Raw genomic sequence first — 56495 nt, 5'->3', positions numbered from 1 at the left:
TCGGCCTGCGGGCTCCACAGCACGATCCGCCCCTCGGCATCCAGCAGCACCGCCGCGACACTGAGCAGATCCAGCAGCCCACTGCGCTGCGGCGGCCCAGGGCCCGGCTGGTCGCCTTCGGCACCGAAGAGGTCGGCTGTCCTCATCCCAGGCACTCCCTCCGCCGGCCAGCGCGACATGCGGCCCCGACGCCCGGTTCACGCTGGCTTCAGGCTGCAGCCTGTGTCCGATTCCATGGTCCCCCCTATCCGGGTAGCCGCCAGGTCGCGGGAGACAGCTCGACACGTTCGGAAGGGCCACGGCAAGCCCGGCAACATCGGAGCCAGCCGGTAGCTGGGGCCGTTGATGCTGATGACACCGCAGTGGTGCAGGAGGCGGTCGAGGATGGCCGTGGCAGGGACCTCGTCGCTGAAGATCTGACCCATTCATCTGGGGCAGCTTCGTTTTCATCTGGGGCAGCTTCGTTCCGGGTGACGAAACGGCCGGGCTGTCCGCGTAGCTCCTTGAAGTTGTCTCATCCGAGTGATAGCTCGGCGTCTCTCAGCACGCCTCCGATCGGCACCGGAAGGCTGCACAGCCCTGCAACCTCGCGCCACAGGCGTGGACGCGAACCGTGACGTCCACATAACATGTCACCGTTAACTTAACGGCGACAACCTGAGGGGCCGCGATGACCATCACCGCGCAAGACGTCTACACCTTGGCGCCGTTCGCCAGGACGCTCGGGATACGCTTCGCATCCCTCAAGGCCGACGCTGTCACCGCGCAACTCGCCTACACGCCCGAGCAGTCCACCGTCGGCGCCGCGATGCACGGCGGGGCACTGATGGGGCTGGCCGATGTAGCCGGCGCCGTGTGCGCCACGCTGAACGGGACCGCCGACACCGTCCCCGCGACCATGGAATCCACCACCCACTTCCTGCGGCCCGTACACGGCACCGGCGCCTTCGCGACCTCCCGCCCGCTGCACGTCGGCAAGTCAACGGTCGCCGTGGAAATCGACATCAGGGATGACAAAGACCGGCTCTGCGTCCGCGTCACTCAACTCGTCGCCCTCCGGAGGCGCCATGACTAAGGGACCCGGCCAGACCACGGCCGACGGCCGCGCCAGCACAACCGAAGGCCGTCGGCGCAGTCGCGCCAAGCGAGGCCACGGCGGCCGACTGAGGGACGAGCTCATCGAAGCAGCCGGCACGCTGCTCGACGACGCCGGCGAGGACGGCGTGACCATCCGTGCGGTGGCACAGGCTGTCGGGGTCAGCACCCCCTCGGTATATCTGCACTTCGACAACCGACTGGAACTGCTGCACACCGTGTGCCTCGGGGTCTGGGACGAGCTCGGCCGACGGATGCTGAGCATCAGCGCCCAGACCACCGACCCGTTCGCCGAACTCCACCAGCGCAGTGTCGCCTACATCAGGTTCGGGCTCGACCATCCCCTGCGCTACCGCCTGGTCGCGACCGGACCCGCGACAGCCGCCACTGAGCAGGTCGCCGACGCCTGCTTCCGATTCCTGCGGGAAACGGTGCAGCGATGCGCCGACGCCGGCGTGCTCCACGGCGATGCGACGGCGCTGACCCGAGCCATCTGCGCGTGCCTGCACGGTGCCGTCTCGCTGCTGATCCTCCAGCCGACCTCGAAATGGCCCGACGACATCCCCCAGTACGCCGACGATGCCGCCACCATCGCCTGCCAGGGCGCCGCCGCCCTCTCACGCGCGCACCATGGCCGCTACGAAACGTGAACTGTCTGCCCTGGGCAACGCTCCGCTTCGCCTCGCTGGCGTTTTCATCGGCCGACGGTTGGCGCAGCGGTCGGCGGCCGGCCTGCGCGGGGCGGAAAAAGGGCTGGTCCACCATGCCCTTGCGGTAGTGCTGGCGCAGTTCGCCGCGCTGGCCGAAGAAGATCCGCCGGGCCAGGCGGTGGCGGGCCTCGGCGATATTGAGCTGCTTGCCGATCATGCGCCAGTTTTGAAGTGGCCCAGACAGCGAGCTGATGTCTCATGAGACATATCAAAGTCTGGAGAAGGACGGCTACCGGGCACAGCTCCCCGGTATGCGAGTGGGCGGGTACTCCTGCGCTCACGGCGCGGCTCCGACATGACCGCCACGTTCCCAGAGATCGCGTCGGCTGCCGTACAGCTGCCGTCGGACACGGGGCTCGACGGCGAGCTGGTCGTGTGGCAAGAGGGCCCGTCTGGCCTTCGAGCGGCTGCAACAGCGCCTCGGGCGGCGCGGGGCAGCCGCCACTCAGCTGGCCGGCCAGTGGCCGGCACACTTCGTCGCCTTCGACCTGCTGCACCACGGCAGCACCGACCTGACGAGAACAGAGCCGACATGCCGTGATCCCGACACCCGACCCGCACCCACTGACCCGGCCACGCCCGGCCACGCACCCGTTACGGATCCCGCCTGTCACACCCCGGCTCGCTGTGCGTTACTGGGACTCGCCCGTGCCTTCGGGACCGCAGTCAGTCCCGGGCACCGCCCGACATCGCCGGGCGGTCACGTCCCGGCGCGCAGCACAGTGGCTTGGGCTGCGGCAAGCTCGTCGTCGACGTCATGGCAGGAGCAGTGGGCCCGCAGCACGGGCAAGCGCAGGCAGCGCCCTTGTCAGACGGTGCTTCGCCCGCTGCCCGGCCAGTTGCGGTGCTGCAGCGAGCGCGCAGCGACGCATCCGAACGGCCCCGTCACCCGCCGCGCAGCAGGCCGGCCGCAGACCTGGGGTACGTCCGAGCGCGCCCATGCTGCTCCGTTCGTGCGCACCTGTCATCCGGTTGGCCCTGCGTCGACCGCTGCGGGCTTCGGCCCTGAACCCCGGCACGGCGAGGATGCCGGTAACCGGCGTCAGGCATGAGCGGACCGCGAGCATCGGGAGACACACGGCTTGTGAGCATTCTCAACGAACCCCACGGCGGCGCGGTAGCTGAAGGCTCGTACGCGAACGAGATCCCGCTGCGGCCCCGGCAGCCCGGCAATGTCGTGGTGAAGTGGCTGACGACCACCGACCACAAGACGATCGGCACGCTGTATCTGACAACGTCGTTCGCATTCTTCCTCATCGGCGGCGTGATGGCGCTGCTCATGCGTGCCGAGCTGGCCCGCCCGGGCATCCAGTTCCTCTCCAGTGAGCAGTACAACCAGGCGTTCACGATGCACGGCACCGTGATGCTGCTGATGTTCGCGACCCCCCTGTTCGCCGGCTTCACGAACTGGATCATGCCGCTGCAGATCGGCGCGCCCGACGTCGCGTTCCCGCGGCTGAACATGTTCGCCTACTGGCTCTACCTGTTCGGCTCCTCCATCGCCGTCGGTGGTTTCCTCACCCCGGACGGCGCGGCCGACTTCGGCTGGTTCGCGTACACGCCGCTGTCCGACGCGGTCCGCTCACCCGGCATCGGCTCCGACATGTGGATCATGGGTCTGGCCTTCTCCGGCTTCGGCACCATCCTCGGCGCGGTCAACTTCATCACCACGATCATCTGCATGCGCGCGCCGGGCATGACCATGTTCCGCATGCCGATCTTCACCTGGAACGTGCTGCTCACCGCTGTCCTGGTGCTGCTCGCCTTCCCGGTCCTCGCGGCCGCACTGTTCGCCCTGGAGGCGGATCGCAAGTTCGGTGCCCACGTCTACGATGCGGCCAACGGCGGCCCGATCCTGTGGCAGCACCTTTTCTGGTTTTTCGGCCACCCCGAGGTGTACATCATCGCCCTGCCGTTCTTCGGCATCGTCACCGAGGTCATCCCGGTCTTCTCCCGCAAGCCGATCTTCGGCTACTTGGGTCTGGTGGCTGCGACCATCGCGATCGCCGGGCTGTCCGTGACGGTGTGGGCCCACCACATGTTCGTCACCGGTGCCGTGCTGTTGCCGTTCTTCTCCTTCATGACCTTCCTGATCGCGGTGCCGACCGGTGTGAAGTTCTTCAACTGGATCGGCACCATGTGGAAGGGCTCGGTGTCCTTCGAGACCCCGATGCTGTGGGCCACCGGCTTCCTCGTCACATTCCTGTTCGGTGGCCTGACCGGTGTCATCCTGGCGTCGCCGCCGATGGACTTCCACGTCTCCGACTCGTACTTCGTGGTGGCCCACTTCCACTACGTGGTCTTCGGGACGGTCGTGTTCGCGATGTTCTCCGGCTTCCACTTCTGGTGGCCCAAGTTCACCGGCAAGATGCTGGACGAGCGTCTGGGCAAGATGTGTTTCTGGACCCTGTTCACCGGCTTCCACGGAACCTTCCTGGTGCAGCACTGGCTGGGCGCCGAAGGCATGCCGCGTCGCTATGCGGACTACCTCGCGCCCGACGGCTTCACCACGCTGAACACGATCTCGACGATCAGTTCGTTCCTGCTCGGCCTGTCGGTCCTGCCGTTCCTCTACAACGTGTGGAAGACGGCCAAGTACGGCAAGCCGGTCGGCGTCGACGACCCGTGGGGCTACGGCCGTTCCCTGGAGTGGGCCACCTCCTGCCCGCCGCCGCGCCACAACTTCCTCACCCTGCCGCGGATCCGCAGCGAATCGCCGGCGTTCGACCTGCATCACCCCGAGGTAGCTGAGCTCGAATACGCGGCGAACATCGGCAAGCGTGACGCGATCGAGCCGGAAGGCGGCCACCGGTGACGTCGACGAGCCGCCCTGGCGGCCCACGGGGCGGTCGGACCCGCTCGATCGCCAACGACGTCGAGGGCTACCTCCTCGTGCACGCCGAACGAGAGCAAGCCCGGCGTGAGGCCGAAGCCCTGTGCGCCCGCCTGCCCTGGCTCACCACCGGACAGGCCGAAGACCTCACCCTCCACTACATCGAGCAACGCCTTGGCCTGACCCGCCAGGCCCTCCAGGCGACTGCCGACCGGGCCGGGCGTCTGCGCGGCGAATACGAGACCCGCTACCGCTCCCTGCGCCGGACTCTGCTGCAGCGGCACGCCGCAACCGCGTGCGTCCTGCTCGCCTGTACCGCTGCGCTGAACGCACTGGTATGGCTGCTGGCCCGCTGACGAGCCCTGCCCCGATGCGCGCCTGCAGCACCCCGGCTGGACCTCCCACCAGGTGACGAAACGCTTTCTGCCTGTGCGGCCGGGCTCCGGACACCGGCGCGCTCAGGCGTCGGCCTCGCTCGGCTGGTCGAGGAGGGCCAGCTCCTCCTCGGTCAGGCGAAGGGCGCCGGCGGCGATGTTTTCGGCGAGGTGGGCCGGGTTGGTGGTGCCGGGTATGGCCAGGACGTGGGGTCCCCGGTGGAGGGTCCAGGCGAGCCGTATCTGGGCGAGCGTCGCATCGTGGGCGCGGGCGACCGTGCGGACTCGAGCGTCCTGCTCCTGGGCAGGGGCCGCCTCGCGCCGCAGACCGGAGATGGCGAAGAACGGGACGAAGCCGATGCTCTGCTCCCGGCACAGGTCCACCAGCCCGCTCTCGTCGGCGCGGCGCCAGTCCAGGCCGTAGGAGTTCTGCACGCAGACCACGGGCGCGATCGCCCGGGCCTCGGCGACGTGCTGCGGCCGGACGTTGGAGAGCCCGAGGTGCCGGACCAGTCCCGCCGCGCGCAGCTCGGCGAGGGCGCCGAAGTGCTCGGCGATCGAATCCATGCCGTCGCTGCGCAGGTTCACCACGTCCAGGTGATCCCGGCCGAGCTGGCGCAGATTCTCCTCGACCTGGCCGCGCAGCTGGTCGGGGCGGGCCATGGAGAGCCACTCGCCGGAAGGATCGCGCCCCGGGCCGACCTTGGTCGCCACGACCACGTCGTCGCGCCAGGACGCGAGGGCCCGGTTGATGAGCTCGTTCGCGGAGCGCGTCGGCGAGAAGTAGAAGGCCGCCGTGTCGATGTGGTTGACACCCTGCTCGAACGCCCTGTGCAGCAGCCGGACGGCGCCATCGCGGTCGATCGGAGTGCCGTCGGAGTTCCCCATCATGCCGTTGCCGGTCAGCCGCATCGCGCCGTAGCCGACGCGGTTCACCTCCAGGTCCCCGAGCTTCCAGGTCCCTGCCGCCGCCGCTGCGTTCACCGTGCTCCTTCACCTGTTGGTTCGTCAGGTTCTGGAGTATGGGGCGGCTGCGGGGTACTGCGACAGGCCAACAGGCCGGGTGAAACGCCACATCCGTTTCGGGAACGAACCGGCACCGCACCGCCGTTGAACCTGTCGAGAGCGTTCGATCAGGACGTCGTAGACACGCGAACAGCAGCAAAGCGATCAGGCTGCCTGTTCAAGGGAGTTCACGGGGCGGAAGAGGGGGGCGGAGGGTGGCCGCGGTGCTGACGGGGGTGATTCAGCGGCGGGTCGTGCTGGCGGACCGGGTCGAGCAGCTGCGCAAGGAACTCGCGGAGGCGGAAGCCGAGGTGGCCCGCCTGGCGGCGGCCGCAGCAGCGGGCCGTTGCCCGGCGCGAGGCACACCAGCGCCACCGTCGGCGGCCGAGCACGTCGGAGAAGCGCTGGAGCGGATCGCAGCCGAGGTGGCGCCGCAGCTCACGTGAAACGCGCTGCACACACGTGTCCTGCGTCACTATCGGGGCCGCTGGGCAACCCTTCCGGCGCTGAAATCTTCTCCTTGGGATGAAGATCCTGAAGAGGCGGCCTCGCCTACTCATACTCCTGACCCTGGCCGTGGTGGCGGTCGTGACGGTGACCGTCGTCATGGTCATCCAGGCGAACAAGATGGAAACGCTCTCCCCAGGCGAGGAACGTGACCGGGCCGCGTCTGGAGCAGTCGTACCGTCGGGACAGGTGGACTGCCGGAAGGTCAAGTGCATCGCTCTCACCTTCGACGGCAACCCGGGCGAACCCACCGACCGACTGATGGACCTCCTGAAGGAGTACAAGGCACCGTCGACGTTCTTCCTTGAGGGCCGGCGCATCCACAAGTTCCCGGATGTGGTGCGGCGGATCGCCAAAGAGGGCCACGAGATTGGGGACCACACCTGGACGCACGCGGTGCTGACCGATGTCTCTGATGCGCAGATCCGCGACGAGCTGCGCCGCACGGCACGGGCCATCTCCAGCATCACCGGCAGCGAGCCGACGCTGATGCGCCCGCCCCAGGGCCGCACCGACGACCGCGTCTCCAAGGTCTCGAAAGAAATGGGGATGGCGCAGGTGCTGTGGACGGTGACCGCGAAGGACTACGAGACCAACGACACCGCGCTGATCACCAAGCGCGTGCTCGCGGGCGCCGGCCGCGACGGGATCATCCTTCTCCACCCGCTGCACAAGGGCACCGTGCCGGCCATGCCTTCCATCCTGAAGGCGCTCAGCAAGCAGGGCTACACCTTCGTGACCGTCTCCCAGCTGCTCGCTCCGGCCAAGGCCGAGCCCGGCAAGATCTACAAGTGACTGACTGACGCGCGAAGCGTCCGCCTCCTTGGGTCCCTCGCCACCACGGGAGCGCCGGCCACTTCAGGATGAAACGATCACTGGCTTCCAAGTCGATGTCCCTGCACACTGCTAGGCGGCCACGTCCACGCTCCCTCTTCGGATGCGCGGCCGGCAGACATGGACACCAGGTCCAACGCTGCCTCCTCCCATCCCGTCCTCATTGCGTCGTACGCGCGGTACGGGGCAGGACTTCTTGTTGGTCCTGGGTTCAGCCGTGCAGGGTGCCTCCGGCCCGGTGAACACTCTTGGGGTGCTTCAAGCCGCGCCTGGCGTCGGTGAGTGCGGCCAGCAGCTGGGCGGGTTCGGGCTGCTGGTGCTCGCTGAGGTAGCGAATGCCTTCGCCCTGCGGCGGGGTACCGGACTCCTTGCCGATCGGGTGGCGCCGGCTGACGGCGGTGCGCCAGCCGTAGCGTTCGTCCCACACGAGGGCAGGCGTGCCGGATCCGCTCAGCGCCACGGCCGCAGCGAGGACGTCGCCGTCGGCTTCCTCGGGGGTCAGGTCCGGTTCGGTCTCCAGCAGGTCGGCGATCCGCTCCCCGCGCAGCCGGGGAAGGGCACGCGCGGCCGCGGCGTAGGACATGGCCGAGGTGCTCCTGGACCCTTGCGAGGGTCACCGCCGGGTCCTCGTCGAGCAGGTCGCCCACCCGGGCGGAGATCTCGTCGCGCGGCACCATGTCCCCGCTGCCCTGGGGCGGCCCTTGGGTCCGGCGTCGGCGCCAGCTTTCTTGCCGGTACGGAAGGCCTGCACGATGCCGCGCGGGCAGTGCTCCACGCCCTTGACCTTGGTCAGGTGAGGGGCGATCTGGGGGTGTGTCTTGTAGACGTCCCAGGTCTTGGGGCTGACGCCCAGCCTGGCAGGGGGTGCCCCATCCCCGGAGTTTCGCCACCGGGGTGGCGCTGTCTGCGCTGATCGGTTCCGCGAGCGTGACCTATTCGGCGATGTACGTCCCGTACGTGGCGCCGCCCAAGGTGCCGTTCATGGTGTCCTTCGGGAAACCGGTGCTGAATCCGGACAGGAAGCGGTTGTATGTGCCAACCCACTTCACGTTCCGCAATGAGGGGTCGGTGAGCGTCTTCGTGATGGGGACGCTGTGGTCGGCGCAACTGTGGCCGTCCGTGTTCCGTGCGCAGGGGACGGAACGCAAGGAGTGGCGGCAGGCGCTGGGCAACGGCCAGGACACCTACCGGCAGGAGGAGTTCAACGCCGATCCCCGCCTGCTGGCGGCGGGGCAGATCTCCAACGCGGGCGCCCTGCTCGTCCCGGGTGACGACTTCTCCAAGGATGCCGTCGTCGAGGTGCCGCTGGAAGCCGGGCAGGGGCGAGTGGAGCTGTCCGCGTGGCTTTCGTTCATCCGAGCCGACCGCTGCAAGCTCGCCAACAGCGACGAGGGATCGATCGAGCGTTCGTGGAATGCAGATTCGCCGAGGCAGGAGCACGTGCGCGATGCTCCTGCGTGGCTGACCGAGAAAGGCAACGACTACGTCCGTTACCAGTCGAGGATCTATCGGAGCAGTGAGGTGATGCGGATGACGCAGGCGCCGGACTGGGCCTCGATGTGGTGGGTAATCCCAAAGGGGAATGACGAAATCCCGTTCATGCAGGTTCACATTTCCCGCATCCCAACGGGCGGGAACAGCTCAGTGACGACGAGCAGGAACCGTACGGGATGAAGACCTTGTATCACTTCGTCGAGCAGCCGGTGTCCGTGCTGCGGCGGGCCGCCGGGGCTTGACCGCCCCCGTCCGCCGAGGCTCCGGGGCAGCACTGCCAGAAGAGGGCCGCCCGCCGCGGCGGCGCGCTTGGCTGGTGTCTTCGGCCTGGGCCCCGCAGCCTGGGCCCGGCCAGCCGCTTCATCGTCGACCACGCCCCCGCCGTCCTGCTGGTCTGGCCGGAGGCCGCACCCGGCAGGGAGGCCATCCCGGCACTGCCACGGCACCCGCCCCATCAGCGGTAGCACTCCACCGCGCGCAACCGTCACCGGCTCGGGCCCACGCACGGCGCAGGGCGCCGCTCTCACCACGCGACCGTCGCCAGATGTGGGCGTAGTGTCCGTGTATGGGCGACGATCTGTGCGGCTGGGGTGGGGCTGCGCCGCAGGAGCCGATGGGGCATGACCGCCGGTACAGCGGGTCGGCGCATCGGCAGGCGGCCTGGCGTGCACGTCGCAGGCGGCAGCAGGCGGCGCGAGGGGCGCTGGTGACGGCCGGTGCGGAGCTCCGTCTCCAGGGGCAAGCCGTCACTGTGCGGGCAGTCCGGCAGCTGCCCCCGACCGGAGGTGTGGCGGGCCGGCACGGTGCCGTGGTGACGCGGGGGCCGGACCTGGCCTGGCAGCTGGTGCGAGCGGCGGTGCTGGCCGACCGGGAGGCTGCGGCCGGCTGGGCGCAGATCGGTGCCGGACTTGGGATCAGTACCGAGGCCGGTTGCACCCGCTGCGGACACATGCGTGCTTCTTCTGGCGTCTGCAGGAGGTGAGGGACGTGCAGCAGCTTGCCGACTTCGCCCCCGGCTCCGGCCTGGAGCAGCTCGATGCTCCCCTGGCCGACGTCATGCGGGACACCGGCGCCTCTGTGGGCCTGCTGTATCTGCTGCCGCCCGGTGAGCGGGTGCTGCAGCTGACGGTGATATCCGGGGTATCCCAGCAGATCGCAGCTCCGTGGGCGCGGATCACGGTAGGCGCCCCCCTCCCGGTAGCGGACGCCGTACGACAACAGCGCCTGGTGTGGCTGAGCAGCCAGGAGGAAGTGGCACGCCGCTACCCCCAGCTCGCGCTCGTACTGCCGTACGAATTCATGCTGGCTGCCGCCCCGGTCACCTGGGGCACCAGCGTGTGGGGTGGCCTGGTACTGCTGTGGCCCATCTGGCACCCGCCACAGCTGAGCTCACGTGAACGGGATGCGATATCCACGTGCTGTGAAAGCGAGGGTGGGCTCCTGCAACAGGCTGCCGACCAAGGGCAGCCGCTGCTGCCCACCACCCAGCCGCGGGTGCTGGCCCCCTTGCGCTCCGGCCGCATGGTGTCGGGCGAGGCACCAGCCGCCTTCGACTTCGCTGAACGGCTGCCGCAGGGCTGCTGCGCACTCGACCTGGACGGGCGGGTCACCTTCATCAACACCGCAGCCAGCGACCTGCTCGGCACAGGTGTCGGCGCCCTCCTGGGCAGCCGTCCCTGGGAGAGCCTGCCGTGGCTGCGCAACCCCCTCTTCGAAGACCGGTACCGGGCAGCAGTAGTCAGCCGCTGGCCCGCCTCCTTCACCATCCTGCGGCCGCCGGACCAGTGGCTGTTCTTCCAGCTCCACCCCGACGACAGCGGCATCAGCATCCAGATCACCCAGGTCCCAGCCGAGCACGCCAAGCCCACCATGCCATGGCAGCACACCCCACCGGCGCCAGAGGTCGGAGCGACAGCCCTGTACCACCTCACCCACCTGGCGGCCAGCCTCACGCAGGCTGTCGGGGCGGACGACGTAGTCCAGCTGGCCTGCGACCAGATCGTCCCCGCCTTCGGCCCCCAAGCCCTCGCCCTGATGACCGCGGAGGAAGGCCGGCTGCGCGTCACCGGCACCTGCGGCTTCAGCGCCGAACTCACCGAAATCTTCGACTCCCAGCGCCTGGCCTCCGACACCCCCGCCGTCCGGGCCCTGCTCACGGGCGACCCAGGCTTCTACGCCACCTTCGCCGACCTCAAACGCGCCTACCCCCCAGCCGTCCACAAAGACGAGCTGCCCGCCTGCGCGGTCCTGCCCCTGATCGCCTCCGGCCGCACCGTCGGCGCGCTCATCCTCAGCTACGACCGACCTCGCCCCTTCCCCGCGCCAGAACGCGCCATCCTGGCCTCATTGGCCGGACTGATCGCCCAGGCCCTGGACCGCGCCCGCCTCTACGACATCAAGCACCAGCTCGCCCACACCCTGCAAACCGGCCTGCTGCCCCACGCCCTCCCCACAATCCAAGGTCTAAACGCAGCCGCCCGCTACCAGCCCGCCGGCCACGGCATCGACATCGGCGGCGACTTCTACGACCTCATCCCCTACGGCGAAGCATCCGCAGCCGCCGCGATCGGCGACGTGCAGGGACACAACATCACTGCCGCAGCCCTGATGGGGCAAGTCCGCATCGCCGTCCACGCCCACGCCACCGCCGGAACACCCCCCGGCGAAGCACTCGCCCGTACCAACCGCCTCCTCATCGACCTCGACCCCGGACTGTTCACCAGCTGCCTGTACGCCAACCTCGACCTCGCACACCACCGCGCCCGCCTGGCCACCGCCGGACACCCCCCACCCCTGATGCGCCACCCCGACGGCCACACCGAGATCCTCCACCTGCCACCCGGCCTGCTGCTGGGCATCGACCCCGACGCCACCTACCCGACCACCGAGATCCCGCTCCCACCCGGCGCCCTCCTCGCCCTGTACACAGACGGGCTCATCGAAACCCCGGGAACCGACATCGACCACGCCACCGCCGACCTCGTCACCTACCTCGCACAAGTACCAGACCAGACCATCGACGCCCTCGCCGACACCCTCATCAACTACCGCCCCCCGACCTCACACCAGGACGACATCGCCCTGCTCCTCATCCAGGCAAGGGAGTGTCCCATAGACGGCGGATCCGATGATCAAAGAGACGCCTGAATGAGCGAGACCATCACCCAGCACGGGGCCGCGGAGGAGCCGGTGGTCGAGTCGGCCGCGGACGCAGTGTCGGACGAGCAGTTGATCGCGATGCCGGTCGACCACGCTCGATCTGACGGCCTCCAGCTGACGGGTGAGGGTGGGCTGTTGCAGCAGCTGACCAAGCGGGTGCTCGAGTCCGCCCTGGAGGGCGAGATCACCGATCACGTCGGCCATGACAAGCACGACGCGGCAGGCCGAGGCAGCGGCAACAGCCGGAACGGCACTCGGTCGAAGACGGTGCTGACCGACGTCGGCCCGGTCGAGGTGAAGGTGCCCCGTGACACGGCTGGCACCTTCGAGCCGCAGATCGTCCGCAAGCGGCAGCGGCGCCTGACCGGTGTCGACGAGATGGTGCTCTCGCTGTTCGCGAAGGGTCTCACCCACGGGGAGATATCGGCTCATCTGGCCGAGGTGTACGAAGCGGAGGTCTCCAAGCAGACCATCACCACGATCACGGACAAGGTGGTCGAGTGCATGGCGGAATGGCAGGCCCGCCCGCTGGACCGCGTCTATCCGGTCGTCTTCGTGGACGCCATCAACGTGAAGATTCGGGTTCTGTCAACGATCTTGTGATCCGGACGGCTGGGCGGGCTGTGTCCGCCCTTCGCGATCATGCATCGCGTGCTCTCGTGATGTGCTCTTGGAGCTGTTTCCATATCTGTCCGCCCTGTTGATCGAAGAGGTCGAGCGGCGTCCGGACAAGGTGGTGCTGCGGACACGGGTTCGGGCGGCAACCGCGGCCTGCCGGTGCGGCCACAGCTCGGCACGGGTGCACGGCCGGTATGTACGCAAGCTGCGTGACGTCCCTATGGGCGGGCTCGGTGTCGTGATCGAGTAATGCATACGCCGCTTCCGATGCGAGAACTCTTCCTGCCCGACGTGACGTTCGCTGAACAGATCCAGGGCCTGACGACCCCACACAGTCGCCAGACCCCGTTGCTGCGTGGGGTGCTGACGCAGATCGGGCTGGCCCTGGCCGGCCGGGCGGGAGCCCGCCTGGCCTCCGCGGTCGGCATCACCGTGGGCAAGGACACGCTGCTGCGACTGGTCAGGGCCCCGCCCGAGCCGGAGGTCGGTGAGGTGGCGGTCCTCGGCGTCGACGACTTCGCATTCCGCAAGGGCCACCACTACGGGACGGTGCTGATCGACATGGCCACCCACCGTCCACTGCATATCTACGACGGGCGCGAGGGCGAGGACCTGGCCGCCTGGCACCGCGATCACCCCGAGGTGAAGGTGATCTGTCGGGACCGGTCCAGTGGTTACAGCGAGGGCGCACGCGTCGGGGCGGCGCAGGCCGAGCAGGTCGCTGATCGCTACCACCTGTGGGCCAATCTCGGCCAGGCGGTCGAGAAGACGGTCAACGCTCATCGCTCCCGCCTGGCTGAACCGCCTTCGGAACCCGCCGACACTCCCGGTGAGCCGCAGGTGGTCCAGCCATCGACAGAGCTGAAGATCGTGACTCGGCTCCGTGCACAGCATGCCGCCGCCCACGAGCTGTGGCAGCAGGGGATGTCGAAGGCGGCGATCGGCCGGAAACTCGGACTGCACCAGGCCACCGTCCGCAAGCTGGTCAACGCCCCCTCCGCGGATGACGTCGTGGCCACGAGCCTGCAGCGGGCGCACGTCGTCGACCCATACGTCGGCTACCTGCACCGGCGCTGGAACGCAGGCGTCAGAAACGCCGCTCAGCTCTGCCGTGAGATTCAGGAACAGGGCTACCCCGGAGGTGAGTTGGCAGTCCAGCGTCATCTGCGGCGCTACCGAACCGGACGCGGACACGCACCCGACCCGGGTCCCAAGCCTCCCTCGGTCCGCGAAGTCACCTCATGGATCATGACTCATCCCGAACACCTGCGGGACTAGGAGGCTGACAAGCTCCACCGGCTACGTGAACGCGATCCCGAGCTGGACCGGCTCACCGGGCACGTCAGGAAGTTCGCCGTCATGATGACCGCACGCCACGGCGACCGTCTGGAGGACTGGATCAGCGGAGCCGAACAGGACTCTCTGGCCCCACTCGCAGGCTTCGCCCGCAACCTCCGCCGCGACTTCGACGCCGTCCGCAACGGCCTGTCCCTGCCTCATAGTTCCGGCGCCGTCGAGGGCAACATCAACCGACTCAAGATGCTGAAGCGTCAGATGTTCGGCCGGGCCAGCCTCGATCTCCTTCGCAAACGCGTCCTGCTCGCACGGAGGCAGACCGTCCGGATCACAAGATCGTCGACAGCACCCGATAGCATTCTGTCGTACAGCTTGTGAATGCGCGATGACACGGCGTGACGGCGTCATTCAGCGCATATCCGCACCCCGGTTCGAAGGGCATCCGATCATGGCGCGTGGCCTCCAGGTCGTCGAAGTGGATGAGCCTGCCGAGCGGAGGAAGCCGGGAGTGGTTGCGCCGGCTGCTGCAGCCGCGCTCAGCGCATGCGAAGCCGTTTTCCTGCCCGGAGATCCGGCCAGGAAAGGCCGTGTGGCGTTCTGGCGGGCGGACGGCGGCAAGGTGCCCGACTGTGATGGAGAGCCGGGGGAGCTCACCGTCGTGCGGCCGCACGGGAGCGGGGTCCGGCGGCGGAGCGTGAGCGCGGTGCTGCTGCCGGTTGCGCAGGCGGTGCCCGTACTCACCCGCGCTCGCGCCCTGGTGCAGAGCGGCAACGCCTCCGTTTCCGCCGCGTTGTGGGGAGCAGGGGCCCTGATCGCGCTTCAACTTGCCGCGCGGGGGCGGCTGCTGCCGGGGCTGAGCCCCGCCGGGTTCGACGCCTGGCGGCTCGGTCCGCTGGACGGCGACGACCTGTGCCGGATCCGAGACCTCGCGGCGGCGATGCCGCCGGAGGCGCGCGCGGTCCCGCTGCCGGGCTCGTCGCCTGTAGCGCTGCCCGCCGCCGAGCCTTTGCTGCGCGCCTTTCTGGACGCGGTCGCGGACGGCCTGCCGCGATCCCCGGGGGCGCGCCACCTGATGGCCGGTCCGGCCTTCGCCGCTCGGCTGCCGGTACCCATTCCCGAACAGCGGGAGTGGGCGGCCGAGGTGGCCGCCGGGATGGACGCGGGCGTGCGCGTCTCCCTGCGCCTGGAGAAAGACAGCGACGCGTGGAGCGGCGGCTGGGACGGCGAAGACTACGACAACAGCGGCGGCGCCGGGCCCAAGTTCCGGGCCGTGGTGCAGCTGCACAGCCTCGCCGACCCCACCCTGGTAGTCGATGCGGCCGAGCTGTGGGCCCAGGATGCAGCCGCTCCGGAGCAGTTCGGCGCCCGTACCCGTATCGACGCGCTGCTGGCGCTGCGCCGCGGCGCGAAGGCATGGCCGCCGCTGTCCCGCCTGCTCTCCGCGGCCGCGCCCGATGTGCTGCAGCTCGACGACGACGAGCTGCTGGACCTGCTCGGCGAGGCCGCGGAGCGGCTGGCCGCCGCCGGAATCCAGGTCCACCTGCCAAAGGGCCTGGCGAAGGAGCTGACCGCGACCGGCCTGCTGGAGCCGCCCCGGCGCAAGAAGACGCCCTCGGACCTGGAGACCTTCCTCTCCTCCGGTCAACTCCTCGAATTTCGCTGGCAGTTGGCGTTGGGCGGGCGGCCGCTGACCGAGGAGGAGATGGACCGCCTGGTCGAGGCGCACCGTCCGGTGGTGCGGCTGCGCGACCAGTGGGTGGTGGTCGACCAGGCGCTGGTCCGCAACGTCCGCAAGCAGCGCGGCCGCGGGCTCACCGCGATCGACGCCCTGGGCGCGGCGCTGACCGGCGCGGTAGAGATCGACGGCACGTCCGTACCGGTCACCGCGGGCGGCGCCCTGGAGCAGTTGCGCGCGCGGATCGCCGAGCCGGAGGCGGGCCCGGCCGCCGCATCGGCCACCACCAGCCAACCCGCCATGCTCGCAGCTACCCTGCGCGACTACCAGCTGAGGGGCCTGAACTGGCTGGACCGGATGACCTCCCTCGGTCTGGGCTGCTGTCTCGCCGACGACATGGGCCTCGGCAAGACAATCACCCTGATCTCCCTCCACCTGCGCCGTCACGAGCGATCGGCCCACGGCCCCACCCTGGTGGTCTGTCCGACGTCCCTGCTCGGCAACTGGGAGCGCGAGGTGCAGCGCTTCGCACCCGGCATCCCCGTACGCCGCTTCCACGGCCCGGGCCGCACCCTGGACGACCTCACACCGAACGCGCTCGTCCTCACCACGTACGGCACACTGCGCCGCGACGCCCAGCGCCTGGCCGCCACCGCCGTGCCGTGGTGCCTGCTCGTCGCGGACGAGGCGCAGCACATCAAGAACCCGTACTCCGACACCGCGCGTGCGCTGCGCACCGTCCCCGCCGCCGGGCGCATCGCGCTGACCGGCACCCCGGTTGAGAACAACCTCTCCGAGCTGTGGGCCCTGCTCGACTGGACGACACCCGGCCTGCTCGGCACACTCACCGCCTTCCGCGACCGCTACGCCCGCGCGGTCGAGGCCGACGGCGACCAGGAGAGCGCGAACCGCCTCGCCCGCCTGGTCCGCCCCTTCCTCCTGCGCCGCCGCAAGTCCGACCCTGGCATCGCCCCCGAGCTGCCGCCCAAGACCGAGACCGACCAGCCCGTCTCACTGACGAAGGAGCAGGCGTCCCTGTACGAGGCGCTGGTGCGCGAGTCGCTGGCGGCCATCGGCGAGGCGGACGGAATGGCCCGGCGCGGCCTGGTGATGAAGCTGCTCACCGGCCTCAAGCAGGTCTGCAACCACCCGGCGCAGTACCTGAAGGAGAAGAACACGAAACTCGCCGGCCGCTCCGGCAAACTGGAGCTGCTCGACGAGCTGCTGGATGCGATCGTGGCCGAGGACGGCTCAGTGCTCGTCTTCACCCAGTACGTCGAGATGGGCCGGCTGCTGGAGCTGCATCTCGCAGCCCGCGGCATGGCGGCGCAGTTCCTGCACGGCGGGACGCCGGTGAGGCAGCGCGAGGAAATGGTCGACCGCTTCCAGAACGGCGAACGGCAGGTCTTCCTGCTCTCCCTCAAGGCCGCCGGCACCGGCCTCAACCTGACCCGCGCCGGCCACGTCATCCACTTCGACCGCTGGTGGAACCCGGCCGTCGAAGACCAGGCCACCGACCGCGCGTACCGCATCGGCCAGACCCAGCCTGTCCAGGTGCACCGACTGATCGCGGAGGGGACGGTCGAGGACCGGATCGCGCAGATGCTCACGCAAAAGAAGGGGCTCGCGGACGCCGTGCTGAGCCATGGCGAGGCGGCACTCACCGAACTCTCCGACGCCGAGCTGGCCGAACTGGTAACGATGCGCCACAACACCACGCCCTGGAGCACGGCCCGTCAGAGCACCACGCGCCAGAGCACCACGAGGGGAAGCCGCAAGTGAGCCCGCGCCCGACGAAGTCCAAGCAGCGGGCCCAGGATCAGCTCGCCCGTACTTTCCCTCCCTTCCCTCCGGCTCCCGGCCGCCGGGGCGGTTTCGTCTCAACTTGGTGGGGCCAGGCGTGGGTGTCGGCACTGGAGGAATGCTCACTCGATTCCGGCCGCCTCACCCGCGGTCGCACCTACGCGCGGCGCGGATCCGTCGGCGAGATGACCGTGGTCCCGGGCCGTATCAGCGCCCCGGTGCAGGGCAGCAGGCCACGGCCCTACCGGGTGTCCTTGGCAATCCCCGTTCTCAGCGACGCGCAATGGGACCGGCTCCTGAACGCAGTGGCTGCGCGCGCCGGGCACATCGCCGCACTGCTGGACCGCGACATGCCCACCGAGCTGGTACAGGACGCGCTGGCGGCGGGCGTACGGTTGCTACCGTCCGCCAACGACCTGGAGCCGGCCTGCTCCTGCCCCGACTGGGGCTACCCGTGCAAGCACGGCGCCGCGCTGTGCTACCAGGTCGCACGCCTGCTGGACGAGGACCCCTTCGTGCTGCTGCTGATGCGCGGCCGCGGCGAACAGCAGCTGCTGGACGAACTCGCCCGCCGCAACGCCGCCCGCGCGGCATCCAAGGCGCTGGCCTCGGCATCAGCGTCGGTTCCGTCCCCGCGCACTCCCACCGCACCCACAGGTACACCGGCCCGGGAGGCCTTCGCGGCGCGCGCCGACCTGCCACCGCTGCCCGGGCCGCCACCCCTGCCCGAACGCGCCGGGCACCCGCCCGTCTTCGCAACGTCCCGTCCCGCCGAACCGGGCATCGATCCGGAGGCACTGGAGACCCTGGCCGCCGACGCGGCCGAGCGTGCCCGTCGCCGACTCGCCACCGCGCTGGCGGACGACGCACCACCGCCTCCGGCTGACCTGACGGAGTGGCAGGACGCTGTGCGCATCGCCGCCGAGCACCCGAAGAAAGAGGTCTTCGCCCGGATCGCCGAGAGCACCGGCCGCCCGCTGTCCGAGCTCGCCCAGGCGGTACGGGCCTGGCGCCACGGCGGCACAGCCGCACTCGCGGTCCTGGAGGACCCCTGGACCCCAGCCCCGTCCGTACTCACCCGCGCCCGGGCCTCGCTCGCCGAGGACTGGGCGGACGGACAGCCTCCCCAGGTGCGCGCGTGGCGCAACCGCTTCACCGTCGTCGGCCGCGACCGCCAACTGCGCTACGGCCGCGACGGCCGCTGGTACCCGTTCCGGAAGGAAGACAGCGACTGGTGGCCTATCGGCCCACCCGACCCTGACCTGGCCAGAGCCCTGGCAGCACTGCTCGCGCTCCAAGATCGCCAATCGTGACCACAACGTCCCCTCAAGTGGCTCCGATCTTCGTCATACTCCCCGACGCCCAGGAAGTCCGCGGACGGCTGCACGCCCGCCGACAGGTGAAGGACGGGTGGCTTTACCAGGTAGGAATCCTGGTCTGGCAGAACGGCACAAACGGCTTGGGCGAACCCGCCGAGCAGCGAGTCTGGGTAAGTCCCGCACACGCACGCCCCGTACCCGGTGTCTCCTACGAGCACGTCCCGACCCACCGTCTGTCCCCAACAGACACTCCGCCCCAGTCACGCCCGCCCGCATGGACACTCCAGTACCTGCCCCACCGCCCCGGACACCCGGGCGCCACACTCCTCCACGTCATCGGCTGCACCCCCAGCGACCGGACACTCACCCGGGAAGAGGCCCTTGCCGCCTCGGTCAACCCCGCGCAGCAGCCTGCATTGAGTGCGACGCCGCCCGATCCCTCACCCCGCAACAGCGGCAGACCGACCAGGACCGTCAGACCCAACAAAAGCGCGACGACGAGTCCCAACAGGACACGAATCCCAGCGAAACGGTTCTATAGCCGCCCAGCCCGCACGAGCGACACGACAAGGAACGGAGAGCGGGCGCCGGCCAGCTCGGGCCGCTCGTCCCCGGCGATGGTGCCGGATCGGCCGTGCTCACGAGTCCAGACTCGTCTCAGCGTTACTGGCCCGGGCGCCGACCCAGCTGAGGATGCCGACCGGATCGCCGCGCGGGCGCAGTCCCTTCGTCGGGGGCCGCGGCAGAAGAGGAGAACCCACCCGGCACGCCCGGTCGGACGGGTGCGGGGATGCGTGGTGTCGGCGGCTGGGCGGTACGGCTCGGGCGTGCTCCGCGGGCCACGACGGTGGCGTTCGGGATGAGTGGTGCGCACGCCCGGCAGACCTCTTCGACGCTCCAGAGCTGTCCCACGCTCGGGTCGTGCCGCAGGATCAGCCCCACCGCGTCTGCACAGTGCACCATGCCCGGGTGGGCGGAGCGCTGCTGAGCACCGCAGTGACAGAAGGCGTTGGGACGCACAGGGGCCGCCTTCGCGTGAGCAGCCGCATGCCGCGCGGCGAAGGCGAGCAAGGCCGCAAGATCGCGGGAGCGGACCGGCATTCGGCACCCCTCCCTGCTGCACGTGAGGGTGGCGGAGTGGTCGCGGTGTCCGGTAGCCGGATCGTCCAGGCTCGCCTGGGAACCCGCTCAGTGGGGGAATCGCTGTACGCGGTCGTCACAATCAACGGCCGTCCATTCTGATCGGTCGAAGAAGGATGCATCTACTATGAGCTACCCACCAGCCGACCACGCAGCGGAATTACGCTTCGCCGGCATCGGTGGTGTACGGCCGTTTAGCGGTGTGCGCGGCGACGCCCACAAACAGCGCGTTGGCCTCGTCGCTCCTGCGGCCACGCCCGGTCACGTCCGGGTGAGCTGCGGACCGGCGCCGAGCGGGTGCGGGTTGGCGTTGATGTCGGATCTGTCGACGTTCACTCAGAACAGCGACAGGCCCTCACCGCTGGTGTCCGCGATGACTGGACGGAACCGGTCGGGGAGGCCGTCCAGACGGTCGGGTCCGGCCGCGGCGGCCACTGCAGGGGCGGTCTCGGCCAGCCAGGTGCCAAACCGCTCGGCTGCTTCCCGGTAGGGCACTTGTGCCAGGACACGATGCTCGCCCAAAGGGCAGAAGTCGACGGCGACAGTCAGCAAGCAGGAACGGGGCGCGTTCCAACTGCCCGTCCAGGACACGCGCAGCACACCACAGGGTTTGCGCGCGCGGGAGCCGCGGGCATCGCGGTGGGTCGGGCGCAGCGACCGGCAGGCTACGTGGGCGGTCCATGCGGCAAGGTGAGGCAGCGGCAGGGTGGTACGGGTGCGGCAACCGGAGCAGCGGTGCCAGTGGCGAAGCCAGTCGGCGGCGTCGGTGTCGAAGAGGCGTGTGTAGTGGCTGGCCACGCGGATGTCGTTGCTGTAGAGGTGGTCGGCTCGTTCCTGTGTGTTGCAGGAGTGGCAGACAGGAGCACGGACGTAACCGTGTTCGTGGCAGTGATCGAGTACGGCGGCGGGTGCTGTACGGCAGACGGCGCACATCCACCCACCCACCTTGCGCGAGGTACCGGGTTTCCTGCTGAGTACCCCGTACAGGTGGCCTTCCAGTTCCCCGCTGTACGTGCGCGGCGGGGCGGTTGATCCGTCGGGGCTTGTCGACTGCTTGCCGTCAGCAGCCCGGCCCTGCCGGTGATGGGAGGACAGCTCGGTGGCAGCTGCGCTTGCCCGGCGGGTCCGCGCGGCTTGCAGCCACTGCATTTCGGTGTGCTCGGCCGCGTCCAGCAGCCTGACCACGGCACGCGGCAGCCACCATGTCCGCGCCGTCCGGCCGCGAGTTTGCTCCACGAGCATCTGCCGCCAGTCGATCCCCGCCAGATGGGACAGCCAGCCGCCTTCACGTCGTGCTGCCCGCTCAAGGTCGCCCAGCTCCTGCAGGTCCCGGGCGATGCGCTGGCGCCAGCGCAGCAGCGTTCCCTGGTTGCGTTCCTTCTTCGGCGCGCCACCAAACGGACCGATGCGAACCAGGTCCTGGCAGTCCATCTCCACCGCGTTCAGTTCCGCAGCCGCCCGGCGCACCTCAACCTCCGGGACACCCCACTGGCCGCCGCTTGCCTTCACCGTCGCCACCACACGGGCACCGAGCAGGACGTACCCCACCCGGGCACTGACAGGAGAACCGGTGAACGCCGCAGAAACCGTCGGCACAGCGCTGCCGGTCGTCAAACCGACCCACAGAACGTCTGCGGCATCCAAAGGAATCAGGCCGCCGCTGCGCCCCGGAATGACACGCTCAGGCATACCGACAGGCTAACGGCCCGCACCGACACGCTGCCAGGGGCGGCCTTACTGGCCCTAACAGAAGTGGTTGATCGTGTGACTGTTGACTCGTCCGCTCGTTGGTCTCGTCGTGGGGAAGAGACAGTCCCAGCCGTGGATCGTGTCGGATGAACTATGGACGCTGGTCGAGCCGTTGCTGCCGGAGCCGGGGCCGAAGCTGGTCGAGGGGCGGCCGCGGGTGCCCGACAGGCAGGCCCTGTGCGGGATCCTGTTCGTCCTGTACACCGGCATTCAGTGGGAGCACCTGCCGCAGGAGCTGGGCTTCGGTTCGGGGATGACCTGCTGGCGGCGCCTGGCGGCCTGGAACGAGGCCGGCGTGTGGGATGAGTTGCACGTGGTACTGCTGAAGAAGCTGCGGGCGAAGAACAAGCTGGACTGGTCGCGGGCGGTGATCGATTCTTCCCACGTGCGGGCGGCCCGCCGGGGCCCAAAAGCGGTCCCAGCCCGGTCGACCGCGCACGGCCGGGCAGCAAACACCACGTCATCACCGACGGCCAGGGCATCCCGTTCGCGGTGTCGCTGACCGGCGGCAACCGCAACGACGTCACCCAGCTGTTGCCCCTGCTCGACAAGGTCCCCGCCGTCGCCGGTGTGGTCGGGCGGCCCAGACGCCGAGCGGACGCGCTCCTTGCCGACCGGGGCTACGACCACGACAAGTACCGGCGTCTGCTGTGGCAGCGCGGCATCCGCCCCGTAATTGCGAAGCGGGGCGAAGAACATGGCTCTGGCCTGGGCGTCTTTCGTTGGGTCGTCGAGAGGACGATCAGCTGGCTGCACGGCTTCCGTCGGCTTCGGATCCGCTGGGAACGACGCGACGACATCCACGAGGCATTCCTCGTCGCCACCTGTCTGATCACCTACCGGCATGTGCAGCGGCTTTGTTAGGGCCTCTAAACGCCCCCTCAGTGAAATCACGCAGACCGCTACGGAACTTGAGGCCGGAACAGTGCGGAGGCCTGCCGAGGGGGTAATGATCTCCGTGACGGAGGAGCTGCGGGGTGCGCAGGGGAGGCGGCCATGTCGGACGCACGCGAGGGCCGGTCGAGACGCGCCCGCATAGTCGTGGTGGTGTTCCGCCTGACCATGGCGGTGGTGATCGCGCTGCTTGCCTGGCGTACGTACGAGGAGATGGCCATCGCGCGGGCCCGTTCCTCGGGGAACCTGGAACGGGCGGACGCCACCGTGGTGAATCGGACGGAAGAACGCAAGGAGGCACTCGGCGGCACGGGCCAGGACCGCTCCGCGGAGACGCACGTCTGGTACGAGGTCACGCTCGAACTGCGGGTGAACGGCGAGCTGCAGTCGGTGAGGGGCGGCGGCCGCAGGGTGCTGGACGTGGGCGACCATGCCCAGGTCGGCCTGTGGCACGGACACGTAGTCGAGCTCGACGGGGACTACGTGTGGCGAGGGTGGCACAGCGGCCCCGGAGGCAACATCCTGCTCGCGTTCTACCCCCTGGCCATGGGCTACCTGATCGTCCTGGCGGTGGCGACACGCACTCGGATGGCGCGCCGGTGCGGCGTCGGCCTGGCCGACCCGGTCGACTTCAACTGGGAAGTTACGCTCGGCATCATCGTCGGAATGGCCACAATCGGCCCGCTGGCCCTGGTCCCCGCCGCCCTCGGCACCGACCATCCCCGGTTCTGGCCGCTCATCCCGGTCGCCACCGGCACCACTGCCTCACTGCTCCTCATGCGCGGACAGCTCCAGCGCCTACAGAGCGGGGCCACCCGCGCCGCGGCCGAGAGCGCGTCCACTCAGCCCTGAGCGCCGTGACGGGAGGTGGTCAGCCGTCCGGACCCGCGGCGAGCTTCACCGTGAACCTCGTCGCGCCGGGCGCAACACCATCGAGCGGGCCATCAACCGGCTCAAGCAGCACCGGGCGGCCTCCGACGGGTCGCGAACGCAGCCAGGGCCTGGCACCGAGCCTGGCCGATCAAGGGCTGGAGATCTCCTCAACCGCGTCCAGCATCAAGCGCCACGGGCACGGCAGAACAGGCAGGCATCGCAGGCGGGGTGACCGAATCTTCCAGAGCGGGTACGCAGTGATGGGGCTCCCGCGGGTGTGGCGGCCGCGGGCTCAGCTGGCGGGCGGGGCTGTCGCGTGGCGCGTCTGCTGGATCAGGACGGTGGTGGCGCGCTCCAGAAGTTCGCAGAGTGAGGCGTGTTCGGAGGGCGTGAACGCGTCGGTGAGCGCACGCTCGAGGATGACCACCTCCTGGTAGGCGCGGTCCAGCAGCACCTGGCCCTCATCGGTGAGGGTGGCGATCTGCACCTTGGCGTGCACCGGGGACGTCTCGCGGCGGATGAGTTCCTTGTTTTCCATATTGGTCAGCACGCTGCTCATGCTCTGCTGCGTCACCCCGCAGGAGCGGGCCAGCTGAGCGCCGGACATGCCGCCTTCGCGCGAGAGGATCAACAGCACGGTGTACTGCGTCATGGTCAGTCCGTAGGCACGCAGTACTGCCTCGTGGTGCGCCATCAGCGCCTGCTCCGACCGCCTGATCCGGGTGCAGAGGTCGTTCTCGATCGGGGCTTCCACCGTGCACTCCTCTCCATTAACAGGTTCATGGGTTGACTCAGGAACCTTATATGCCTAGCGTTCTCGACTGTAAGGATACTGAGCCAACACAGGGGGCTGTAACCATGAAGGCCGTCATCCTCGACACCGATGACCACTACCGGGTCACCGAACTCGATCAGCCCACCCCCGGCCCCGGCCAAGTGGCGGTCCGCGTCGCCTACGCCGGGATCCAATGGGGCGACACCATGGTCCGGGACGGCCACTTCCCCGTACCGCGCCCCTTCGTCCCGGGGTTCGAGGCATCCGGGCACATCGCCGCGGTCGGCGAGGGCGTCGACGCACGCCGTGTCGGTGAGGCCGTCACCGCGCTGACCACCTCAGGCGCCTACGCCGAGGTGGTCCTGACACCCGCCACGCTCACCTTGGGCATCGGCAGCATGCCGCTGAGGACAGCCGCAGGTCTCGGGTGGGGCGCACCGACCGCCTACGACCTGATCAACACCGCGGCGCGCGTGCGGCCCGGCGAAAGCGTGCTGATCCACGCCGCCGCCGGCTCAGTCGGCACTCTCGCCGCCCAGTTCGCCCGACTGGCTGGAGCAGACCGGATCGTCGGTGTCGCCGGCACGGCCGACAGGGCCGACTACGCCGCGCAGTTCGGGTACGACCAGCTCCTGCTCCGCGAGGAGTTCCCGGCCAAGCTCGGCGACGAGAAGCTCGACGTCATCCTCGACCCGGTCGGCGGCTCGACCCGCACCGCCAGCCTCGAGCAGCTCGCAGTACACGGCCGACTGGTGGCATACGGCAACCTCGCCACGTACGAACCCGTCCTCGCCGACGCCAACGACCTCCTCATGCACGGCAAGTCACTCCTGACCTACAACAGCAACCTGCTCAGCCAGACCCACCCCGAGCGGCTCGCCGACAGTGCCCGCCACGCACTCAGCCTCGTCGCCGACGGCAAAGTCCGCATGGACATCACCACCGAGTACGCCCTCGTGGACCTGGCCATGGCCGTGCAGCACCTCACCGAGGGCACCACCCACGGCAAGAGCATCCTTCGCGTCGCCTGACAACACACAGAAAGCGCCGACCACGAGGCGGCTCCCGCGATGAACCCCGCCAGGACGGCAAGGGATCACCCTGGACGCGGGAGCGACCCCATGTGACCCCTCATCAGCGCTGGGCAGCGGCCTTCGCCGCTGCCCAGCCTGACGTGTCCCACACAGCCACACCAATCGCGTCAAGCCCCGAAGAACTTTCGGAGTTGACCACCAAGTGGTCAAGTTCAGAAATCCTTCGGGGGTTGACTGCGGAGTCGGTGTTGTGGGTGTCGCCTGGTCAGATGCCATGGGCAGGTCTTCGTAGCGGTGGTTTCTGTCGCAGTAGGGGGCGAAGCTCCACTTGCTGATGGTCCCGCTGTAGCGCAGGCGCATCAGCTTGGCCTCCTCGCCGTCGGCCAGTTCCGCCCCCATGCAGGCGAAGGCCCCGCGGTGGCTGTCGCGTCGTTCTGGCCAGCCTGGGCGGCCCGGCCACACCACCCGAAAGCCCAGCCTGCCATTTTCTGTTATGCCAATTGACGCATCGTCAAATGCCAGCCTAGGCTCCTGCCCATGGAGGAGCGCAAAGGACGCGGTCGGCCCCGGAAGAATCCGGAGCAGCTCGCGCGATGGACGCCACCCGAAGGCTGGTCCCGACTGGTCGCCTGGATCTCGCCAGAGGAGAAGAAGGCGCTGAAGCGGGTTGCCGTCGAGGCTGAGGTCTCGGTCGCGGACCTGGTCCGCGCACTGGCGGGCGGCCTGGCGTCTGGTGCCATCACTCACGAGGAACTGATCGGCCACGTCAGAAAGGGCATGCAGGTCATGGAGAAGATCCCCACGCTCTTCGAGCGGGACGGCGGCTTTCGGGTCGTCGACCGGCCACGGGCGGAGTGTGCATGGGTGTTCGATGGCGAGGGGGCTCCGACGGAGAAGCTCGACGGAACCAACGTCCGCCTCACCGTCCGGGCTGGCCAGTTGGTACGGGTGGAGAAGCGGCGCAACCCGAGCAAGCTGCAGAAGGAACAGGGGATCAAGGACGGCTGGTACGTCGATACCGCCGAGGGTGCCGCGGAGGACAAGTGGGTTCTCGCCGCCGCCCGCAATACTGATGTCACCTCGTGGCCGGACGGCGAGCACTCCTGCGAAGCGCTCGGCCCCCGCATCCAGGGCAACCCCCTGCGGCTGGACGACCATCGGTGCGTGCCGTTCAACCTGGAGGTGCCGGTCTACCAGGGCGTGCCGCGCGACTACGCCGGCCTTCGTGACTTCCTCGCCGAACTGGAGAGCCGCTTCGCCCCCGGCACCCTGGCCGAGGGCATCGTCTTCCACCACCCGGACGGTCGCCGCGCCAAGATCAAGCGCAAGGACTTCCCTGTCTCCGCCTAGTCTGGGAGACCGCTGAAGATCCCGCCCCGAATGCCCGAGTCGCCCCCGAATACCCGTGAATGTCAATCTGTATGAACTGGTGCAAGCCTGGCGCGATTCCAAGATCTTCAGGACACTCAAAGTGCTGGCCCTGGGACCTGTTACCTGATCCGCGTGGGATAGCCACATCGCGGGATGCGGGAACGATGGGGCGACAAGAGGGGGAAGATCGTGCGTGGGAACGTTACTGGTGCTGGCGTTGGGCTTTGGCTTGATCGTGGTTGTGTTCCGCTACTGCGCTTCCGGTGAAGGCGACACGCTGGGCGGCGACATGACCGGCTATCCACCGGACGGCCGGAAGGCTACCGTGAAGTGCAGCCGAGAGTGCGGCGACCGCTCTGTAGACGCCCGCCACGTCCGAACGTCCGACGACGCCGCTCGCGCACAGCTTGGTGCTGAGGTGACCATCTTTCTCGTCCTCGGGCCGCTCAACGAGCGCGAACGCAGGACCGCCGCTCGCCGTCACATGACGCTGATCGACGTCGACCGGCTTGAGTCCTGGATGAAGGGCACCACGCTGAGCGCGTTACTGGTACCGGAGACCGGCAGGCCGGGCACGAACCGCAAGAACGCCCACGACTGACAGGGCACGGTGGTCGGCCGCAGCAGCGGTTGCCCGCGGAGCGTGTCCAGCAGGAGCGCGGCCCCCTGCGGTCTGAATCCGACCTGCAGCCAAGGCAGTTGCGCCCTACCAGGGACACCGAGATCCAATGAAGGAGCGCAGGAGTGAACACAAGCGGAACGGAGTTGGGGGGCGGATGATGTCTGTGACGACCTTCGTTTTGGCGTCGCGTGTGGAGAGACCGGAGAGCAGCTGTGAGTGACCGCCGTACAGAGCTTTTCGTATCCCCGGACAAGAGCCGGTTCGGGCGCGTGGCACTGGCCATCGTCCCGGCGGTCATCGTGCCGGGAATAAGCATGACGCTCATGCTCGCGCGCGGGCGCGGCACCAGTGAGGGGCTCGGGCCGATGGCGGTACCCGCGGCCATCGCCCTCGTCGCGCTCCCCTTCCTGTGGTACGTGACCTACGCAGTCCTGCACACCATGAACACGTATGTCGCACTCGTGGATGGCGCCGTCCTGGTGCGCAACTGGGCGCGCCGACTGACCGTCATCGAAGGGCCCGGCTTCGTGGCCCGGACCCATATCAACTCCAGCGGCACCGCCGGCGAGGTGCTCATCGTGGCTGACGACCGCGCCGCCGTCATGCTCAATCCCCGCCAGTGGCGTGAGGCCGAACTCAACAGGGTGTGGCGTAAGGCGGCTCTTCCTCAGCAGTTCGGGGGTACGCCGACCCCACGTGAACTTCGCAAGCGTTACCCGACCATCCGCATACCGCTCTACATCCGGTATCCCGGCATCGTCTACACCTTCTGGACCATCCTCGTCATTCTCTACATCGGAGTGGTGGTCAACGTCTTCGCCCGCATCTGAGGGTGCGGCGAAACCGGACGCCGACGAGGTGTGAGAAGGCCACGGATTCCCTTGCCGCGTGACAGAACCGTGTCCGAGATCACGGGGAATCTTCAGTCAAGGGCGTCTTGAGGGCCGCCGGCGAGGGTGCCGTTGGGCAGGAGGGAGTCTTCGTAGCGGTCGCTTCTGGCGTAGTAGGGGGCGCAGCTCCACTTGCTGATGGTCCCGCCGTAGCGCAGGCGCATCAGCTGGACCTCCTCGCCGTCGGCCAGTTCCGACTCCACGTAGGCGAAGGCCCCGCGGTGGCGGACGTACAGCTGCCTCAGCTGCGGCCCGGCGGTGCGGGCGTGCTCGCCAAGGCGCTGCTCGAGCGAAAGCCCCGCGGCATCGGCCGCCGCGTGATGAGGGAGACGTACACGAAATCCATAGCCGTCAACTCACACGGCACCCCTGACCAAGACCACGACCACCAGTCACAATCCCACAGCAAACACATCCGGCCTCCCGTGGTCAGGCCGACCACGAACCCGACCAGGGGCCCAACGCTCTGGCGGTGGGCCGGGCGATCCAGCAGTCCGGGTCATCCGTAGCCGCAGGCAGGCGAAAGGGCAGCACAGGGATGCCGGAGGCATCGAATGGACCAACGTTTTGGTAGCGCAGACCACCGGTTCCGCACAGATACTGGGCACTGCCCGAAGCCGCTCCGTAGGGAACGCGCCCTTGACCTCAACGATGGCGCCGACCCGCTCAGCCTGGATCGGTTGGGCTGTCCGGCTCAGCGTGTGCCCGCTGAGCTGGGAGATAACCCGGGGCATCACTCTTTCGCGTGTATTTACGACAGGACTCCACCCACCACCCATAAGGAAAATCTATAGCGGCGGAAGTAGACATTGGTGCGTCACGGGGTTACTGTCTTGTCGTACTCAGGACGTCGAAGTGGGCACGGCAGACACGAACTGCCGTGCAGGCAGGTCAAGTAGGACGCGGCCCACAGCGGCCGTGAGCAGTACCCGAGTAACCAAAGGTAAGGAGCAGAACGCCATCAGGATCGCCCGGGCGAGAAGGAGTCCGCCCGGGTACCGCACGGCCCCGGATTGGAAGGTGGTCCCCGGTCACGCATACGCGATCCCCGCAGCCCCGCCCTCCCAGGCGGTACCTGCGGACACAGAAGGCCGGCGCAGTTTGCCGGTAGATGGTGTTGCAAGCTCGGGGCCCGAGCGCCAGTACGGCGCCCGGGCCCCCCGACGCGTCCCCCGGAAGAAGAGGTCTATGCCCCCTGCCAGTCCCCGGCCCGTCGACAACCTCGACGATGATGACTACCCCGCCTACACCATGGGCCGGGCCGCCGAGATGCTCGGTACCACCCCCGCCTTCCTCCGCGCCCTCGGCGAACACCGCCTGATCGCCCCCCTGCGCTCCGAGGGCGGCCACCGCCGCTACTCCCGCTACCAGCTGCGCATCGCCGCCCGCGCCCGCGAACTCGTCGACCACGGCACCCCCATCGAGGCCGCCTGCCGCATCGTCATCCTCGAAGACCAGCTCGAAGAAGCCCAGCGCATCAACGAGCAACTGCGCACACAAAGCCGCGAGTCGCAGCCGAAGACCTCGGCCTGATCAGGGCACCGGACGCGGACGCGAGCCGAACACCGACCGCCGCCGGACAGGGCCGCCCTCAGCGGTCGGTGGGCTGGCCGCGTGTGGTCATACTGCCGGTCTCGGTGCTCACTGTGGTGGCTGCGGTGCTGGTAGGGATGTTTGCCTGAACACGGTGGCCCGGTGGGCAGAGCAGAGCCTGCGGCGGCGGTCAGGGATACCGGCTGCCCTGCAGACGGGGTGCAGTTCGAAGGGCAGTGCGAGGGCCTTCATGTGCTGGTAGGCGCCGACGGACTCCAGCGGTCAGCACAGGCCCGACTCCCGCTCGCGCTTGATGCGCCGCAGACAGTCGAGCAGGATCCGCCGGTGGGTGGCGATGCGGTCGCGGATCAGGGCGGGGCAGGGGCATGAGCGGGGGTTGATCCCACCGACGGTGTACACCACCAGGGCTGCTCGGCCGCTGACAGCAGGACCAGCCTCGGCACGGAGGTCGCCAGGAGGACGCTGAGCACTGCCTTGGGTCACAGATCGGCCGCCCGGCCCAGCCGCAACACACCGCGCACCGGTAGCGGCCGCATCGGGATGGTCGTTCTGGAGGGGAGCGGTTGCTCCCTGTGCGTCGCAGCGTCGCACCGCGGCCTGAACTCGCCCGACCACGGACGCGCCCAGGCCGCAACGCCTTGGGACTACGGACTCAGCGGCCGGCGCCCTGGCCGTTACGACCGGCGGCGAGCCGACCCTCCAGGCCCATGATGAGCGTGTCGATCACCAGCCGGAACATGTGGTCCTGATCAGGGGCAGGGCCTGCGTCCATGGCCTCGTCCGCGCCGGCGGCGGCACCGGGGAACTCGAGGCTCGCCCACTGCTGGAGCGAGCCGTTGAGTTCGGCGCCGAGGACACCTACGACGACGGCGACCATGAGAGCGGCGATCTCCGAGACCTCCGACTGCGACACCCCGCCAGCGGCCACGATAGCGGTGAGCGCGGTCCAGAACGGGTCGTCGGGCTGGATGAAGTCCGGTTGGCTGAACGAGTAGGCCATCAACTTCGGGTGACGGTGTGCCAGCGTCCGGAAGTCCGTGGCGAGCAGGCGGATCCGCTCCTGCCAGGGAGCGTCCTGGAGCGTGACGGTGCGGAACTGGGCTCCGACCATTCTCGCCACGCCGCGCAGCACGGCTTCCTTGTTCGGCACGTGGTGGTACAGCGACATCGGGTTCGCGTCGAGCTCGGTGGCGAGTTTGCGCATGGTAAGCGCCTCGACGCCGTCCTCGTCGATGAGCCGCAGGGCGGCGGCATAGATCCCGGCCTCGGTCAGAGGCACGTCTCTCTTCCTGGTTCCCCGCGGGGGACGCCTCACCTTCTTTTCCATACCCCGTACGGTACCAGTTTCGTACGCCGTATGGAAATGACCCGAATCCCAGGGCCGACCTGCACGACAGGGGGGTTGCGCCAAGTTTTCATACGTCGTACGGTAACGATTCCATACGGCGTATGTTTCCGTACGGCGCCACAGCGTCGACCTGCGCAGCGCGCCCTTGCCCACCCCTCCACGCAGAGGAGCAAGTCATGACCACGCACTCCGCGAACGACCTTCGCCCCATTCGGTCCCCGCGCGGGATCCCCCTGCTCGGCCACACGCCGCAGCTCCCCGACACCAACCCGGTGGAGTACTTCAACGAGCTGTCCAAGCGGTTCCCCGAGGGCATCTACGGCATGGACATCGCAGGCATCGAGCAGGTCTTCGTCTACGACCCTGACCTGGTGGCCGAGGTCTGCGACGAGACGCGGTTCTTCAAGCAGATCGAGAAGACGCCGCTGAGCCATGTGCGGGACTACACGGGGGCGGGCCTGTTCACGGCCCACCAGCATGAAGAGGAATGGGCCATGGCCCACCGGATCCTGCTGCCGGCCTTCAGCCAGCGGGCCATGAAGACCTACTTCGGTCAGATGCTGGAGATCGCCCAGAACCTCGTCGGCAAGTGGGAGAGCCGGGAGGGTCAGCCGGTCGCCATCACCGACGACTACACCCGGCTCACCCTGGACACCATCGCCCTGTCCGGCTTCGGCTACCGCTTCCAGTCCTACGACAAGGAGGAACTGCACCCCTTCCTCAACTCGCTGCTGGAGGCGCTGATCGAGTCGATGCGGCGCTCTCAGGAGCTGCCGATGATGACCAAGCTCCGCAAGGCGGACGACAGGAAGTACCGCCAGAACATCCAGCTGATGCGCGACCTGGTCGACAGCGTGATCAAGGAGCGCCGCGAGGGCAAGGGCACCGGCGAGGAGGACCTGCTCGGCCTGATGCTGGAGGCCACCGACCCGGAGACCGGCAAGCTGCTGGCGGACGACAACGTCCGCGACCAGGTGGTGACCTTCCTGATCGCCGGTCACGAGACCACCAGTGGCCTGCTGTCGTTCGCCACGTACTCGCTGATGCGCAACCCGCACGTGCTGGCGCAGGCGTACGCCGAAGTCGACCGCCTGCTGCCCGGTGACACGGTCCCGGACTACGACACGATCATGCAACTCGACGTGATCCCGCGGATCCTGGAGGAGACCCTGCGCCTGTGGGCTCCCATCCCGCTGATCGCCAAGGCGCCCATCGACGACACCGTCATCGGCGACCGGTACGAGCTGAAGAAGGGAACCAGGGCCAACATCCTCATGGGCGCGCTGCACTCCCACCCCAAGGCGTGGGACCGGCCGGAGGAGTTCGACATCGACCGGTGGCTGCCGGAGAACCGCGTGCAACAGCACCCGCACGCCTACAAGCCGTTCGGCAACGGTGTGCGTGCCTGCATCGGCCGCCAGTTCGCGCTCACCGAGGCCCGCCTGGCGCTTGCGCTCGTGCTGCAGAAGTTCAGGTTCTCCGACACCACCGACTACAAGATGGACGTCCGCGAGGCGCTGACGCGCAAGCCCGGCGACTTCCAGTTGGTCGTCCGCAAGCGTCAGGACCACCAGCGGACCGACTTCGGCGCCGCCGACCTGCAGACCGGCGACACGCAGGCGCAGACAGCGGTCAGCGGCGTCGGTGTGAACCTGACCGTCGCCTACGGCTCCAGCCTCGGCTCCTGCGAGGACCTGGCGCGCACCATCGCCGACCGCGGTGAGCGTTCCGGGTTCGGCACCACGCTGATGAGCCTGGACGAGCTGGGCGACAACCTGCCCACCGAGGGTCTGCTCGTCGTCGTAGCCGCCAGCTACAACGGCAAGGCACCCGACAACGCCCAGCGCTTCGACGACCTGCTCGCCGCCGGCCTGCCCGAGGGCTCGCTGTCCCACGTGCGGTTCGCGCTCCTGGGCGCCGGCAACACCCAGTGGGTGGCCACTTACCAGGCATTCCCCAAGCGGATCGAGGACGGTCTGCTGGCCGCCGGCGCCACGCCCGTCGTCGAGCGCGGCATCGCGGACGCCGCCGGTGACTTCGACGGCATGGCGAGTCGCTGGATGGACACCCTGTGGGCCACCCTGGCCGAGGAGTACGCCGCCGACACCTCCGAGGCGAGCGGCCCGCGCTACCAGGTCCAGCTGCTCACCGAGTCCGACGTGCGCCCCGCCATCGTCTCCGAGCAGGCGTACCCACTCACGGTGGTGGCCAACGAGGAGCTCGTGGCCGACGCGACCGGCCTGTGGGACTTCAGCATCGAGCCGCCGCGGCCGTCCGCGAAGTCCATCACCGTCGAGCTGCCCGAGGGTGTCACCTACGACACCGGCAACCACCTGGCCGTCTTCGCCAAGAACGAAGCGGCCCTGGTGGGGCGCGCACTGAGGCGGCTCGGTGTCGAGTACGGCCAGGTACTCCGGCTCGACCAGCCCGGCGGCGGCCGGACGCACCTGCCGGTCGGCGTCCCCGTCACCGCCGGCATCCTGCTCACCGAGTTCCTGGAGCTGCAGGACGTGGCCACCCGCTCCCAGATCCAGACGCTGGCCGAGTACACCCAGTGCCCGTGGACCCGGCCGCAGCTCCAGGCGTACGCGGCCGACACGGCGGAGGCCGAGGAGCACTACCAGAAGGAGATCCTGGGCAAGCGGGTCTCGGTGCTGGGCCTGCTGGAGCGCTTCCCCGCGGTCGAGCTGCCGCTGGCGGTGTTCCTGGAGATGATGGGGCCGATCCGACCTCGCTTCTACTCCATCTCCTCCGCCCCGTCGGCCAGCCCGCGCCATGTGCGCCTGACCGTCGGCCTGCTGGAGGGTCCGGCCCTGTCCGGCGACGGCCAGTACCGCGGCACCTGCTCCTCCTACATCGCCGGTCTTGAGCCGGGTGACGTCGTGTACGGCTACGTCCGCGTGCCCTCCCCGACGTTCGCCCCGCCCGCCGACCCCGCCACGCCGCTGCTCCTGATCGGCCCCGGCACCGGGATCGCGCCGCTGCGCGGCTTCCTGGAGGAGCGGGCCCGGCAGCACGAGAACGGCACCGAGGTCGGCCTGTCGCAGGTCTTCGTCGGCTGCCGCCACCCGGAGCACGACTACTTCTACAAGCAGGAGATGCAGGACTGGGAGCAGGCCGGGATCGCACAGGTGCACACCGCCTTCTCCGCGGTGACCGGCCACCCGGCCCGGTTCGTGCAGAACGCCATAGCCAATGCCGCCGACACGGTGTGGCAGGCCATCGAGGACGGCGCGTACATCTACGTCTGCGGTGACGGCCGCCGTATGGCCCCCGCCGTCCGCGAAGCCCTCGCCGCCATCCACCGCCGGCGGACCGGCAGCGACGACGAGACCGCCCAGCAGTGGCTCGCCCAGCTCGAGGCCGACGAGCGCTACCAGCAGGACGTCTTCGCCTGACCGTCGCACGCCGTCATGGCGTGTGCCCCCAGCCGCCGGGAGGCGTGCGGCCCCGTCCTGCCACTCCGCACGCCTCCCGGCCACCACAAGCCCTCCAGACACCACACGGCACCCATGTCCCGAACCGCGGGCGGTGCCACTCACAGAAAGCAGATCTTCATGGCCACCATGCTCGCCGGACGCTTCCACCTGGACAGCAAGAAGTTCGCCGTGGAGGAGGTCCCCATCCCCGTGCCCGGCCCGGGCGAGGTCCTCATCGAGGTCAAGGCCGCCGGCGTCTGCCTCTCCGACGTCCACCTGCTCGACGGCTCCCTCGTCCCGCTGTTCGCCACCTCCGACACGGTCACCGTCGGCCACGAGGTCTCCGGTGTGATCCACACGCTCGGCCCCGACCTCAAGCGCGCCCTGCCCGTCGGCACCCGAGTCACCCTGGAGGCCGGCAAGACCTGCGGCAAGTGCGCCGGCTGCGTGCGCCACCGCCCCTGCACCCAGATGCTCACCGCCGGCATCGATTACAACGGCGGCTGGGCCGAGTACGTGATCGCCCGCGAGGACACCCTCATCCCCATCCCCGACAGCCTCCCCTTCGACCAGGCCGCGATCATCCCCGACGCGGTCTCCACCCCCTACGCCGCCGTCGTCGCCACCGCGGGCGTCCGTCCCGCCCAGTCCGTCGGCATCTGGGGCGTGGGCGGAGTCGGCGCGCACAACGTACGTCTCGCCCGCCTGGTCGGCGCCGCACCGATCATCGCCGTCGACCCGCTGCCCAGCGCGCGCGAGCGCGCCCTGGCCTTCGGTGCGGACTACGCCCTGGACCCGGCCGCCCCCGACTTCGCCGACCAGGTCCGCGTGGCCACCGATGGACGGGGCCTGGACTTCGCCTTCGACTGCGCCGGCGTGGCCGCCGCGCGCGAGCAGGCCGCCTCCGCGCTCGGCCTCGGCGGCTCCCTGATCCTGGTGGGCATCACCCCCAGGCCGCTCACCATCACCGAGGGCCTGACCTTCAACTACCTGCAGAAGCAAGTGCGCGGTCACTACGGCGGCTTCCCGGAGTCCGTCTCCGAGCTCGTGCGGCTGACCGCGGCCGGCCGCCTCGACCTGGCCCCCTCCATCACGGACCACATCCCCCTCATCGACGCGGCCGACGCGGTCAGCCGTCTGGAGAACAAGATCGGCGACCCGATCCGCCTCATCCTGGTGCCCTGACGCCTGTCAGCGGGACATCGAAGCCACCTCGGGCAGGGGTGAGTGGGCGCCGGTGCTTGAGGGAGCACCGGCGCCCGCGGTTTTCCGGCAGCCAGAGCCCCCGGAGGGACGGAGCCATGCAGACGGCCGACGCCCTGGGCCGCACTCCGCGGCGCAGCGATGCTCGCTCGAACCGCAGACGCATTCTCGCGATCGCTCGGCAGAGACTGCGGGACGACCCCGTGCGAGTCTCGACAGCATCGCTCAGGCGGCGGGCGTCGCCCGGCGCACCGTCTACGGACACTTCTCCAGCCGGGAGGCGCTGGTCGCTGAGTTGACGCAGGAAGCGGACCAAGCGCTCCGGCAGGCGTTCGCCACAGCCGGTACCCCGGTGCCGATCCGCTCGGGGCGATGACGCGGATGGTCCTGTCGGGATGGGCGGTGCGCGACCAGTACCGCACGCTGATCTCCTTGGGGCGACGCCACCTCGGCGATGAGGCGATCCGCGCCACCCTGGCACCGGTCCGCGACGAGGCCGTCGCGACCCTACGACGCGGTCAGCGCCAAGGCGTGTTCGCGGACCATGTCCCAGCGCCCGTCCTCGCTCAGGCGCTGGAAGCACTGATGCTGGCCCTCGCCGAGGAGAACGCCGCGAGCGCGTGGGCGGACCCCCACGAACGAGGCCGCAGCCACCGCGTTCCTCGTCGACGCCGGCGTGGCACCGCAGGCGGCAGCGCTGCAGGTGCGGGACGTCGTGAGTGAGGCAGCTGTCAGTCGAGGCCGGGTAGCGGGCGCCGGCTGACCTCATGGGCGTCGTCCGGGGCGACACCGAGCATGCGCAGGACCATCTCGGCCAGGTCGGAGGCGGCCTCGTCGCCGTCGAGGTCCGGGCGGTCCAGCCTGAGAGCCACGAGGGACAGCAGGGTGCCGCCCAGGGCGGACAGAGCGGTGGTCGCGTTGTCGCAGGTGAAGCGGCCCGACGCGATGCCGATCTCCAGGTCGCGCAGGGCGCGCGGCGAGAGACCGCTGTCCGAGTGGATGTGGGACAGGCCTCGGTCACGCAGGATCCGCAGGAGTTCCGGGTGGGAGTCCGCCATCCGGGCAGTGAGCCGGAAACCGGCCGCGACCAGCGCGGCCGGGTCGTCGATGCCTTCTACGCGCGCATCGATGACCTGCCCGAACTCCTCCAGGGCGTCCGACACCGCGGCGTCGAACAGCTCCGCCTTCGACTCGAAGTGGTTGTAGAAGGATCCGAAACCGACATCGGCGCGCTCGGCGATGGCCTGGATGCTGGCGCTGGTGTCCCCGGTCTCCGCGAGGATCTGCCGGGCCGCGCGGACGAGCGCCTGACGGGTCTCGGCGCGGCGCCGCTCGAAGCGGTTCTTGGGCGGGGCTGACGTCGGCATACGGCCCAGTGTAACCGCCGCGACGATGACTCTGCCATTACTGATGAGATCCTCAATTATTTGGGCTGCACCTATTGACGACGAGAAACGCCAGAGTTGATGATTTCCTCATTACGGCAGTGTTGCTTGGAGGACACCATGTCCCACATCCCCGTTGACAAGGGCGGTCCTCTGACGCCCCACCAAGACCTCCACAGTGAGCAGGGCGCCCTGCGCGGAGAGCACCCCGGACGAGCCCGGAATCCCGTGATCAAGGTCGCGGACCTGGCCTGGCTGGAGTTCGAGAAGCCCGACCTGGACCGGGCCGAGGTGTTCGCCCGCGACTTCGGCTTCGCGATCGCCGCCCGCACCCAGCACGAGCTGTGGTTGCGCGGCACGTTCGCGGGCTCACCCTGCATGGTCATCCGGCGCGGGCGTGCCTCTCGCTTCCTCGGACCGGCGTTCCGCGCGGCCGAGCGGGCCGATGTGGACCGGCTGGCCGGCGCCGTCGGACACACCGTCCGGGACATCGACGTGCCGGGTGGTGGCCGGTCGGTCGCCCTGTTCGACCCCTCGGGCCTGCCGGTCCGGGTCGTGCACTGCGCTGAGCCGCTGCCCGCGTTGCCCGAGCAGCCGCCGCTGGCCCTCAACACCGGCACCGAACCCCGCCGTACGAACGCCACCCAGCGCCCGCCCCGCGAGCCGTCCCGCATCCAGCGCCTCGGCCATGTGGTGCTGGAGACACGGACGTTCGCCCGCACCCTGGACTGGTACCTGGACACCCTCGGGATGATCGTCTCCGACTTCCTGTTCCTGGACGGGCAGCGCCAGCGCGGGCCGACCATGGCGTTCATCCGCTGCGACCAGGGCAGCCTGGCCGTCGATCACCACACGCTGGCCCTGCACCTGGGGCCCGGAACCGGATACGTCCACTCGGCCTACCAGGTCACCGACCTCGACTCGATCGCCGTCGGCGGCGAGTACCTCGCCGAGCGCGGCTACCAGCGCAGCTGGGGAATCGGCCGGCACATCCAGGGCAGCCAGCTCTTCGACTACTGGCGCGACCCCGACCGCTTCATGCTGGAGCACTTCGCCGACGGCGACCTGTTCTCCTGCGACCTCGAACCCGGATGGGCACCGATGTCGGCGAGCGGCCTGGCCCAGTGGGGCCCGCCCGTCACCCGCGACTTCCTGGGCACCAACCCCTCCCCCGCCAAGCTCCGCGAGGTCATGACGGCCCTGCGCGACGACAACGAACTCGACCCCGCACGCCTGCTGGGCCTGATGAAAGCGATGAGCTCATGAGCACCAACGTTCTGCGCACCCCCGACGGCTGGTGGGCCGTCCGGGACGAACGCGCCGTCCGCATCGAGACCAAGGCCGTCAACACCGCCGAACTGCTCGCCGACCGGGCCGCCGTGCGAGAGGCCGCCGCCTCCGGCGAGAGCGGCACACCCGTCGCCGACCTGGTGGCGCTGCCCCCGGTCACCACCCCCTGCCGTGTGGTCGCCCAGATGGTCAACTACCGCAGCCACGCCAAGGATTCCGGGTTCACCGGCGACATCCCGCCCACCTTCTTCCGTAAGGCATCCGGCTCGGTCAGCGGTCCGCACGAGGCGATCGTCCGCCCGGCGCACGTGAGGTTCCTCGACTACGAGGTGGAACTCGGCCTCGTCATGGGCGCAACCCTGCCGGTGGGCACCGTCGTCGAGGAGACGGACCTGCCGCACTACGTCGCCGGGCTCGTCCTCACCAACGACGTCAGCGCCCGCGACGTCCAGCTGACCAAGACGCAGTTCTACGAGAGCAAGTCCTACCCGACCTTCACCCCGACGGGGCCGTATCTGGCCCTGCTGGAGCCCGAGGACTTCGCCCGTCTGATCGACCTGCGGCTGCGGCTGTCGGTCAACGGCGTGCCGCGCCAGGACCGCACTCTCGCCGACATGATCGTGCGGCCCGCGCAGGCGCTCACCCTGCTGGCCCGCTTCCAGACCCTCGACCCGGGCGACCTGCTGCTCACCGGCACTCCTGGCGGCACGGCCCTGAAGGCCCCGCCCAAGCCGGTCGAGAAGATCGCCGCTCTGCTGCCGCCTGCCCTGAAGTGGAAGGCGTTCTTCAACGGCCAGGCCAAGAACCCCCGCTACCTGCGCGACGGTGACCTCGTCACCGCCACGATCGCCACCCCCGACGGGCGCATCGACCTGGGTGAGCAGCGGACCGCTGTGGCGGACGCGACGTGAGCGACGCAGCGCGTAAGCCGGTGGTGATCATCGGTGCGGGGCCCGTGGGAGTCACGGCCGCGCTCCTGCTCGCCCGGCACGGAGTGCGCAGCCTCGTCCTGGAACGCCACCGGGACATCTACCCTCTGCCGCGCGCCGTCGTCGTGGACGACGAGGTCCGCCGGATCCTGCAGAGCGTCGGCATCCACGAGGAGTTCGCCGCCCTCGCACGTCCGGCACGCGGGCTGCGGCTGCTGAACGCCCAGCACCGTGTGATCGCCGAATTCGCACGATCCCGGCACGGGAAGCATGGCTTCCCTCAGACCAGCATGTTCGACCAGCCCGACCTGGAACGTCTGCTGCGCGCCGCCCTGACGCGCCGCCCCGAGTGTGAGCTGTGGGGCGGGGTGGAGGTCGTGTCCGTCAGCCAGGGCACCGAGGGGACGGCTCCGGTCCGGGTCACCTTCCGCCGCGACGGTAGCGACGAGGACGAGCACGTCTGGGCCGATGCCGTCCTCGGCTGCGACGGCGCGGGCAGTCTCACCCGTGACGCCGTCGGCGCCGTATGGGAGGACCTGCACTTCGAGGAGAGCTGGCGGGTCATCGACGTGCGCACCAGCCGCCCGGTCCGCACCTGGGAAGGCGTCGACCAGATCTGCTGCCCCACCCAGCCCGCCACCTTCATGCGCCTCAGCAAGGACCGCTACCGCTGGGAGTTCCGGCTGGCCGACGACGAGGCGCTGGACGGCCCGGAGGGACTGGAGCGCCTGCGTGAGCTGGTCGCCCCCTGGGTGGACGTGCCCTCCGGCGTCTCGCGGGGCGACGACTTCGAGGTGATCCGGCAGGCGCAGTACACGTTTCGGGCCCGCCTGGCCGACCGGTGGCGCCGGGGACGCGTCTTCCTGCTGGGCGACGCGGCCCACCTCACCCCGCCCTTCATCGGGCAGGGTCTGTGCGCGGGCCTGCGCGACGCTCACAACCTGACCTGGAAGCTCGCCCGTGTTCTCCGACAGGGCGCGGACGATGGGCTGTTGGACACCTACGAGCACGAGCGCAAGCCGCACGCCCGCTACCTGATCCGGGTCGCGGTCGCCGTCGGCTGGGCCATGACCGGGGGACAGGACCGCGCCGCGGCGCTCCGCCGGGCTGCCGTGGCCACGGCCTGCCGCGTTCCCGGGGTGACCTCGGCGGTGAGCCGTGACCTCAGCCCCGCGCTGCCCGCCGGCCCGCTCGTCCGGCGCCGCCCCGGGCTCATCGGGCGCGGGCTGCCCGGCACCTTCTGTCCGCAGCCCTGGGTGATCGGCGACGGCAGGAGAGTCCGCCTGGACGACATCCTCGGAGACTCCTTCGCCGTCGTGACCGCTGTGCCGCCCACCCCGCGGATGACGGCCGTGGCCACGGCGCTGGACGCACCCACGCTCCACGTCGGTGACCTGGGCGATGACGGCATGCTGGCCGCCTGGCTGGCGCGCGGCCGGGCCGACGCCGCCCTGCTGCGCCCCGACCGTGTCGTGATGGACACCGTCCCTGCCGGCACCGGCCACTTCCCGGACACCACCGCCTGGGCTTCCCTGCTGTCCACGGCTCGCCGTACCGCCGATGCCCGGTCCGTCCCGCTGCCGAGGAGCACCGCACCATGACCAGCCCGCACGCCACGCCCTGTCCGGAACCGTTCCTGCCACCCGACCCGAAGACGGCCGCCGGCAGCCGCATCGCGCACTTCGCCCGCTGGTCCGCCCGGCACCAGGGCGCCGAAGGTATCCAGGACCCCACCGACTACCAGGCACTGCACCGCTGGTCCGTCACCGACCTGGAAGGTTTCTGGGCCGCGGTATGGGCGTACTTCCACATCGACGCGACCACTCCCTACGAGCGGGTGCTGGCCGAGGAGACGATGCCCGGCGCCCGCTGGTTCCCCGGCGCCACCCTCAACTACGCCCACCATGCCCTGCGCAGCCTGCACCCGGACGCGCCCGCGATCACCGCGCTGGACGAGACCGGCGCCGGCTACGAGATCACAGGCCGGGAACTGCGCGCCCGGGTCGCCTCCGTGGCAGCAACCCTGCGCGACCTGGGCGTGGCACAGGGCGACCGGGTGGTCGGCTACCTGCCCAACACCCCCCACGCCGTCATCGCCTTCCTCGCCACCGCCAGCCTGGGCGCGGTGTGGTCGGTGTGCGGCCAGGACTACGCGCCCAAGGCCGCCGCCGACCGATTCGCCCAGCTCCAGCCGACGGTGCTCATCACGGCTGACGGCTACCTCTTCAACGGCGCCGCCCACGACCGCCGTGCCGCCTCGCTCGAACTGGCCGACGCCCTGCCCACGCTGAAGGCCACGGTGCTCGTGGACCACCTGGGCCTCACCTGGCCCGAGGCCCGGCACACCGGCCTGACGGTTCCCTGGGACGACGCCGCCACCCGCAGCGAGTACCTCACCATCACCCCGGTGCCCTTCGACCACCCTCTGTGGGTCGTCTTCTCCTCCGGCACCACCGGCCTGCCCAAGGGCATCGTCCACGGGCACGGCGGCGTCCTGCTGGAGCACCTCAAGATCCTCGGCCTGCACTGCGACCTGGGCATCGGTGACCGCCTGCTGTGGTACACCACCACCCACTGGATGATGTGGAACCTGGTCGTCTCCACCCTGCTGACCGGCGCCACCACCTGCACCTACGACGGCAGCCCGGCGCCGGTGGCGCGCCCCGACGTCCTGTGGGAGCTGGCAGCCCGCCACAAGATCACCGTCTTCGGCGCCAGCCCCCAGTACCTGCTGGCCATGGCCAAGCTGGGCATCGTACCCTCCTCCGTGCACGACCTGTCCGCAGTGCGCGCCGTCGGCTGCACCGGCTCCGCCCTGCCCGCCTCCGCCTACCCCTGGGTCCGCGACCACGTGGGCACCGACGTCCAGCTGGCCTCCACCAGTGGCGGCACCGACATCGTCTCCGCCTTCGCCGGTAGCGCCCCCACGACCCCCGTCTGGGCCGGCGAGCTGTCCGCCCCCAACCTGGGCGTGGCGCTGGCGGCGTACGACGGCGCGGGACGGCCGGTCGTCGATCAGGTCGGCGAACTGGTCGTCACCCGCCCGATGCCCTCCATGCCGCTGTACTTCTGGAACGATCCCGACGGCAGCCGCTACCGCGAGGCCTACTTCGGCGCCTACCCGGGCGTATGGCGGCACGGCGACTGGATCACCCTCACCTCCCACGGTTCGGTGATCGTCCACGGCCGCTCCGACGCCACCCTCAACCGCAACGGCGTACGCCTGGGCAGTGCCGACATCCACGACATCGTCGAACGCCTCCCCGAGATCACCGAGGCCCTCGTCATCGGCGCGGAGGAACCCGACGGCGGCTACTGGATGCCGCTGTTCGTCGTCCCCGCGCCCGGTGTCACGCTGGACGACGCCCTGCGCGAGACGATCCGCGACGCCGTCCGCACCGGCGCTTCCCCCCGCCACGTCCCCGACGAGATCCTCGCCGTGCCGGCCATCCCGCACACCAAGACCGGGAAGAAACTCGAGGTCCCGGTCAAACGCCTCCTCCAGGGCGCCCCCGCCGAGCAGGTCCTCAACCCCTCGGCGGTCGACAACCCGGACCTGATCGCCTATTTCGCCGGCCTGGGAACAGAACGCCGTCAGGCCCGTCATCCGCACACCCTCAAGGACGCCTCATGAGCCTCTCCGCCGGCCTGGCCTGTCTCATCGTGTTGATCTTCGCTCTGCTGGGCGTGGCCAAGATCATGGCTCTCGGCCCGATGCCCAAGCTGGCCGCCCACGCCGGCTTCACCCCAGCGGCCTACCGGCTGATCGGTGCGCTGGAGCTGGCAGGCGCTATAGGCGTGGCCGTCGGCCCGGTCCTGCCGCTGTTCGGAGAGCTGGCCGGCCTCGGCCTCCTGATGCTGCTCGCCGGTGCCGTGGCCATGCACGTGCGTAAGGGAGACGGGCCGCCAAAACTCGTCCCCGCAGTGGTATGCGCCGCACTGGTCGCCTGGTATCTCGTGCTCCTTGCCGATGTCGGCTCGTGACGTGGGCTGAGCGGTGCAGCGGCCACCTGTGACACGCAGGACCGTCCTGCTCGTCCGCTGCTGCGCGCAGGCGGCAGAGGTTCCTGAGTCCTGTCAGCGAGCCCACGGTGGGGCTGGCACACTGAAATCTGTGGTTCCGCCGATGACCGCGACCCATCAAGCCGCGTCCTCATCACTCACAGGCGCCGGCGTGGTGTCGATCTGCGCATTGCTCTTCACCGTCGCGTCGTTCTGGTGGCTCAACGCCAGACAAGGACGCCTGAAGACGTGGGAGCCTCATGCCTTCGCAGCGATCATCCACTCTTCCACGGCCCGCCTGCGGCTCCCGCTCGTCCTTCACAACACCGGCCCCAAGCCGATCGTCGTACAGGACCTCATCCTGACCTTCCCCGACGAGCCCGCTTCTCACCTGCCGCTGCTGTGGGTGTCCTCACCGTCTCGCCTCCAGCCGGGGCCGGACGAGGATGCGAAGCTGCCGGCCGGCTTCGTTGTGCCCGGCAGAGAAGCACAACAACTCTTCATCGAGTTCGAGGCACCGTTTTCCGGACTCATGCCCGAAGCCCGTGACTACAAGGTCCAGCTGCAAGCGAGGGTCGGCCACCGCAAGGGGTGGCGCCGCCTGCTGACGTTCACCCTGCGGGCCGCCAACATCATCGATCCGGATCGCTACACCGTCTACAACAACGCACCGGTCGAGCTGACGAAAGAAGATCAAAAAAGAGCGGATGCCGCGCTCCTCGAGCTGCTGGAAGAGCAAGGCGACAGCTCCGCTCCGGGCGGCAGGAGGCAGCGGAATTCTTCGAATGACGATGGCGACGCCGACACGGGCCGCTAATGCAGCACCCGCCGGCCGACCGCGTGCCTGAGGCGAGCACGAGATCACGGTTGCTGCGGGTCCGCCCAGCCTGTGGACTCGTACTGGCCGGGCCCCTGGTGATGCCGCCGGTCACCACGCTGGGCGCCGGCCCCGACCACCGGGCAGGCGTCGCCGGCGAGTGTCTCCGCCGCCGCCAGCGTCCCTGCCAAGGGCGTAGCCCTCCCCCGCCCACTGTCTCGACTTGCTCCGTCCGTCAACGACTCCGCTGGTAGGCCCGCAGCTGGAAGTCGCCGTAGCTGTTGTCGACCGACCCGGACGGCCTGAGCCATCTGTCCTGGTCGCCGCGGGTGATCAGGACTGTGCCGTCGCCCAACGGAACGGAGTCGATGTGCACCACCCGGTCGTCGACGACGATTCACATCGGGAGCCCCTCCCAGGCCGTGGGGTCCAACCCGAACGCGCGTGACGGGGCCGAGGTCGCCGGTGAGGGCGCTCAGCAGCTGCGGGCAGCTCGGCACCGATGTCCCGCGACCGCGGCCACCACGCACCATCGAGGACGCCTTCGCGCACACTCCGTGGTCTCCAGCCGGAGCAGCGCACAACCCGGCCGAACTGGGCAGATGCCGGGAAACCGGAAAGCCCTCCCCGTACCGCCGCACACGTCAACTCCGCCGGACCAGCCAGGTGCAGTGCTCGAGCGGCTGCGCGCGGGGAACCGGCAGTTCAAGCAGGCGCTCGCCTCCCACCCCGCGGTCGACCAGGCTATCGGCATCCGAGTCGTCCTTGGACGGTACGGCTCGAGGACGGCTTCACCGTCCTGCGCGTGGCCCTCCCCGCGCGCCAACACACAGTTGTCCGCCGTCGTGGAATACGTCCTGACTCGCACAAGGCGCGCCCTCAACGGTGTGCCGGCGCAACCCGCCTGCCAGATTGGTCGCGGGCCGCGTCACTGACGTGTCTGGGGGCGGTGTAGGGTGGCGGCACCGACGCGGGGTGGAGCAGCTCGGTAGCTCGCTGGGCTCATAACCCAGAGGTCGCAGGTTCAAATCCTGTCCCCGCTACGAGAGTCGAGGGGTCCGGCAGTCGCCGGGCCCCTCGACGCTTCTGCCGTGAGGTAGTGCTGCTGCGGCATCTGCCCCGTCTTCGAGCGGTGTGTATGGCGACGCCGGTGCCGCGACGAGTCTTCACACGCCGATCCCTGTTTCCGTTTTGGACTCTTTCGGGCGGCCCGTCCATGACGTGAATGAGTGCCCGTACACCCGACACGCGCGCAGGGCCCGACCGTGTGCCGGCCGGGCCCTGGAGAGAGGTGCGGGTCAGGTCACCATCGGTACCACCGGCCGCGCCCGCCGCCGGCGCTGGTGGAACGCATGACGAAGCCGAGAAGCCACACCACCAGAACAGCGACGGCGACCCACCAGAGAACCTTGATGGCGAAGCCAGCTCCGAAGAGGATCAGGGCGAGAAGCAGAACGAGAAGCAGCGGAACCATAGTTATCGACCTCCTGACCGCCCGTGTGCCCTGCGTTTTCCGTCTCATTCGCCGGTGGGCGCCTTGTTTGTACAGGGAAAGCCGGGGCACGAGCGGCTTACCGCGACAGCGGAACAACAACGACGAGGAGGCGTGTTCCATGACTGCCGGCGAGAAGGCCAAGGCGAAGACCGAGCAGGCTGAGGGCAAGGCCAAGAAGGCCCTGGGAAGCGCCGTCGGGAACGAGCGTATGGCCGCAGAGGGGCAGGCGACGAAGAGCACGGGTGACGCCCGTGAGGCCAAGGAAAAGGCCAAGGACGCGCTCAAGCACTGACGTCACATCCATTCCGGCATTGCCGGCCGCTGCCGACAGGATGAACACCCGGTAGGCCCCCGAGGCGTCGACCAGCGCGTCGACCTGCATGTCGTCCAGGTACACGTGATCAGCCGGCGCCGCCTTCGGCAGGGCGCCGACAGCCGTTGCCCGCCAGACGAGGAGCCTTACCGCCGCGCAGCCGAGCCGCTCGGCACCGTCTGGTCCGAGGCCGTCGGCCGCCCACTCGCCGCCGTTGCCGCCGGGCAGCTGCCGACGCGCACCGCCGGCGTCCCGACTGCGGGCCAGGCTGAAGAACCTCTACGGCACCGGCCCCGCGGCGCCTGCGGCATCGTCGGCGTCTTCACCATCCCCACCGACCTCGCCGCCTGGCTCCGGTACATGCACGCTGCTGCCGTGTCCCAGTTCCGAGCCGGGTTCGAGAACCCCACACAACGAGGGCCACGGCGGCCGACACGTTCCCTACCGGCAGTGACGGACACGACCGGAGCAGCCGTACAGCGGGGACTTCTCCAAGGCCGCCATCGACTCTTCGCACGTGCGCGCGATGAGGGGCGGACCAGCCACCGGGCGCTCCCCGGTCCGGAGCAAGGCCTGCAGCAAGCACCACGTGATTGTCGAGGCGTACGGCATCCCTCTGGCGGTGACCCTGACCGGTGGAAACCGCAACGACGTCACCCAGCTGATCCCGCCGATCCAGGCCGTTCCGCCGATCCGCGGCAGGAGCGGCCGACTCCTGCGCCGCCCCCGCCGGGTCTACGCCGACCGCGGCTATGACCACGACGTCTACCGCGACAAGGTCCGCCAGCTCGAGATCACCCCGGTCATCGCCCGACGCGGCGCCGAACACGGCTCCGGCCTCGGAGTCCACCGCTGGGTCGTAGAGGGCGCCATCGCGCTGCTGCACTGGTTCCGGCGCCTGCGCATCCGCTGGGAGATCCGCGACGACATCCACCAAGCCTTCATCACCCTCGGCTGCGCCATCATCGGCTGGCGACGGCTGAAGACCTCAGTCAGTCCCTAGTGCTGGGCGTCGTTGTTGCTGCCGAAGTCGGGTACGTCGGTGGACAGCAGGTGTTCGGCGCCGCCTTCGAGGGCCTTGGCCGTCTCGGTGGAGCGGGGGAGCATGGTCTTCTCGTAGGTGCGGATCGCGTCGGCAACGGTGGCGGCGTTCGCGAGAGCGAGGGCGATTTCGCTGGCGTCGAGCATGGCGAGATTGACCCCGACACCGAGCGGGGGCATGAGGTGGGCGGCATCTCCGAGCAGGGTCACCGTCGGGTTGTGTTCCCAGGTGTGCGGGACCGGGAGGGCGAAGATCGGGCGGTTGACGTAGGGGCCGTCATTTTCGGTGATCATCCGGCGGATGCGGGGCGACCAGTGGGCGTACTCGCCCAGAAGCAGGGCGCGGATGCCGTCGGTGTCCTCGACGGTCAGGCCGCTCGTGCTGATCCAGCCGACCGGGATGCGTTGGATGATGTAGACGCGGATGTGGTTTCCGCTGTTGCGCTGGGCGAACAGGCCGCGCTCGCCGTCGGCTGCGTGGGCGCTGCCCTGGCCGACCAGCTCGGCCATGTCCGGGTGCCGGTTCTCGACGTCCGAGAACCATGCTTCCAGGAAGCTGACCCCGGTGTACTCGGGGACGGCGGGGGACACGGCCGGGCGTACCCGGGAGAAGGCGCCGTCCGCGCCGATGACCAGATCGGTCTGGGTAGTCGTGCCGTCGGTGAAGTGCAATTGCCGCGGCCCGTCGTCGGGTCCACTGATCGTGTCGAGGGCGCGGCCCCAGTGCACAGTTCCCGGTTGCAGGGAGTCCAGCAACAGGTTACGCAGCTGGCCACGGTCGATTTCCGGCTTGAAGAGTTCGTCGGCCGCCGGGACTTCATGGGACGTGATCGTGCCGGTCGGGTCCATCTGCCGCATTTCCTGCCCTTCGGGGCGGGCGAGCTTGAAGAACTCGTCGAGCAGACCGGCTTCGCGCAGGGCGAGCTGACCGTTGTCGGCGTGCAGGTCGAGGGTGCCGCCCTGGTCGCGCGCGTCGGGGCCCCGGTCGCGGTCGTAGACGGTGACCGCTATGCCGCGCTGCTGGAGGATGCGGGCGCAGGTCAGTCCGCCGGGGCCGGCACCGATGATGCTGATGCGTGCCCGGGCGGGTTCTGGGGAGTTCATGGTTGTCCCTTTCAGTCGGCGAAGAGAGGCGAGCAGGCCGGGCGTTGTCGACCTCAGCACCGGAACCGGATGTGCCCCGCAGAGGGCCTCTCAGGTGAACAGGTCGGCGGCGGTGCAGACGATGATCAGGCCGACGAGGATGTGCCGCTCAGGTGCTCGCACATATCCATAGAATCAGAGTGAGTCGAAAAGTACAACGACTCTACTTAGCGACTGATTCGACTATCTAGTACGCTGTAGTCATGACCGTGCCCTCTACCAGCCGCCGCGACCGCAAGAAGGCGGCCACCCGGCAGGCGATCGCCGACGCCGCACTGCAACTCTTCCTGGAGCGCGGCTACGATCAGGTGAGCATCCGTGACATCGCCGACTCCGCCGACGTGTCGACCGCTACGGTGTTCAAGCACTTCAGCGGCAAGGAAGCGCTGGTATTCGACCAGGACGAAGACCGAGAGTCACAGCTGATCGCCGCGGTGCGGCAGCGACCCTCCGATCAGAGCATCCTCGATGCCCTCCGACAGCACGTCCTGGACACCTGGCCGTCGATCGAGGCACATCCTCAGGCGGCCGAGTTCACCAACCTGGTGAACTCAACGCCGGTGCTGCGCGCCTACGCCGAACGCATGTGGACCCGGTACACCGACAGCCTCAGCGCAGTCATCGCCGACGAGTTCGGCGTGGAGCACGACAACCTCGCGTGTGTAGCTATTGCCCGATTCGTACTCGAGATCCCGGTGCTCGCTCGCGGCCGGCAGGACCGCCGGGCCGCCATCGAGGCAATCTTCGACATCCTCACCCACGGCTGGGAGCCGCCAGGCAAGCCGCCCGCGCCGTAGCACCTGGACCGTTTCCTGGGCCCGTCCTCGACCAGCCTCGGCTTGCCCCACTACGCGTATCGGTCGCACTCACCCCCTGCCTGGCAACGAGACCTGACATCCCGTCATTCCCAAACGGCAAGCACCTCATTCTGATCCCAGTCATAAGTCCGCGAATTCGATCGCACCTGCATTACGAGGCAGCTAACGTCCTGTCATGAGCGGTTCACTCTCGATCGAGAGCGTCTTCCGGGGCGCCAAGAAGGCAGCCCACAAGGCCATGGACGACCACGGGCGCGCAGAATATGGGTGCTGTGGCCGCATGGACCGCCTGAGTCCCTGCAGGTCCTCATTCCCGGCCGGTTGTCAACCGGTCATGCTGGAGTCGGACGAGCTGCCGCGCGCCATGCGGCGTCAGGGCTCCCGGAGGACTGCGCGATCGCTTCGTCGCCCGCCACTGGCACGCCGTCGGCAGCCTGCTGCCGTTCGCCGCGGCAGCAGGGACGGCTATTCGCCGGGGTGTACGGTGAAGCTCACCACCTCGCTGTCTTCAGGCAGGTCCAGGCGTTTCCTGCGTGGACGCGGGACGAGGAAGTTCGGGCTGCTGGTGAGCAGTCCCTTGTTGCTCAATGCCTGGGCGGTGGTCCAGCAGCTGACGGCGGGTACCGGGATGCCCACGAACTGGGGATGGCCAGGTCCATGCACTGCTGTCGTACGGCAACACGGTCGGTGTCGACGGCCGCCACCTTCGCCAACGTCCCGGCGAGGTCGGCCCACCAGGAATCCGGCAGCTGGCGGTTGTGCTGGAGGATCGGGTGATCGGCGTCATCATCACCAGGCTGACAGGCATCTGGATGGCGACCAGGTGGTGGTACTGCTGTCCGCCCGCGACTTCGCCGGCCAAGGCGAGCAGCTTCGCCACCGTGAACGCTTCCTCTTCCAGGCCCGCCCAGGTGGCGATGCCGTACCCGGCCACGTGTCCGGCCGCCGTCTCCTCCTCCAGGACGGCGAACGCGTCCCGGATCGTGCGGTGCAGGCCCGGCCGGCCTGCGGTGTGGTCCCGCTCCGGGTTGTGGAGCAGGGCCAGGTCCAGCTGCTCGCGCCCGAGCTGTTCGCGGTTGCGGAGGATCTGCGAGCGCACGTACTGCGGGGCGAGGCTGTGCCTGGCGGCGGCCTGGTCACCGGTGAGAACGCCGCCTTCATCGGTGTCCTGTTCATCGGGCCTCGCGAGCCTGCTGAGAGTCTGTGGTCACCCTCATCAGGAACTTGTGCCCCTCTCGCGCCGCCGCACGAACGCCGCGAACCGGCCGTTGCCCTCACGGCAGTGGTGGCCGCCCCAGGACTCGCTGCTGCCGAATCGCGCAGAACCGAGCCCCCACCGAAAACGGCTCGGCAGAATCAGCCCGTTATCGCCGAACGTCCGTCATCGTCGGGTCGAGTCTGTCGGTCATGTTCCGTGCGCGCCGCTTCCAGCAGCCTGCGCCAGGAGGTCACCGTCGGCCGGCGCCGCAGCAGGGCACGTCGCTCCCGCTCCGTCATGCCGCCCCAGATCCCGTGCTCGATCCGGTTGTCGAGGGCGTAGGCCAGGCATTCGGTCCGTACGACGCAACCGGTGCAGACTGCTTTCGCCCTGCCCTGCGCGGCACCTTCGACGAACAGCCTGTCCGGATCGGCCGCACGGCACGCCGCGTGCTCGCTCCACCCTTCGTCCCTGCCCACCCCGATGCCGTCCTCTCCCCTAACCGGCCTGCCCCGCTCCCCCGCGTGCGGGACACGCATGCGAGACCGTACGACAACCACAGCCGGGCAGGGAAGATCATCATCCCTGCAGCCATCCCATCGGGACAGCCCGCTTTGGACTGTGCCAGGGCCAGAGCCCTGCGGAGCGCGGCTTGCATCGGAACTGAAGATTGTCGATGTGGACTACGTCCTGTCCGAGGGATCCGTTCAGGGAACCCGGCATCGTGCAGAGCTCGACGCGCGGTGAGCTGCGGAAAGCGGCTGGTGAAGGCCACCCCGGCCAGCGGATAAGAATTCACGAAACTGAGACAACGTCATCCGTCATGCAGTAAGCCCCCAGGACAGCGTCACCCACCCGGATCTCTCACCCACACGACAGGTGAACGCACACCACAAAAAACAGCCCCCGACCAGCAGGAGGCTCGGCACGTGCCGGGGCAGCGCTGATACCGATCAGCAGCAGCGTGGTGACGGGCAGGCCGAAGACGACGCGGCGCATGAAGTCTCCCAGGAATGTGGGGGGTTGGAGAATCGCGCTACTGATTCCCAATGAAGCTGTCAAGCCAGGATCTGGCTCCAACCTGGTGACATGGGACCTGGTCACGCGATGGGCCTTTCCCGATGGCCGCCCTGCAGACCCTTGGCGCCCGCAACGATGACCAGATCACGCCATTGTCCTATGTCATGGACACTGTCATCCTGATCCGGTCCGCGAGACCGCAGGTGACGCCTCTTACTACGTGGTGTCGCCCTGTCCAGGAGCCTTGATGAGGAAGTCCTTAAGCGCTGGAATCCTGTCCGTTGTGTTCATGGCGGCTGCCTGCCTGTTCGGCTCGGCCCCCACGGCCTCCGCCGCCGAGGTTCCGTGCACCGGCTTCACCAACGTGCTTTCTTGGGGGGACTGGTACCTCCATTTGCCGTCGACGAGCCCCGGCTCAGGAAATTACAACTGCGTCGTGGTCCGGGGGAACCATAATATTGCCGTGCTGGTCCTGCAGGAGAGCCTGACCGCCTGCTTCGGCCAGAACATCGCGGAGGACTCGGACTTCGGCCCCGCCACCGAGCAGGCGGTAAAGAACGCCCAGACGATGATCAACCAGATGTGGGGCAGCAACGTGCTGAGCGTGGACGGCCGTTTCGGTCCCAAGACCAGCTCCTACTTCAAGTTCCAGGCATACGACTACAGTGACGGCCAAAACGGCAGCCACACGGGCATCTGCTACTGGCGATAGTCCATGACGTGTCCGCGCGGCGGTTTGCCGCACGGCGTTGCCTGTCGTACTGCCTGGCAATCGTGATGGACGCCCGCATACGCCGACCCGGGTCTATTACTCGGGTTGAACTGGTGGTGTCCGTGGACTGGTGGCGTTGCTTGATCGTCGCGGTATGACGGCATTACTGACGTCGGCTCTTCGGCTTGACGTTTCGTTGGTTTCGCTGCCGGCTGGTTGACGCTGGCTTTGACGTGCTCCCTGGCCTAAAGTCCAGGGATTCCGGTCTGGGTCGGCTGACCCTTCCGGGGGCTTCCTGCTTCACCGCGCTGTGCCGGGACTTTCGTCCTGGTCTTACCGGCGCTCCACGAGGCGTTTAGCGTCTCCACCCGTCCGGCGGCGACTTTTCGGCGTCCTTCGAAGAGGACGTTGCGTGCTGCGTTGTGGTCGCGGTCGTGCACGGTGCCGCATTCGCCGCATGTCCACTCGCGGACGTGCAGGGGACTGCAGCAGCGGTGATCCGTACGGCCGATCGATGTGATCACTCGATCGTGAGTTCTTCCGTGTTCGCGTCCGGGGTGACGCGATGCTCGAACGGACGGCCTGTGACCGGCGCCGCCGGGGTGTGCTGTGGGTGGGGGAAGAGCATGACGCGAGAAGTGGGACGGCGCAGGGGCCTGGACGAGCAGGCGGTGCTGCTGGTGGCCGGGCTGGCCGATCTGGCGGTGAGCACGTTGGGTTCGGCCGTGGGGGCGGTGCGGGGGCTGCTGCGCCGCTCGGACGCTGCTGAGCTGGCGGCGCAGGCCAAGCACGACCTCGCGGCGCGTGGGCGCTTGGTGGTGGACCGGTACGTGGCCATCCCGCCGGCCCACCTGGAGGTCCTGGCCCGGCACGCCCTGGCTCGGAAGACCGCTGCTGATGACTGACCGGTGGGAGCAGGCCGCGTTCAAGATCCGTGTCGACGAGGTGGTGCGCCGGTTCGTCGCCCAGGAGGCCGACCAGTTCGCCGCGATCGATCCGCTTCTGGGCCCGGTGGCCGAGCAGCTGGAGGCTGCGGTCGCGGACGGCAAACGGCTGCGGGCAGCGTTTTGCTACTGGGGCTGGCGCGCAGCCGGACAGCGGTGCGCTGGTGAGGGCGGCGGCGTCCATGGAGCTGGTGCACGCAGCCGCGGTCGTGCACGACGACCTCATCGACGACAGCCCGCTGCGGCATGGGCGACCCACGGCCCATGTCGCTCTACGCGGCGCCGTACGACGTCGTCCGCGAGGTGAGGCAGCCGCGAGGTCGCTGGCTATGCTGGTGGGTGACCTGCTGATGGCACTGGCGGGGCAGTTGTTCGCCACCAGCGGCCTGCCCGCCGCTTATCTCGCCCGCGCTCGCCCGCTGTGGTCGGTGATGGCCCGCGAACTGGTCGCGGGCGAGTGCCTGGAGATTCTGCGCACCGGAGCCGGCCCGGACACAACCGGGTCGCTGAAGGTGGTCCGCTACAAGACCGCCAAGTACACCGTCGAGCATCCCCTGCTGATCGGCGGTGCTCTCGCCGGGGCCGGCGCGCGGCTGCGTGAGGGCTACTCCGCGTACGGGCTGCCGCTGGGCGAGGCGTTCCAGCTGCGGGATGATCTGCTCGGCCTGTTCGGAGACCCGGAACGCACCGGCAAGGCCAACGCCGACGACGTACGCGGCCACCGGCCCACCGCGCTGCTGGCAGAGACCTGGCGCCTCGCCGGCGCCGACGACCGCGAGAGGCTGCACGCTCTGCTGGGCCATCGCCGCCTGGACGCGGATGCTCTGAACGCGGTCCGCGAGGTGATGCGCCGCCTGAAGGCACCCGACCGCGTCGAGGAAATGATCAGCGCGCGAGTCGAGGAGGCGCTCGGCGCCCTTCACGAGCTGGATGCACCTACGCACGCCGACGCTGCCCTGACCGCGCTGGCGCAGTCGGTGGCGGACCGTCTCTCTTGACCCTTTGCCCCCGAGGTGGCGCAACCCTGCTGTCTTGCCCAGCCGCTGCCCCTCGCGCCGCTCAGGGACGATCCCGTGGAAGACAAGGAGCCCCGCCATGACATGCACCGAGGCATCGATGGACGCCCTGCGGCAGGCCGGTGACGAACTCGCCGACGCCACCGTCGCCGCACTGTTCGAACGCGGCCAGGTGGGCACGTTCAACACCCTGATGCGCTACGTCTCCACCGGCGGCGCTCCCCTTCCAGAGGGTCTGCCGGACGTGGCGCGCGAGTACCTTGAGGCCACCCGTATCCCGCCGTCCTGGGTGGACTGGTCGGAAATGGAGAAGGCCCGGCTGTTCTTCATCGACAACAACGTGCACATCTCCACCGCGCTGTCCTTCGCCTCCATGCCCGCCTGTTACGTCGTACCGCACGTGGCGAAGCTGCTGTCGGCCGCCCACGGGCTCAAGTACCCCTCCAAACGCATGGCGGAGACGGGCCAGTTCACCGTCTACCTGATGCAGCCCGACGCCTTTGAAGCCAGCAGCCGCTTCATCCCTGCCGCCCAGAAGGTCCGCCTCCTGCACGCCTCCATCCGTCACCACCTCAAGCGCGAGAACCGCTGGGACACCGACGCGCTGGGAGTGCCGATCTGTCAGGAGGACATGATCGGCGGGCAGATGTTCTTCTCGCTGCTCGTGCTGGACAGCCTGCACCGCCTCGGCATCCACATGTCGCAGGAAGGCGCGGAAGCCTACTACTACGCATGGCGACTGGTGGGAGCCATGCTCGGCATCGACCAGGACGCGGCCCCCAAGACGCTCGACGAGGCCCGCCAGTTCCTGGACCTGTACATGATCCGGCACATGGGGCCTTCCGAAGAGGGCGCGCATCTGACCCGGCAGCTCATCGACCTCTACGAGGAGATCGTGCCGGGAACCTTCTTCGACCCGATCGTCTCCGCTCTCATGCGCTACCTCATCGGCGACACCTGCGCCGACTGGCTCGACGTGCCGCACACCCCGTGGGACACCGTCGTCAAGGCCACGCCCCATCTCCTCGGCGTCCTGGAGACCATCGAGGACCGCTCCCCCCTCGGGGCCTGGGCCCTGGACCGTCTCGGCCACCTCATGACCGTCTTCGAGCTGTCCTCTCTCACCCGCGGACGCGTCATGCACTACGCCATCCCCGAACAGCTCAAGAAGGACTACGGCATCTCCAGCGCGATGCCCCGCACCCGCCGGTGGACCCCACCAGCTGCCACAGTCTCTTGACCGCCACGTCGCCCAGACTTCGCTGACACGTTCGGGGTGAGCCGGCGAGGGTGAGGTTGCAGAGGCGGGCGATGCCGAGCATGGCGTGGTAGCCGGGAGGGACTCCCCACCGCTGGTCGTCCGCACAAACAGCGCCGCTCTGGGGCCGCGGGGCTCGGCGCCTCGTTCCGCCCAGCACGCGCCGGCCCGCCTTGAGCCGCCAGTGACTGGTCGGCTGGCGTTGAGGTCATCTGGCGCCCGAGGCGGCGGTGCGAGCGCCGCGGCGGTAGCCTGCTGAGAAGCCCGGCCAGCGCCAAGCCCACAGCCGCCGGTCAGAAGCTCGCCATCCGCTACGAAGCCATCATCCTCATTGCAGCCCTCAACGAATGGCTGTGACCAGCACGGCAAACCGATCGTCGCGGGGCGGGCTGGGCGGAGCGAGCCGATGTTGCACAGGGCATCCACAGCCGCCACCCAGAGCCCTCTCACACTCGGTTTGTAGCTTCCATGACATGTCAAACGACAAGCACACATGCTCAGCGGATGACGAGAACGCCCCTGCCAAGGCGGGACCCAACAGGCGAAAGGTCCTGACCGTACTCGGCGGAGCAGGGCTCGGCGCGGCCGGAATCGCCGCCTACGCCGCCAACGCGTCAGCTGAACCGGCCGGTTCCGTCACGGACGCGACCACCACCGGCTCTGCCAGCACGGGTTCCACGGCCATCCCGCAGTGCGTTCTCACCGCGGAGCAGATGACAGGCCCCTACTACCTGGAGGAGGAGAAGGTCCGCAGCAACATCACGGAGGGTAGGCCCGGCGTATCGCTCGCCATGACCTTCCAGGTGGTGGACACGAACACCTGCAAGCCCCTGCCCAACGCAGCGGTGGACATCTGGCACTGCGACGCCGGGGGCGTCTACGCCGGCTACACGGCCATCTCCCCGGACGAACCCTACGACCCCACCAAGGCCGACGAGAACGGGCACGTTCCGAACACCGACGAAATGACGTTCCTGCGCGGAGTACAGCTCACCGACCGGCACGGCAAGGCGACGTTCAAGACGATCTTCCCCGGCTGGTACTACGGCCGCACCACCCACATCCACCTCAAGGTGCACTACGGCGGCGAGGTCGAAGGCCGGACGTACGAGGACGGCCACGTCGCCCACACCGGTCAGGTCTTCTTCGCCGACGAAGTCGCCGACGCCATCGCCAAGTTGGACCCGTACGCGAAGCACACGGGAAGCCAGCGGGTCAAACTGGCCGAAGACCATGTCGCCCAGTCGGCGGGCGCGGCCTCGCTGGTCACGCTCAAGCAGGTCAAGCCGGGCACTTACAGCAAGGGCCTGACCGGCTCGATTGTGCTGGCCGTCGACCCGGACGCAACACCGCCCGCGGCGGGCGGCCGTCCCCCTGGCGGCGGCCCGGGCGGCGAAGGCCCCAGCCCCAGCTCTTCCTCCTGATCCGCTCCCCGCCCAAAGCACTGAGCCAAAGCGCTGAGCTCCGCCACCGCTCGATGGGCAGGGGCGGAGCTCAGTCGCAGTCACCAGGTCCTGCGC

49 protein-coding genes, 1 tRNA gene and 10 pseudogenes (1 of these 60 running past the window's edge) are annotated in these 56495 nt (G+C 69.0%); 41 read left to right on the top strand and 19 right to left on the bottom strand.

What is annotated here, in order from left to right; translation table 11 throughout:
• On the bottom strand, positions 1 to 146 hold the start of the coding sequence (locus Q8A52_RS27365) for a SpoIIE family protein phosphatase (RefSeq protein ID WP_316756181.1). It extends 1915 nt beyond the left edge of the window; the window shows 146 of its 2061 coding nt (coding positions 1–146); it begins with the start codon at positions 144 to 146; the stop codon falls past the left edge of the window.
• A gap of 51 nt (positions 147 to 197) precedes the next feature.
• Positions 198 to 422: pseudogene (locus tag Q8A52_RS27360) on the bottom strand (ATP-binding protein); the annotation flags it as partial.
• Between the two features lie 248 nt (positions 423 to 670).
• Between Q8A52_RS27360 and Q8A52_RS27355 the strand changes: the two are divergent.
• Both Q8A52_RS27355 and Q8A52_RS27350 read left to right on the top strand, forming a co-directional pair.
• Entirely contained in the window at positions 671 to 1075 is a 405-nt protein-coding gene (locus Q8A52_RS27355; protein WP_316756180.1) for a PaaI family thioesterase, read from the top strand.
• Positions 1068 to 1745 (top strand): TetR/AcrR family transcriptional regulator, encoded by a 678-nt coding sequence (locus Q8A52_RS27350; protein WP_316756179.1) that lies wholly within the window; start codon positions 1068 to 1070, stop codon positions 1743 to 1745. The genes Q8A52_RS27355 and Q8A52_RS27350 overlap by 8 nt, the downstream gene beginning before the upstream one ends.
• Before the next feature lie 160 nt (positions 1746 to 1905).
• Here Q8A52_RS27350 and Q8A52_RS49125 read toward each other — a convergent pair.
• Positions 1906 to 1962: pseudogene (locus Q8A52_RS49125) on the bottom strand (hypothetical protein); the annotation flags it as partial.
• Positions 1963 to 2889: 927 nt separating this feature from the next.
• On the opposite strand from Q8A52_RS49125, the gene ctaD reads away from it, so the two are divergent.
• Together ctaD and Q8A52_RS27335 are read left to right on the top strand one after the other, a co-directional pair.
• Positions 2890 to 4620: an aa3-type cytochrome oxidase subunit I gene (gene ctaD / locus Q8A52_RS27340; RefSeq protein WP_316756177.1), complete on the top strand. Its 1731-nt coding sequence runs from the start codon at positions 2890 to 2892 to the stop codon at positions 4618 to 4620.
• A complete protein-coding gene (locus Q8A52_RS27335; protein ID WP_316756176.1) occupies positions 4617 to 4994 on the top strand; it encodes a hypothetical protein in 378 nt (125 codons plus the stop codon). The genes ctaD and Q8A52_RS27335 overlap by 4 nt, the downstream gene beginning before the upstream one ends.
• A gap of 102 nt (positions 4995 to 5096) precedes the next feature.
• Here Q8A52_RS27335 and Q8A52_RS27330 read toward each other — a convergent pair whose 3' ends face one another.
• Positions 5097 to 5996, bottom strand: coding sequence for an aldo/keto reductase (locus Q8A52_RS27330; protein WP_316756175.1), 900 nt, complete (start codon positions 5994 to 5996; stop codon positions 5097 to 5099).
• A 245-nt stretch (positions 5997 to 6241) separates the two neighbouring features.
• Here Q8A52_RS27330 and Q8A52_RS27325 point away from each other — a divergent pair, with 245 nt between their 5' ends.
• Complete coding sequence (locus tag Q8A52_RS27325; RefSeq protein ID WP_316756174.1) at positions 6242 to 6463, top strand: hypothetical protein; 222 nt, start codon at positions 6242 to 6244, stop codon at positions 6461 to 6463.
• Between the two features lie 79 nt (positions 6464 to 6542).
• Entirely contained in the window at positions 6543 to 7319 is a 777-nt protein-coding gene (locus Q8A52_RS27320; RefSeq protein ID WP_316756172.1) for a polysaccharide deacetylase family protein, read from the top strand.
• Positions 7320 to 7569: 250 nt separating this feature from the next.
• Here the strand turns inward: Q8A52_RS27320 and Q8A52_RS27315 are convergent, their stop codons facing one another.
• Positions 7570 to 7941 carry a DUF6292 family protein gene (locus Q8A52_RS27315; protein WP_316756169.1) on the bottom strand — a complete coding sequence of 124 codons (372 nt, stop codon included), beginning with the start codon at positions 7939 to 7941 and terminating at the stop codon, positions 7570 to 7572.
• A gap of 311 nt (positions 7942 to 8252) precedes the next feature.
• Between Q8A52_RS27315 and Q8A52_RS27310 the strand changes: the two genes are divergently transcribed.
• From Q8A52_RS27310 to Q8A52_RS27270, 9 genes and pseudogenes are all read left to right on the top strand, one after another.
• Complete coding sequence (locus Q8A52_RS27310; RefSeq protein WP_316756167.1) at positions 8253 to 9032, top strand: hypothetical protein; 780 nt, start codon at positions 8253 to 8255, stop codon at positions 9030 to 9032.
• Positions 9033 to 9175: 143 nt separating this feature from the next.
• Positions 9176 to 9316, top strand: a pseudogene (locus Q8A52_RS27305) (universal stress protein); the annotation flags it as partial.
• A 592-nt stretch (positions 9317 to 9908) separates the two neighbouring features.
• Positions 9909 to 11999, top strand: coding sequence for a SpoIIE family protein phosphatase (locus tag Q8A52_RS27300; protein WP_408649260.1), 2091 nt, complete (start codon positions 9909 to 9911; stop codon positions 11997 to 11999).
• Positions 12000 to 12593: pseudogene (locus Q8A52_RS27295) on the top strand (transposase); the annotation flags it as partial.
• 88 nt (positions 12594 to 12681) lie between these two features.
• Positions 12682 to 12879: a hypothetical protein gene (locus Q8A52_RS27290; protein WP_316756163.1), complete on the top strand. Its 198-nt coding sequence runs from the start codon at positions 12682 to 12684 to the stop codon at positions 12877 to 12879.
• 17 nt (positions 12880 to 12896) lie between these two features.
• Positions 12897 to 13907 (top strand): transposase, encoded by a 1011-nt coding sequence (locus tag Q8A52_RS27285; protein ID WP_316756161.1) that lies wholly within the window; start codon positions 12897 to 12899, stop codon positions 13905 to 13907.
• 81 nt (positions 13908 to 13988) lie between these two features.
• A pseudogene (locus Q8A52_RS27280) lies at positions 13989 to 14228 on the top strand (transposase); the annotation flags it as partial.
• A 145-nt stretch (positions 14229 to 14373) separates the two neighbouring features.
• Positions 14374 to 17382 (top strand): SNF2-related protein, encoded by a 3009-nt coding sequence (locus Q8A52_RS27275; RefSeq protein ID WP_408649254.1) that lies wholly within the window; start codon positions 14374 to 14376, stop codon positions 17380 to 17382.
• A 206-nt stretch (positions 17383 to 17588) separates the two neighbouring features.
• Complete coding sequence (locus Q8A52_RS27270; protein ID WP_316756158.1) at positions 17589 to 18716, top strand: SWIM zinc finger family protein; 1128 nt, start codon at positions 17589 to 17591, stop codon at positions 18714 to 18716.
• A gap of 1482 nt (positions 18717 to 20198) precedes the next feature.
• On the opposite strand, the gene Q8A52_RS27265 is transcribed toward Q8A52_RS27270, so the two are convergent.
• Complete coding sequence (locus tag Q8A52_RS27265) at positions 20199 to 21551, bottom strand: endonuclease domain-containing protein (RefSeq protein ID WP_316756156.1); 1353 nt, start codon at positions 21549 to 21551, stop codon at positions 20199 to 20201.
• A gap of 109 nt (positions 21552 to 21660) precedes the next feature.
• On the opposite strand from Q8A52_RS27265, the gene Q8A52_RS27260 reads away from it, so the two are divergent.
• Positions 21661 to 22475, top strand: a protein-coding gene (locus Q8A52_RS27260) for an IS5 family transposase (protein ID WP_408649253.1) whose coding sequence is annotated in 2 segments (ribosomal slippage) — positions 21661 to 22012 and positions 22012 to 22475 — 816 coding nt in all. Because the reading frame shifts where the segments join, the coding sequence is not laid out codon by codon here.
• Between the two features lie 132 nt (positions 22476 to 22607).
• On the top strand, positions 22608 to 23357 hold the full coding sequence (locus Q8A52_RS27255) for a hypothetical protein (protein WP_316756152.1): 750 nt from the start codon (positions 22608 to 22610) through the stop codon (positions 23355 to 23357).
• A 313-nt stretch (positions 23358 to 23670) separates the two neighbouring features.
• Here Q8A52_RS27255 and Q8A52_RS27250 read toward each other — a convergent pair whose 3' ends face one another.
• Positions 23671 to 24132: a MarR family winged helix-turn-helix transcriptional regulator gene (locus Q8A52_RS27250; RefSeq protein ID WP_316756150.1), complete on the bottom strand. Its 462-nt coding sequence runs from the start codon at positions 24130 to 24132 to the stop codon at positions 23671 to 23673.
• A gap of 104 nt (positions 24133 to 24236) precedes the next feature.
• Here Q8A52_RS27250 and Q8A52_RS27245 point away from each other — a divergent pair, with 104 nt between their 5' ends.
• The 4 genes from Q8A52_RS27245 to Q8A52_RS27230 all read left to right on the top strand — a co-directional run bounded on the left by Q8A52_RS27245 (position 24237) and on the right by Q8A52_RS27230 (position 28010).
• Positions 24237 to 25184: a quinone oxidoreductase family protein gene (locus tag Q8A52_RS27245; protein ID WP_316756148.1), complete on the top strand. Its 948-nt coding sequence runs from the start codon at positions 24237 to 24239 to the stop codon at positions 25182 to 25184.
• 540 nt (positions 25185 to 25724) lie between these two features.
• A complete protein-coding gene (locus tag Q8A52_RS27240; protein ID WP_316756146.1) occupies positions 25725 to 26537 on the top strand; it encodes a hypothetical protein in 813 nt (270 codons plus the stop codon).
• Positions 26538 to 26751: 214 nt separating this feature from the next.
• Positions 26752 to 27159 carry a hypothetical protein gene (locus tag Q8A52_RS27235; protein WP_316756144.1) on the top strand — a complete coding sequence of 136 codons (408 nt, stop codon included), beginning with the start codon at positions 26752 to 26754 and terminating at the stop codon, positions 27157 to 27159.
• A gap of 335 nt (positions 27160 to 27494) precedes the next feature.
• The gene (locus tag Q8A52_RS27230) at positions 27495 to 28010 is read left to right on the top strand and encodes a hypothetical protein (RefSeq protein ID WP_316756142.1); all 516 of its coding nucleotides are present in this window, start codon (positions 27495 to 27497) and stop codon (positions 28008 to 28010) included.
• Between the two features lie 92 nt (positions 28011 to 28102).
• Here the strand turns inward: Q8A52_RS27230 and Q8A52_RS27225 are convergent, their stop codons facing one another.
• Positions 28103 to 28273: a hypothetical protein gene (locus Q8A52_RS27225; protein ID WP_316756140.1), complete on the bottom strand. Its 171-nt coding sequence runs from the start codon at positions 28271 to 28273 to the stop codon at positions 28103 to 28105.
• Positions 28274 to 29258: 985 nt separating this feature from the next.
• Between Q8A52_RS27225 and Q8A52_RS27220 the strand changes: the two genes are divergently transcribed.
• The gene (locus tag Q8A52_RS27220) at positions 29259 to 29603 is read left to right on the top strand and encodes a MerR family transcriptional regulator (protein ID WP_316756138.1); all 345 of its coding nucleotides are present in this window, start codon (positions 29259 to 29261) and stop codon (positions 29601 to 29603) included.
• A 282-nt stretch (positions 29604 to 29885) separates the two neighbouring features.
• Here the strand turns inward: Q8A52_RS27220 and Q8A52_RS27215 are convergent, their stop codons facing one another.
• Entirely contained in the window at positions 29886 to 30026 is a 141-nt protein-coding gene (locus Q8A52_RS27215) for a hypothetical protein (protein ID WP_316756136.1), read from the bottom strand.
• 250 nt (positions 30027 to 30276) lie between these two features.
• Positions 30277 to 30903, bottom strand: coding sequence for a TetR/AcrR family transcriptional regulator (locus tag Q8A52_RS27210; protein ID WP_316756134.1), 627 nt, complete (start codon positions 30901 to 30903; stop codon positions 30277 to 30279).
• Positions 30904 to 31148: 245 nt separating this feature from the next.
• Here Q8A52_RS27210 and Q8A52_RS27205 point away from each other — a divergent pair, with 245 nt between their 5' ends.
• From Q8A52_RS27205 to Q8A52_RS27190, 4 genes are all read left to right on the top strand, one after another.
• A complete protein-coding gene (locus Q8A52_RS27205; protein WP_316756132.1) occupies positions 31149 to 34370 on the top strand; it encodes a bifunctional cytochrome P450/NADPH--P450 reductase in 3222 nt (1073 codons plus the stop codon).
• Between the two features lie 159 nt (positions 34371 to 34529).
• Complete coding sequence (locus tag Q8A52_RS27200) at positions 34530 to 35576, top strand: zinc-binding dehydrogenase (RefSeq protein WP_316756130.1); 1047 nt, start codon at positions 34530 to 34532, stop codon at positions 35574 to 35576.
• Positions 35577 to 35628: 52 nt separating this feature from the next.
• On the top strand, positions 35629 to 35970 hold the full coding sequence (locus Q8A52_RS27195; RefSeq protein WP_316756128.1) for a TetR/AcrR family transcriptional regulator: 342 nt from the start codon (positions 35629 to 35631) through the stop codon (positions 35968 to 35970).
• Positions 35967 to 36317, top strand: coding sequence for a hypothetical protein (locus Q8A52_RS27190; protein ID WP_316756126.1), 351 nt, complete (start codon positions 35967 to 35969; stop codon positions 36315 to 36317). The genes Q8A52_RS27195 and Q8A52_RS27190 overlap by 4 nt, the downstream gene beginning before the upstream one ends.
• Before the next feature lie 8 nt (positions 36318 to 36325).
• On the opposite strand, the gene Q8A52_RS27185 is transcribed toward Q8A52_RS27190, so the two are convergent.
• Positions 36326 to 36961, bottom strand: a complete 636-nt coding sequence (locus Q8A52_RS27185) for a TetR/AcrR family transcriptional regulator (protein WP_316756124.1) — start codon at positions 36959 to 36961, stop codon at positions 36326 to 36328.
• Between the two features lie 138 nt (positions 36962 to 37099).
• On the opposite strand from Q8A52_RS27185, the gene Q8A52_RS27180 reads away from it, so the two are divergent.
• The 6 genes from Q8A52_RS27180 to Q8A52_RS27155 all read left to right on the top strand — a co-directional run bounded on the left by Q8A52_RS27180 (position 37100) and on the right by Q8A52_RS27155 (position 44017).
• Complete coding sequence (locus Q8A52_RS27180; protein WP_316756122.1) at positions 37100 to 38245, top strand: VOC family protein; 1146 nt, start codon at positions 37100 to 37102, stop codon at positions 38243 to 38245.
• Entirely contained in the window at positions 38242 to 39180 is a 939-nt protein-coding gene (locus tag Q8A52_RS27175) for a fumarylacetoacetate hydrolase family protein (RefSeq protein WP_316756120.1), read from the top strand. Before Q8A52_RS27180 ends, Q8A52_RS27175 begins: the two co-directional genes overlap by 4 nt.
• Positions 39177 to 40799 carry a bifunctional 3-(3-hydroxy-phenyl)propionate/3-hydroxycinnamic acid hydroxylase MhpA gene (gene mhpA / locus Q8A52_RS27170; protein ID WP_316756119.1) on the top strand — a complete coding sequence of 541 codons (1623 nt, stop codon included), beginning with the start codon at positions 39177 to 39179 and terminating at the stop codon, positions 40797 to 40799. The genes Q8A52_RS27175 and mhpA overlap by 4 nt, the downstream gene beginning before the upstream one ends.
• Positions 40796 to 42832 (top strand): acetoacetate--CoA ligase, encoded by a 2037-nt coding sequence (locus Q8A52_RS27165; RefSeq protein ID WP_316756117.1) that lies wholly within the window; start codon positions 40796 to 40798, stop codon positions 42830 to 42832. The genes mhpA and Q8A52_RS27165 overlap by 4 nt, the downstream gene beginning before the upstream one ends.
• The gene (locus Q8A52_RS27160) at positions 42829 to 43182 is read left to right on the top strand and encodes a DoxX family protein (RefSeq protein WP_316756116.1); all 354 of its coding nucleotides are present in this window, start codon (positions 42829 to 42831) and stop codon (positions 43180 to 43182) included. Before Q8A52_RS27165 ends, Q8A52_RS27160 begins: the two co-directional genes overlap by 4 nt.
• A 142-nt stretch (positions 43183 to 43324) precedes the next feature.
• Positions 43325 to 44017: a hypothetical protein gene (locus Q8A52_RS27155; RefSeq protein ID WP_316756114.1), complete on the top strand. Its 693-nt coding sequence runs from the start codon at positions 43325 to 43327 to the stop codon at positions 44015 to 44017.
• A gap of 44 nt (positions 44018 to 44061) precedes the next feature.
• On the opposite strand, the gene Q8A52_RS27150 is transcribed toward Q8A52_RS27155, so the two are convergent.
• A complete protein-coding gene (locus Q8A52_RS27150; protein WP_316756112.1) occupies positions 44062 to 44208 on the bottom strand; it encodes a hypothetical protein in 147 nt (48 codons plus the stop codon).
• A gap of 122 nt (positions 44209 to 44330) precedes the next feature.
• Positions 44331 to 44660, bottom strand: a pseudogene (locus tag Q8A52_RS27145) (DUF5994 family protein); the annotation flags it as partial.
• Between the two features lie 326 nt (positions 44661 to 44986).
• Between Q8A52_RS27145 and Q8A52_RS27140 the strand changes: the two are divergent.
• Positions 44987 to 45060, top strand: a tRNA-Met gene (locus Q8A52_RS27140).
• Between the two features lie 260 nt (positions 45061 to 45320).
• Here Q8A52_RS27140 and Q8A52_RS27135 read toward each other — a convergent pair.
• Entirely contained in the window at positions 45321 to 45491 is a 171-nt protein-coding gene (locus Q8A52_RS27135; RefSeq protein WP_316756110.1) for a hydrophobic protein, read from the bottom strand.
• A gap of 139 nt (positions 45492 to 45630) precedes the next feature.
• On the opposite strand from Q8A52_RS27135, the gene Q8A52_RS27130 reads away from it, so the two are divergent.
• Together Q8A52_RS27130 and Q8A52_RS27125 are read left to right on the top strand one after the other, a co-directional pair.
• The gene (locus Q8A52_RS27130; RefSeq protein ID WP_316756108.1) at positions 45631 to 45804 is read left to right on the top strand and encodes a CsbD family protein; all 174 of its coding nucleotides are present in this window, start codon (positions 45631 to 45633) and stop codon (positions 45802 to 45804) included.
• 505 nt (positions 45805 to 46309) lie between these two features.
• Positions 46310 to 46828: pseudogene (locus Q8A52_RS27125) on the top strand (IS5 family transposase); the annotation flags it as partial.
• On the opposite strand, the gene Q8A52_RS27120 reads toward Q8A52_RS27125, so the two are convergent.
• Complete coding sequence (locus Q8A52_RS27120; protein WP_316756106.1) at positions 46825 to 47970, bottom strand: FAD-dependent oxidoreductase; 1146 nt, start codon at positions 47968 to 47970, stop codon at positions 46825 to 46827. The pseudogene Q8A52_RS27125 and the gene Q8A52_RS27120 overlap by 4 nt on opposite strands.
• Positions 47971 to 48212: 242 nt before the next feature.
• Here Q8A52_RS27120 and Q8A52_RS27115 point away from each other — a divergent pair, with 242 nt between their 5' ends.
• Positions 48213 to 48806, top strand: coding sequence for a TetR/AcrR family transcriptional regulator (locus Q8A52_RS27115; RefSeq protein ID WP_316756104.1), 594 nt, complete (start codon positions 48213 to 48215; stop codon positions 48804 to 48806).
• Positions 48807 to 49335: 529 nt separating this feature from the next.
• On the opposite strand, the pseudogene Q8A52_RS27110 reads toward Q8A52_RS27115, so the two are convergent.
• The 3 genes and pseudogenes from Q8A52_RS27110 to Q8A52_RS27100 form a co-directional block, all read right to left on the bottom strand.
• Positions 49336 to 49944 (bottom strand): annotated as a pseudogene (locus tag Q8A52_RS27110) (aldo/keto reductase); the annotation flags it as partial.
• Positions 49945 to 50183: 239 nt separating this feature from the next.
• Complete coding sequence (locus Q8A52_RS27105) at positions 50184 to 50564, bottom strand: WhiB family transcriptional regulator (protein WP_316756102.1); 381 nt, start codon at positions 50562 to 50564, stop codon at positions 50184 to 50186.
• Positions 50565 to 50889: 325 nt separating this feature from the next.
• Positions 50890 to 51024, bottom strand: coding sequence for a hypothetical protein (locus tag Q8A52_RS27100; RefSeq protein ID WP_316756100.1), 135 nt, complete (start codon positions 51022 to 51024; stop codon positions 50890 to 50892).
• A gap of 484 nt (positions 51025 to 51508) precedes the next feature.
• Between Q8A52_RS27100 and Q8A52_RS27095 the strand changes: the two genes are divergently transcribed.
• Positions 51509 to 51757, top strand: coding sequence for a peptidoglycan-binding domain-containing protein (locus tag Q8A52_RS27095; protein WP_316756098.1), 249 nt, complete (start codon positions 51509 to 51511; stop codon positions 51755 to 51757).
• 245 nt (positions 51758 to 52002) lie between these two features.
• Here the strand turns inward: Q8A52_RS27095 and Q8A52_RS27090 are convergent.
• Positions 52003 to 52239: pseudogene (locus Q8A52_RS27090) on the bottom strand (zinc ribbon domain-containing protein); the annotation flags it as partial.
• 144 nt (positions 52240 to 52383) lie between these two features.
• Here Q8A52_RS27090 and Q8A52_RS27085 point away from each other — a divergent pair.
• The 4 genes and pseudogenes from Q8A52_RS27085 to Q8A52_RS27070 all read left to right on the top strand — a co-directional run bounded on the left by Q8A52_RS27085 (position 52384) and on the right by Q8A52_RS27070 (position 56399).
• Positions 52384 to 52662: a polyprenyl synthetase gene (locus Q8A52_RS27085; protein WP_316756096.1), complete on the top strand. Its 279-nt coding sequence runs from the start codon at positions 52384 to 52386 to the stop codon at positions 52660 to 52662.
• Positions 52655 to 53699 (top strand): annotated as a pseudogene (locus tag Q8A52_RS27080) (polyprenyl synthetase family protein). The gene Q8A52_RS27085 and the pseudogene Q8A52_RS27080 overlap by 8 nt, the downstream one beginning before the upstream one ends.
• A gap of 97 nt (positions 53700 to 53796) precedes the next feature.
• A complete protein-coding gene (locus Q8A52_RS27075) occupies positions 53797 to 54957 on the top strand; it encodes an oxygenase MpaB family protein (RefSeq protein ID WP_316756094.1) in 1161 nt (386 codons plus the stop codon).
• A gap of 491 nt (positions 54958 to 55448) precedes the next feature.
• Positions 55449 to 56399 (top strand): intradiol ring-cleavage dioxygenase, encoded by a 951-nt coding sequence (locus Q8A52_RS27070; protein ID WP_316756091.1) that lies wholly within the window; start codon positions 55449 to 55451, stop codon positions 56397 to 56399.
• The last annotated feature ends 96 nt before the right edge of the window (positions 56400 to 56495 follow it).

The sequence above is a fragment of the Streptomyces herbicida genome, from assembly GCF_032656585.1.
Lineage (GTDB): Bacteria > Actinomycetota > Actinomycetes > Streptomycetales > Streptomycetaceae > Streptomyces > Streptomyces herbicida.
The sequence above is the reverse complement of the archived record's forward strand: the minus strand, read 5'-3'. Positions and strand labels throughout refer to the sequence as shown.

Coding starts and splice junctions, on each gene's coding strand:
- Q8A52_RS27240 (WP_316756146.1), top strand. CDS start 25,725: ATGGAGGAGCGCAAAGGACGCGGTCGGCCCCGGAAGAATCCGGAGCAG.
- Q8A52_RS27160 (WP_316756116.1), top strand. CDS start 42,829: ATGAGCCTCTCCGCCGGCCTGGCCTGTCTCATCGTGTTGATCTTCGCT.
- Q8A52_RS27350 (WP_316756179.1), top strand. CDS start 1,068: ATGACTAAGGGACCCGGCCAGACCACGGCCGACGGCCGCGCCAGCACA.
- Q8A52_RS27285 (WP_316756161.1), top strand. CDS start 12,897: ATGCGAGAACTCTTCCTGCCCGACGTGACGTTCGCTGAACAGATCCAG.
- Q8A52_RS27190 (WP_316756126.1), top strand. CDS start 35,967: ATGACGCGGATGGTCCTGTCGGGATGGGCGGTGCGCGACCAGTACCGC.
- Q8A52_RS27220 (WP_316756138.1), top strand. CDS start 29,259: ATGCCCCCTGCCAGTCCCCGGCCCGTCGACAACCTCGACGATGATGAC.
- Q8A52_RS27105 (WP_316756102.1), bottom strand. CDS start 50,564: ATGCGTGTCCCGCACGCGGGGGAGCGGGGCAGGCCGGTTAGGGGAGAG.
- Q8A52_RS27115 (WP_316756104.1), top strand. CDS start 48,213: ATGACCGTGCCCTCTACCAGCCGCCGCGACCGCAAGAAGGCGGCCACC.
- Q8A52_RS27130 (WP_316756108.1), top strand. CDS start 45,631: ATGACTGCCGGCGAGAAGGCCAAGGCGAAGACCGAGCAGGCTGAGGGC.
- Q8A52_RS27070 (WP_316756091.1), top strand. CDS start 55,449: ATGTCAAACGACAAGCACACATGCTCAGCGGATGACGAGAACGCCCCT.
- Q8A52_RS27165 (WP_316756117.1), top strand. CDS start 40,796: ATGACCAGCCCGCACGCCACGCCCTGTCCGGAACCGTTCCTGCCACCC.
- Q8A52_RS27135 (WP_316756110.1), bottom strand. CDS start 45,491: ATGGTTCCGCTGCTTCTCGTTCTGCTTCTCGCCCTGATCCTCTTCGGA.
- Q8A52_RS27265 (WP_316756156.1), bottom strand. CDS start 21,551: ATGCCTGAGCGTGTCATTCCGGGGCGCAGCGGCGGCCTGATTCCTTTG.
- Q8A52_RS27255 (WP_316756152.1), top strand. CDS start 22,608: ATGTCGGACGCACGCGAGGGCCGGTCGAGACGCGCCCGCATAGTCGTG.
- Q8A52_RS27275 (WP_408649254.1), top strand. CDS start 14,374: ATGGCGCGTGGCCTCCAGGTCGTCGAAGTGGATGAGCCTGCCGAGCGG.
- Q8A52_RS27270 (WP_316756158.1), top strand. CDS start 17,589: ATGACCGTGGTCCCGGGCCGTATCAGCGCCCCGGTGCAGGGCAGCAGG.
- Q8A52_RS27100 (WP_316756100.1), bottom strand. CDS start 51,024: ATGCGCCGCGTCGTCTTCGGCCTGCCCGTCACCACGCTGCTGCTGATC.
- Q8A52_RS27200 (WP_316756130.1), top strand. CDS start 34,530: ATGGCCACCATGCTCGCCGGACGCTTCCACCTGGACAGCAAGAAGTTC.
- Q8A52_RS27155 (WP_316756114.1), top strand. CDS start 43,325: ATGACCGCGACCCATCAAGCCGCGTCCTCATCACTCACAGGCGCCGGC.
- Q8A52_RS27120 (WP_316756106.1), bottom strand. CDS start 47,970: ATGAACTCCCCAGAACCCGCCCGGGCACGCATCAGCATCATCGGTGCC.
- Q8A52_RS27300 (WP_408649260.1), top strand. CDS start 9,909: ATGCGGGACACCGGCGCCTCTGTGGGCCTGCTGTATCTGCTGCCGCCC.
- Q8A52_RS27180 (WP_316756122.1), top strand. CDS start 37,100: ATGTCCCACATCCCCGTTGACAAGGGCGGTCCTCTGACGCCCCACCAA.
- Q8A52_RS27245 (WP_316756148.1), top strand. CDS start 24,237: ATGAAGGCCGTCATCCTCGACACCGATGACCACTACCGGGTCACCGAA.
- Q8A52_RS27085 (WP_316756096.1), top strand. CDS start 52,384: ATGACGCGAGAAGTGGGACGGCGCAGGGGCCTGGACGAGCAGGCGGTG.
- Q8A52_RS27175 (WP_316756120.1), top strand. CDS start 38,242: ATGAGCACCAACGTTCTGCGCACCCCCGACGGCTGGTGGGCCGTCCGG.
- Q8A52_RS27320 (WP_316756172.1), top strand. CDS start 6,543: ATGAAGATCCTGAAGAGGCGGCCTCGCCTACTCATACTCCTGACCCTG.
- Q8A52_RS27075 (WP_316756094.1), top strand. CDS start 53,797: ATGACATGCACCGAGGCATCGATGGACGCCCTGCGGCAGGCCGGTGAC.
- Q8A52_RS27355 (WP_316756180.1), top strand. CDS start 671: ATGACCATCACCGCGCAAGACGTCTACACCTTGGCGCCGTTCGCCAGG.
- Q8A52_RS27205 (WP_316756132.1), top strand. CDS start 31,149: ATGACCACGCACTCCGCGAACGACCTTCGCCCCATTCGGTCCCCGCGC.
- Q8A52_RS27185 (WP_316756124.1), bottom strand. CDS start 36,961: ATGCCGACGTCAGCCCCGCCCAAGAACCGCTTCGAGCGGCGCCGCGCC.
- Q8A52_RS27315 (WP_316756169.1), bottom strand. CDS start 7,941: ATGTCCTACGCCGCGGCCGCGCGTGCCCTTCCCCGGCTGCGCGGGGAG.
- Q8A52_RS27230 (WP_316756142.1), top strand. CDS start 27,495: ATGACGCTCATGCTCGCGCGCGGGCGCGGCACCAGTGAGGGGCTCGGG.